Origin of the sequence: Mesorhizobium sp. M0037 (assembly GCF_040323635.1) — a bacterium.
Taxonomy (GTDB): domain Bacteria; phylum Pseudomonadota; class Alphaproteobacteria; order Rhizobiales; family Rhizobiaceae; genus Mesorhizobium.
On record NZ_JAMYVB010000001.1, the window covers coordinates 611,174 to 666,430 of the forward strand.

The following is a 55,257-nucleotide window of genomic DNA, read 5'->3' on the forward strand; positions in this document are numbered from 1 at the left end:
ACATTACAGCTTGAAGACGCCGCCATTGGCCTTGATGCCGATGCACCAGCCGCGTGGAGCGCGGCCACCTGGTTCGCGGTCCTTTCATTGGCGGCCACCAGCTTTGCCCTGGTGTCTGCCGAATTCTTGCCGGCAGGTCTGTTGACGCCGATGGCGCGCGATCTCGGCATCAGCGAGGGAACGGCCGGACAGGTCGTCACCGCCACCGCTTCCGTTGGCGCCGTGACGGCCATGTTGAGCAATGTTCTCATCGGTCGATTGAACCGCAAGGCGGTGCTGGTTGGCCTCATGGCCCTGGCGGTCGGTTCCAATATTCTTGCGGCGCTGGCGCCCAATTTCTGGCTGCTGTTGCTGGGCCGGGCCGGGTTGGGGATCGCTCTTAGCGCTTTCTGGGCACTTTCCGTTGCCGTCGTGGCGCGGCTGGTTGGCGCCAATGCGACAGGTCGCGGCATGGCGATCGTGACCCTCGGCGTCTCGCTCGCCACCATTGCCGCGCCGTCGATGGGTGCGTTGATCAGTGACTGGCTGGGATGGCGCAGCGCCATGGCCATGACGGCGGGGCTGGCCGCGCTTGCCATGCTGCTGCAGCTTCTCAGCCTGCCGACCTTGCCTGCGGCGGCAAGCAACAGCCTTGCAGACGTCTTTCGGCTGACACGGCGGCGTGGCATCCAACTCGGCATGCTTGCCATTGTTCTGCTGATGACCGGGCATTTTGCCGGCTCGGTCTATGTGCGCCCGTTCCTCGAACAGGTGACGCTCCTCACAACCGGGCCGATTGCCCTGGCGCTGCTCGGGTTCGGCATCGCCGCTGTGATCGGCAATATTGCCGGTGGCCGCCTGGCCGACACCAACATCCACATGGCCCTCGCAGTAACCGCCGCGTTGATGGCGTTTGCGGCACTCGCTTTGGTGCTTTGGGGCGCGCAAACCGGCGTTGCCTTCGGCTTTGTTACGCTGTGGGGCTTCGCCTTCGGCATGGCGCCGGTGGTGCTGCCGACCAATATGTCCCGCGCGGCGCCTGATGCGCTGGAAGCAGCAGGCAGCCTGATGGTCACTTCCTTCCAGGTTGCCATCACCGTCGGTGCGGTTATCGGCGGTTATGTCGTGGACACCTATGGCGCTACGGGGCCTTTGACCCTAACCGCCGTCCTTGCCGCGGCGACGGCCGCACTGGCGCTGCTGCAGCCTCGTGGCTGAAACCTTGCTTCGTCTGACACGGACGGCCTCAATCAGGCCGTCCGCGCCGTTGCAGCAGCGCTGCACAAGTTTATGCGCCGCACACGTTGCGTTTTGCCGCAATCGGCGGCTATGGGACGCCAGGCTTCGGCCGTTGGAAGGCAGCGACGATCAAGTTCTGCCTTCGTGAGGAGAATGACTGACATGAAGAAGTTTTTGCTCGTCGGCGTGGGTGTCGCCATGCTTGCCGCATCGGCCTGTTCGAAGGCGCCTGAATGCACGCAGGAGATTGCCGCCAAGAAGGCGCAGGAGATGACCGCCGCGCTGCAGGAGGCGATCACCAAGGATCCGTCCAAGGCCGCCGACCTAACCGCCAAGGTGCAGGCTGTGACGACCAAATATCAGGGCGCCACCACGCCGGCCGACGCCTGCAAGGCCTATGACGAGCTGACGGCCGCCATCAAGGGCTGATTCTTCGTTCGGAAATTGAGAAAGGCGGTGGCTCGAGTAGCCGCCGCCTTTTTTGCTGGCGTTCTTAAAGCGCATCGCGCTGACACGAAGGACGGCCGGCACGCACAGGACCCTGACACGTTGGCCTTGCTGTGGCTTGGGCCGTCGGAGACGCTGACATCGTCGGTTGCGCGCCACATGTCCGATCGCGGCAGAAAGGTGCCGCACCGAGCGGCCCGTGCTTGAGGAGCGCCAACCCGGCCGCAAGGTGGCCTGTCATTTCCCGACATCGAGCTGAGCGGAACAGCTATCGCGCAGTGCAACCCCGTTCCGCGCATTTTGGGGGAACCGCTTGAGAGTCAGTTTTTGGCGATGGAGCCAACTTCGACGGCATCGACGCGCTTGAGGCTCATGCCGATGACCGGCACCAGCTGCTGGTCGACGCGCACGGCGATAGTCACCGTCATCGAATTGTCGTCGGGAATGCGGGCCTGCATGACGCCGCGCAATTGGTTGCGGTTGATGGTGAAGACGACTTTGCGGGCATCGACCACATTGCCGCCGATGATGTCCAGGCCCGACCCCGCGGCGCCGCCCATGAAATTGCCCTTGTAGTCGCGGCCCTTGCGCTCGACGGTCGCCGACATTTTCTGGGTGAAGACACCGACGCGGCAGTCGCCATCGAGCGTCATGCCGGTCTTGTTGTCCGGCGTCGAGCCGTCGAAGCTGCAGGTGAACTTCGTGCCCTTGTATTTGCCGGCGATGATTTCGCCCGGGCCGACCCATTTGCCTTCAACGGTGCGGAAGAACTGCTTGTCGGGCTCGGCTGCAAAGGCTTTCCCGGTCGGGCCCAGAGGTGCTGCAAGCGCGACCAGGGGCAGGACGCAGGACAAGATTACGCTTTTCATAGACGACACCCGGCAACAAGGAGGCTGTTGTTGGACGACCATGAACAAGATTGGTTAATGCTTGGTGACCGCGAGAGGGCGTTCACTTGCTTGAGGCGGGTGCTTCATTCTCTTTTTTGGCCGCAAACGAGGTCAGCGCCGACAGGAAATCGCCCATACCCGGCCGCCTGCCGGCAATGAAGGGCAGGGGCCGCGCCGTCTCCATGGCAGCAATGCCAATACGCGCCGTCATCATGCCGTTTACCACGCCTTCGCCGAGTTTCGCCGACAGTCGGGCGGCAAGGCCATGGCCGACGATCTGCTGGACGAAGCTGTCGCCGACGGCGATCGAGCCGGTCACCGCCAGATGGGCAAGAACGCTGCGCGCCAGCCGGAAAAAGCCCAGCGTGCCCGGCCTGCCGCCGTAGAGTTCGGACAAGCGGCGGATCAGGCGCCCGGCCTCGAACACGACATAGGCAACGTCTACGAGTGCGCGGGGGCTGACGGCGGTGACCAGCGACACGCGTTTGGCTGCTTCGAGGATCATCACCTTGGCTCTCGCATCGAGCGGCCCGAGAATCTCGGCCTCAGCCAGTCGCACCAGATTGCCGCCGTCGATGATCTCGCCGCGCAATTCGGCCAGGGAGCGCCTGCCGGCCGCGGTTTCGGGTTTCGCAGCGACAAAGGCCGAAAGCTCTTCGACGACGGCCCTTGCAGCCTTCGGATCGTCGCGCGCCACGGCATCGAGCGCCCGCTTTTGCAGTTTTTCGACCTCGGCCAGCCGGGCAATAGCCAGGAATTCCCGCACCAGCACGACCGCGAGCGCCAACACGACAATTGCGGCCATTGCCGCTGCCAGCCAACCCAGCCACTCTGCGCGCTCGAACAGGTCGCGGATGAGCTGGTCGGTCCACAGGCCGACGGCGAGCGAAACCAGCACGCCGGCCGCGCCGAAAAACAGGCTGGAAAACAGCGAGCGCCTGCGCGGTGCGGTCGCCGGCGGCGGTTCGGCGGCGACAATGTCGGGTTCGTCGAAGACATCGATCTCGGCCGGCACGACGACGGCGCGCGGCTTGCGCGGCGGCTCGGCATGGGGGCGGCGCGTTTCCTGCTTCGGTCCGGCCTCCGGCTCGATGCGGAAAGCTGCCGGTCTGCGGGGCGCGGTCATGCCAGATGGTCTCCGATCAGGAACTGCAAGGCGCGGTCGAGCCTGATATGCGGCAGCGACAGCGTGACGCCTTCGGCGGTGCGTTCGAGCTTTGGCGGGCGAAAGCGCACGAAACGGATCGCCGGATCGTCGCTGCTCTGCCGATGGTCAGATTCGGAAACGTCGAAAACCTCATCAATTTTTTCCGGCAAGTCCCCCGGAAATATCGCGGTTTCGGTTTTGCCATCGAAGGTTTCGTCGTTGATCTTCTCGCCTTTCAGCGGCGTGCCGATGATCACCGGCAGGGTGTCGCGGCCTTGCTTGACCGTGCCTTCGCGCGTCGCGCGCACCGCCGCCATGGCGACCACGTCGACATCGGCACCGGTGAAATTTGCCCGCGCCACGGCGCGGTCGGCAAGCCGCCGCACGATTGCCTGCAGCCGGTCATGGCTTTCGTGATGCAAATGGTCGGCCTTGGTCGCGGCAACCAGAATGCGGTCGATGCGGCGTGAAAACAGGTCGGTGAGGAAATTGCCTCGGCCAGGACGGAAACAGGAGAGGATTTCGGTCACCGCGCGTTCCAGGTCGGCCATCGCGCCAGGGCCGGCGTTCAGCGCCTGCATGGCGTCGATCACCACGATCTGGCGGTCGAGGCGGGTGATGTGTTCGCGGAAGAACGGTTTCACCACATGCGTCTTGTAGGCCTCGTAGCGGCGCTCCATCATCGCTTGCAGCGAGCCGGACCGCGGCCGTTTCTCACCCTTGAGCAGCAAGGGCGCGAAGGTCAGCGCCGGCGATCCCTCGAGGTCGCCAGGCATCAGGAAACGGCCGGGCGGCAAGGTCGAAAGCGCCCGCTCGTCGAGCTTGCAGGCCTTGAGGTAGGCGGCAAAACTCTCGGCGAGGCGCCGCGCCGTCATCTCGTCGGCTTCGGCATTGGGTTCGATCCTCGCCGACAGCGCCCGCCAGTCCTGCGACAGGTCGGCCCGCACCGGCAGCATCGCCATCTCGAACGCCTCGCGCGAAAAATCGGCGAAGGATTTGCCGAGCAGCGGCAGGTCGAGCAGCCATTCGCCGGGGTAGTCGACGATGTCGACCGACAATCGGCCGCTGGAAAACATCCGGTTCCAACCGGAGGCAGACTCATATTCGATGGTGAGCCTGAGTTCCGAAATGGCGCGCGTCGAGTCCGGCCAGACACGGTCGTTGACCAGGGCGGAGATATGGTCCTCGTACTGAAAACGCGGCACGGCATCGTCCGGCTGTTCCTCGAGGAAGGCGCGAGCGATCCGTCCCGACTTCTGCGCCTCGAACAGCGGCAGGCGCCCACCATGGATGAGATTGTGGACAAGGGCGGAGATGAACACTGTCTTGCCGGCGCGCGAAAGGCCGGTAACGCCCAGCCGAAGCGACGGCGAAAAAAGCCCGCTCGCACGCCCCGACAGCGTATCCAGGGCAATTCTCGCTTCGTCGGTGAAAGTGGTCAGCGATGATGCCAAAATCTGTTCTCTCGAGGCTTCCGTTCGCCCGATATAGGCTTTGCATCTCCAGTTTGAAATGGCGCCTGGACCTGGCCGGTTTCCGCTCAGAGATCGGCGGGCGTCAGGAAGGCTTCGAGATAGCCCGAACCTTGCGCGGCGTCGGTGAGGGTACCGTCGAAGCGCACGACCGCAAGGCCGGAGGTCGGGAAACCATGGTTCATGATGGCCCGCGCGGCCTCGTCGCCATCGCCCGAGACCGCCATGGCAAGGTCTTCCGTCATCGGATTGTGGCCGATGACCAGCAGCGAGCCGGGGCCGCCATTGCTGCGGATGATGGCGAGGTAGCCGGCGGCATCCTCGCTGTAGAGCGTGTCGAAGAACAGCACCCGGCCGGTATCGGTGTGGCCGGCGATGCCTTCCAGCGTCTGGCGCGCCCGCTTGGCGTTGGAGCAGAGCGTGATATCGGGGATGTAGTTGCGGGCACGCATCGCAGTCCCCATCATTTCGGCATCGGCAATGCCGGATGCGTCGAGCGGGCGATCGAAGTCGCGCACGCCGGGAAGGGCCCAGCCAGCCTTCGCATGCCTCAACAGATACAGTCTGCTCACCGGACCCCCAATGGTGTGCTGCCCACCAATGACACAACTGGATTAGCCACGAGAAAGGCCTGAGGCACAATGGGCGGCGACGCCCAAGCGCAGCGAATCATGTGCGAATTCGCCCGCGCCCTTGCTATGGAAGGCTTTGCTGAGGATCGCCCGCGCGGCATTAACAATTGCGTGAAACGCGCGCGGATTACGCTTGTGCAGCCTTCTCTGCGCGAATATATAGGCGCCAAATTTGGGGTTGTTGGGTGAGTCGAATGAACGATATCGTTACAGCCAATTACGTACCCTCCGAAGACGAGCCGTTCATGAACGAACGGCAGAAATCCTACTTTCGCCTGAAGCTCGTCACCTGGAAGACCGACATACTGCGCGAAGCGCGCGAAACCCTCGAAATCCTGCAGCAGGAAAACGCCAACCATCCCGATCTCGCCGATCGCGCTTCCTCGGAAACCGACCGCGCCATCGAGCTTCGGGCCCGCGACCGCCAGCGCAAGCTCATTTCAAAGATCGATTCGGCGCTGCAGCGCATCGATGAAGGCACATACGGCTATTGCGAGGAAACCGGCGAGCCGATCGCGCTGAAGCGGCTGGATGCGCGTCCGATCGCGACCTTGTCGATCGAAGCGCAGGAGCGCCACGAACGCCGTGAGAAGGTCTATCGCGACGATTGAGCCGCTGCCGTCAGGCAGGACTGTTTCATCAGAAATGGCCGGGTTTCCCGGCCATTTCTGTTTTTGGCCGAAGGGTTTAGTCCGCCCCCAAGTTAAAGCGCGTCGCGCTGAAACGGACGACACGCTTAAGCGGCGTTCGATCGGCAATCGGCAAGATGTGACGGTTCGCCGGGCTTTACCGTTTCTGGCTGGCGAGTTCGCCGAGCAGCTTGGTCATCTCGTCGTCGAGAGACTGCGGTGCCTTCGCAGCCGGCTTGCTTGCCGGTTTGGGGTGCGAATCGTCGAGCGAGACCTCGAGCTCCCGCATCAGGGTATCGTCGATGGACTCATGCTTCGGTGGCGGGGCCTGCCGGGCAGTATTGGCGGCGGAGCCATAGGCCGGCAGCGGTGTCACATTGCTCGCCTGGTAGATTTGAGCCGGTTTCGGCGCCGGCGCGGCCTGGCGCGGCGGAACGGCGGCTGGAGCAGCCCTTACCGGTTGCGGCGGTGGCGCCTGCCTTGCGGGCGCGGTGGGAGCGGGTTGTGCTGCGCGCGGCCGCGGCGCCTGTTGCTGCTGGCCAACACCGCCATCGCCGGTCAATGCCGGACGGCGTGGCGCTGCAAGTCTGATATCGCGCTCGACGACAACGTCGGTCGGGCCGCCGATCAAAAGCAGGTGTTCGATGTCGTCGCGACGGATGAGCACCAGCCGGCGGTGGCTGTCGACCGCCGTCGCGTCCATGACCGCCAGCCGTGTCTTGCGGTTCCTGCCGCCGGCAACGAAGGTGCCGAAGGTCAGGTTGCGGACCAGCCTGATGATGATGAGCACGATGACCAGCAGGACAAGGGCAGCAAACGTCCACAGCAGCGCTGCGGCATATCCGGGACCCGCCACATTATCCAGCCACTGCATCGGTGCCCCCAATCGGCTTTTGAAGTGGAGGGACACTAGACCGTTGCGGCCAGCCACCGCAAGTTGCCTTCACGCTTCGTGAACAGCTTGAAAACACCGACGCGTCATTTTTATCCGACATTTGCCGCCAGGGCCTTTTCCGGATTAGGAGAATGTGATTCAACCGGCCGGGGGCGGTGTCGGACAACTCACGAGCAGGGGGCATATGGCCAGGGAAACGCGCGGCGATTTCTATCCGGTACCGATCGTCGATCAGAACACGCGGCCAGGCGCGGTTACCCGGCTCATCGTGTTCATCATCGTCCTGACCGGGGCCGCGATCGTTTTCGGCATTTTCCGCGAGCGTCTTGGCGATCCGTTCCTGCTCGGCATGCTGGGCGTGCTTGCCATGATCGGCGTCGGCTTCCTGTTCGCCACGGCCATCGGCTTCGTGCAGATCGCGCCGCGTTCGACCGGGGATGAACTGTCGAAGGCCTTCGTCGATTCCATGTCGCAGGGCCTGATCGTCACCGACACGAAGGGCCGCGTGGTCTACGCCAACCGGGCCTATGCCGAGATGACCGGGGCTGCGTCGGCCGCCGATCTGAAGACGGTCGAAGGCCTGCTTTCCGATGTCCCCGAAGCTTCGGTGACCATATACCGGCTGGCCTCGGGCTTGCGCGATGGCCAGGCCGGCGACGGTGAGTTCCGGCTGGCACAGTCGATCCGGCCGGGCGCCGAACCCGGCGCGCGCTGGTACCGGGCGCGAGCCCGTACCTTCAGCGTTCCCGGTCAGCGCCTGCCGATGCTTGCCTGGCAACTCGCCGACATCTCGCAGGAACGGGCCGAGCAGGAGCGTTTCTTCCTCGACCTGCAAAAGGCTATCGACCATCTCGACCATGCGCCGGCCGGTTTCTTCTCGGCCGACCAGGAAGGCCGTGTCACCTACATCAACGCCACGCTCGCCGAATGGCTGGGCATCGATCTGGCGAGCTTCACCCCTGGCGCCGTGACACTCCCGGAAATCGTCGCCGGCGACGGCATGGCGCTGGTGCGCTCGGTCAAGGCCGATCCCGGCACCACCCGCAACGCCGTCATCGATCTCGATCTGACGACGACAACCGGCGAGGCGGTGCCGGTGCGCTTCATGCATCGGGTCTCGGCCAGCCGCGAGGGGACCAACGGTCCGACCCGCACCATTGTGCTCAACCGCACCCAGGGCGAGGACGCATCGGCCGACCTTCGGGCTTCGGAAGTGCGCTTCACCCGTTTCTTCAATTCGACGCCGATGGCCATTGCTGCCGTCGACAATGGCGGCCGCATCCTGCGCACCAACGCGCCGTTCCTGTCGCTGTTTTCCTCCGTCGTCGACGGCGACGCGGTTGACCGCCGCGTGCGGCTGGACACCGTGATCCATGAGCGCGACCGGCCGGCCTTTGCCGCCGCGTTCGAAAAGGCGCGGCTGAGGCAGGCCGACATCGAGCCGATCGACACGCTGCTGCCAGGCAATGAGGAGCGTCACATCCGCTTCTACGTCAACGCCGTCGCCGACGGCACCGGCGAGGGCGCCGAGGAATCGGCCATCGTCTATGCCGTCGAGACCACCGAGCAGAAGGCGCTCGAGGGCCAGATGGCGCAGAGCCAGAAGATGCAGGCGGTCGGACAGCTCGCCGGCGGCATCGCCCACGACTTCAACAATGTGCTGACCGCCATCATCATGGCGTCGGATCTTTTGCTGACCAATCACCGGCCGTCGGACCCGTCCTTCCCCGACATCATGAACATCAAGCAGAATGCCAACCGGGCGGCCTCGCTGGTGCGGCAGTTGCTCGCCTTCTCGCGCAAGCAGACATTGCGGCCGGAAGTGCTGAACCTGACCGACGTGCTTGCCGATCTCCGGATGCTGCTTGCCCGCCTGGTTGGCAACGAGATCAAGCTGAAGGTCGACCACGGCCGCGATTTGTGGCCGGTCAAGGTCGATATCGGCCAGTTCGAGCAGGTGGTGGTCAACCTGGCCGTCAACGCGCGCGACGCCATGCCGGCCGGCGGCGACCTCACCGTGCGCACCCGCAACGTCACCGCCGAACAATGCAAGAGCTTCTCCTACCGCGAGCTCACGCCTGCCGACTATGTCGTGGTCGAGGTCGAGGATAGCGGCTCGGGCATTGCGCCGGACGTGCTGAAGAAGATTTTTGAGCCGTTCTTCACCACCAAGGAAGTCGGCAAAGGCACCGGCCTTGGCCTGTCGATGGTCTATGGCATCATCAAGCAGACCGGCGGTTTCATCTTCTGCGATTCCGAAGTCGGCAAGGGTTCGACCTTCCGCATCTTCCTGCCGCGCCATATCGTGGAGGCGAAGAAGCCCGGCGACGTCAGCGAGGCGCCGGCTGCGCCGGTGAAAGCCGCCGACAGCGCCAAGGACCTGTCGGGCTCGGCCACTGTGCTCCTCGTCGAGGACGAAGACGCCGTGCGCATGGGCGGCTCGCGGGCGCTGACCTCGCGCGGCTATACCGTCCATGAGGCCTCCTCGGGCGTCGAGGCGCTGGAAGTCTTCGAGGCGCTCGGCGGCAAAGTCGATATCGTCGTGTCCGACGTGGTGATGCCGGAAATGGACGGACCGACGCTGCTCGGCGAACTGCGCAAGCGCCAGCCCGACATCAAGTTCGTCTTCGTGTCCGGCTATGCGGAAGACGCTTTCGCCAGAAACCTGCCGCCGGACGCGCAATTCGGCTTCCTGCCGAAGCCGTTCTCCCTCAAGCAGCTGGCCACCGTGGTCAAGGATGTGTTGGAGTCTTAGGGCGCCCTAATTCAAAGCTTGCGCAATGACGTGACGCTGCCATGATTGCAGGCGAAACGGGCGGCGGGTATTGGGGAGCATGTCGTGACGCCGCACAACGAGGCTGCCAGGGGCGACTATGCCGCAACGGTGCTGTTACCGGGCGATCCGCAACGCGCCGAGTGGATGGCAAAGACATTTCTTGAGGCACCGCGCTGCGTCAACCGCCGCCGGGGCGCACTCGGCTTCACTGGTCTCTATCGCGGCCGTCCCATCAGCATCCAGGCCACCGGCATCGGTGTCCCGTCTTTCCTGGTCTATGTGCATGAACTCCTGGATGTTCACGGCGTCAAAACGCTGATCCGCACAGGTACCTGCGGCGGCCTGACACCCCGCGTGCCGCTGCGCTCCTTGGTGATCTCGCAGTCGGTGCGCGCCGAAAGCGACCAAAGCGGCCAGGTCTTCGGCCTCTACGATGCTGCCGCCGGGCCCGATCCCGGCCTGTTCGCCCACGCTTTGGCCTGCGCCGCCCAGCTCGGCATCGACCACCAGGCCGGGCTGACCATCTGCAGCGATGTCTTCTACCACCCTGAAGGGCGCGACCGCTTTGCCGAAGCGCAGGCGCTTGGCGCTCTCGCTGTCGATATGGAAACCAGCGCACTCTACCGAATCGCGGCGCATTTCGGCGCCCGCGCGCTGTCGCTGCTGACCGTCGTCGACAACATCGTGACCGGCGAACAGACTGCCTATTCCGAACGTCAGGCGCTGTTCACCGATATGGCGCGGCTCGGGCTCGACGTTGCGGCGGAAGGCTAGCTTCCTCAGGCCGCTTCGCGCTTCGGCGTCAGCTCATCCATGTCTGGCCGGTGACCGCGCAGATAGAGCGCGCAGGTGGTACGCAGCATCGACGCGAAGTTGGGAATGGCGCCGTTGATCTCGATCGCCTCGTCATAGAGTTTTGAGATGAACTTCGGCGTCGTCAGGCCTTGGCTGTCGGCAATTTCGTCAAGCAGCGCCCAGAATGTTCCTTCAAGCTGGATACTCGTAGAGTGACCGTCGATGCGGATCGACCGGTTGATCTGTCGATAGCCTTCCGGATCCTGCCCGGCAAAAACCCTGCACATCCTTACCTCCCGATATTGTTGGTTTTGGGCGCAGCGTGTCGCGCCTTCAAGTTGTGGTTGTCCCTGCATGTTCGGCCTTGTGGGCCGAATCGGCAATCGGACTTTCGTCTTTAGGCGCAGGCATAGCAGCGATTGCAAATTTAGCCGTGGTAACCGGCTGCCACCACCTTTCGCGCGTGCCGCCCATAATCGCCTCCAACATGCAGCGGCGGAGACTGATTTGGCGAAGGCAATCCATTCCATGATCCGGGTTCTCCAAGAGGCCAGATCCGTCGATTTCTACAGAAACGCTTTCGGGCTCGATGTCGCCGACAGGCTGGATTTCGAGACATTCACGCTGATTTACCTTGCCAACGCCGAAACGGGGTTCGAGCTCGAACTCACCGTGAACAAGGGCCGCACCGAGCCTTATGGGCTAGGCGACGGTTATGGCCACCTGGCGGTCTCGGTGTCCGATCTCGACAGCGAACACGACCGGATCGGCGCGCTCGGCCTCAACCCCAAGAAGATCGTCGAATTCAACCGCGACGGATCGCTGATCGCCCGCTTTTTCTTCATCGAGGACCCCGACGGCTACAAGATCGAGGTTCTGCAGCGTGGAGGGCGCTTCCAGTAGGGGATTATCGGCCGCATTCAGCCGCGCGGCGCCAGCAACGGCGCTGTTCAAGGGCGCAAACAGCAAGCAGGGAGGAACAAAATGGTCACGATCTATGACGCGAGGCTCTCACGTCGTGAACTTCTCAAACGCGGCGGCATCGGCGCGTTGCTCGTCATTTCCGGCAGCGCCGTCATCAGCCCTGAAAATGCCTGGGGGCTCGAGACATCGGCGCTCAAGCCCGAAACCATGGCAACGCTGATCCAGATGGCGCGCGACATCTATCCGCACGATCAGGTGCCCGACAAATACTACGCCATCGCCGTAAAAGGGCATGATGAGCAGGCCGGCAAGGACGCTGCCTACAAGACGATGATCGAAGACGGCATCGCCGACCTCGACAAGAAGTCGGGCGAGGGCGGCTATCGCGGCCTCGGCTGGGAGGAGCAGCGCGTTGCCGTGCTACAGCAGATGGAGGCGACGCCGTTCTTCCAGTCCATCCGCGGCGGCCTCGTCGTCAGCCTCTACAACCAGCAGGAGGTGTGGCCGATCTTCGGCTACGAGGGCGAATCCTACTCCAAGGGCGGCTACATCGCGCGCGGTTTCGACGACATAGAGTGGCTCTGAGCCCTTCCGTCGTTCTGAAACCCCGCAAACAGGAATTCATGGGAGGAAACCATGGCAGCTTCATTTGATCTCAACAACGACGGCGTGGTCGTGATCATCGGCTCCGGCGCCGGCGGCGGCACGCTCGGCAACGAACTCGCCCAGAAAGGCGTCGATGTCGTCATCCTCGAGGCCGGCGCGCGTCACGAATACGAGGATTTCATCAATGACGAGTGGGGTTCCTTCAGCCAACTCGCCTGGACGGACAAGCGCACGACGTCCGGCGACTGGCGGGTGTCGAAGGATTTTCCGAATTTGCCGGCCTGGATAGTCAAATCGGTCGGCGGCTCGACCACGCACTGGGCCGGCGCCTCGCTGCGCTTCCAGGAGCATGAGTTCAAGACGCTCTCGACCTACGGCAAGCTGGAAGGCGCCAACCTGCTGGACTGGCCGGTCACATTGGCCGAGATGGAGCCTTACTACGCCAAGGCGGAAGCCAAGATGGGCGTCACCGGCACCAATGGCTGGCCGCGGCTGCCCGGCAACAACAATTTCAAGGTGCTCAAGGCCGGCGCCGACAAGCTCGGCTATAAGGAATGTCATACCGGCAACATGGCAATCAATTCGGTCGAGCGTGATGACCGGAACTCCTGCCAACAGACCGGCTTCTGCTTCCAGGGCTGCAAATGGGGCGCCAAATGGTCGACGCTCTACACCGAGATTCCCAAGGGTGAGGCGACCGGCCATCTCGAGGTCCGGCCGAACGCCATGGCGATCAAGATCAACCATGACGCTAGCGGAAAAGTGACCGGCGTCGTCTATGCCGACAAGGACGGCAATCTGCAGGAGCAGAAGGCCCGCATCGTCGCCGTCGCCGGCAACTCGATCGAAAGCCCGCGCCTGCTGCTGAACTCCGAGTCAGCGAAGTTTCCGCAAGGGCTTGCCAATTCGTCGGGGCAGGTCGGCAAGAACTACATGCGCCACACCACCGGTTCGGTCTACGCCATTTTCGACCAACCGGTGCATATGTATCGCGGCACCACCATGGCCGGCATTATCCGCGACGAGGCGCGGTACGATCCCTCACGCGGCTTTGTCGGCGGCTATGAATTCGAGACGCTGTCGCTCGGCCTGCCCTTCATGGCCGCCTTCCTCAATCCCGGCGGCTGGGGCCGTTCCTTCACCACCGCGCTCGACCACTATGATCACATGGCTGGCCTGTGGATCGTCGGCGAGGACATGCCGCGCGCGGAAAACCGCGTCACGCTGCACAAGGACGAGAAGGAGGCGCACGGCATGCCGATCGCCGACGTGCATTTCGATGATCATCCCAACGACACGGCGATGCGCAATCATGCCTACAAGCAGGCCACAGCGCTTTACGATGCGGTCGGCGCGACGCGCTCCTTCCCGACGCCGCCCTATCCCTCAACCCACAATCTCGGCACCAACCGGATGAGTGAAAAGGCGGAAGACGGCGTCGTCAACAAGCACGGCCAGGCGCACGACATCAAAAACCTGTTCGTGTCGGACGGCAGCCAGTTCACCACCGGTGCGGCTGAAAATCCGACGCTGACGATCGTGTCGCTGGCTATCCGCCAGGCCGAATACATCGCTTCGCAAATGTCGGCCAAGACGATCTGAGCCGTCCTCCCGGATCGCTACGCGGAACGCGCATGGCGCGTTCCGCCCTTTTCCCTAGGACACTATGCGCCGACCGGCTGTCCGTCCTTGCGGCGGATGGCGACGACGGACGGCCGCGGCAATTGGCCATCCCTGAAGTCGGGCCACAGCGTCTGCGCCTTGTCGAGCGTCTCTGCATCTTCCGCAGGGTGCTGCACCGACAGGAACAAAGTCGAGCCGTCCGGCGTGAAGCACGGGCCGGTCGCTTCGGCGCCGTGCGGGCAGGTGAACAGCAGCTTCGGCAGGCCGCGCGCCGCACCTTCGGTGTCGACGCCATAGACGCCGTCCGGCAGGTCGAAATCATTGGCGCCGTCCGTCGCCACCCACAGCCGCCCGGCCGGATCGAAGGTGATGTTGTCGGGGCAGACGAACCAGCCATTGTCCGACGTATCCGGATGGAAGGTGGCGCCGACCTTGGCATCCCTGGGATTGCCGCAGAGCACGAACAGGTCCCAGGCATAGTTTTCGGCCGTGTGGTCGGCGTCCGCGCCGCGGCGGCCGGGCGGGATCAGTTCGACAATATGGCCCCAGAGATTTTCCGGCCGCGTGTTGGCCGGATTGACCTTTGACTGGTCGCGCTTCTTGTTCTTGGTCATCACCGCATAGACGCGGCCGGTCACCGGATTGGTCTCGATGTCCTCGGGCCGGTCCATCGGCGTGGCGCCGAGCGCATCTGCCGCAAACCGCGTCTTCAACAGCACCTCGGCCTGGTCGGCAAAACCGTTCTCGACGGTAAGCTTGCCCTGGCCGTGCACCAACGGCAGCCACGTCATCGAGCCATCGGCATCGAAGCGGGCGACCGACAGCACGCCATCGTCGAGCAGATCGGCGCCGGAGGCCGGATTGGCCTTGTCATAGGCCTTGGCCGAGACGAAGCGGTACATATATTCGAAATAGTCGTCGTCACCCATATAGACGACAACGCGGCCGTCCTTGTTGAGGACCACGGTCGAGGCCTCATGCGACATGCGGCCAAGTGCCGTGCGCTTCACCGGCCTGGACTGAGGATCGTAAGGGTCGATCTCGACCACCCAGTCGAAGCGGTTGGCCTCGTTCGGTTCCTTGTCGAGGTTGAAGCGGTCATGGAAGCGGCCGCGGCCATAGATGTCGGAGCCGTCGAAGCCGTAACGGTCGAGCAGGTCGGCAGTCGGCGCCTTTTTCGGGTCGCCGCCGAAAATGTCGGACACGCCTTCCTCGCAGGTCAGCACCGTACCCCAGGGGGTGAAACCGCCGCTGCAATTATAGCTGGTGCCGAGCACTTTCGTGCCAGTCGGGTCGGCCGAAGTTTTCATCAGCGCATGGCCGGCAACCGGTCCGGAAACGGTCATTTCGGTGTTGGCGGTGATGCGGCGGTTGAGCGGGCTGTCCGCCACGCTTGCCCACTTGCCGTCCTTCAATTGCACCTCGACGATCGAATGGCCCATCGCGGCCATGCCGAGATCGACCTGTTCCCTGGTCATCGTCTTGCCGGCATCGCCCTCGGTCATCCCCGGAAACATCACATTGGGCGAGATGTATTCGTTGTTGACGCAGAGCAGGCCATGATCGGAATTCACCGTGCCCTTGGGCAGCGGCATGAAGGCGATGTAGTCGCAATTGTAGCCGAAGCGCTTTTCCTGTTCCTCCGCCGCGACCTTGTTGCCGTCGAATTCGGCGAGGCCGGCTGCAAGCGGGTCGCCCCAGCGCGCGACGATGGTCGTCTCATAGCCTTCGGCGGCGGCATGGGTCTTGCCGTAGACCCGTTTCAGCTCGGGAAAGCCGAGCGTCGACTGCGCTGTGGCGGCATGCGTTTCGCCGGCAAACAAGGAGCCGACAAAGCTGCCGCCGGCAATCAGCGCGCCGGAGGCGAGGCTGCCTTTCAAAAGAGACCGGCGCGAGACGCGCTCGGCAATGATTTCGCGGATGACGGGGGAGGATGAAGACGGTGCATTGGCCATGGTGTCTGCCTCTCAGGGTGGATGTTACGGCGCACCGTTGCCCTAGTCTGCCTAGGCAACATTCACATGACATAAGAGGAAGTTTTTGCCGCAACTGGGCGCGGCACTACGCATCGCTCAGCCCTTGGTGCAGGTCGAGGCGGTGAAGGCGCCGTCGGGCTGCTTCAGAATGATGTCGAATGACGGGGCGGTCTCGCCGTCCAGTGTTGCCTGTGTCATGGAGACGGAGTTGCCACCGGTGGTATAGCCGCCCAGCGGCCCGAGCCAGGTGATCTCGCCATTGGCATTCATCTGATAGTTGTAGCCTTGCGTCGCGGTGCCGAATGTCACCGGACCACTATAGACATTGCCCTTGATAGTGATGTCGCCGAGGTTGAGGAAGGCGCCGAGCAAATAGACCTCGCAATGATAGGTGCCGTCCGGAAGCTTGCCCTCGCTGAAATCGGCGCGCGCGGCGCCGCTCGTTGCCATCAGCAGCAGGATGCCGGAAATGCATGAGGTGCGAGATGTCATGACGTCACTCTTTTGAAGGGCGAGCTTGCCCTATTTTTGCGCGGTACCGCAACATTGTTAGCCCGGAACACACGGCCGGAGATCAAAAACTAGGCATTTGTCTCAATTGGGCAAAAATTAGGCAAAAGCCATGTGCGCTGCGCAAATTTGCCTCAATCAATTTTCGCCGGCTACCACTGTTTTCTCGAGGCTAATATACCAACCGGCTGATAACGCTCGGCTATTCCATCTTCGTGAGCGGCGCCTTTGCGTTTGGCACGGCAGTTGCATTGCATTATCGCGGTGCAATCAAACAGCTTGGGAGTCTTCGGTATGAGGGGTAATTTCTCCACAATAACAAAAATGTTTTCGGCCGGCGTGGTCGCCGCCGGCCTGTCGATGTCGTCTCCGGCCCAGGCCGCCGAAGACACGATCAAGGTCGGCATTCTGCATTCGCTGTCGGGGACCATGGCGATTTCGGAGACGACGCTGAAAGACGCCATGCTGATGCTCATCGAAGAGCAGAATGCCAAGGGCGGTCTGCTCGGCAAGAAGCTCGAGGCGGTCGTTGTCGATCCGGCCTCCAACTGGCCGCTCTTTGCCGAAAAGGCGCGCGAGCTGATCTCGAAGGACAAGGTCGCCGCCGTGTTCGGCTGCTGGACCTCGGTGTCGCGCAAATCGGTGTTGCCGGTGTTCTCGGAACTCGACAACATCCTGTTCTACCCCGTCCAGTATGAGGGCGAGGAAAGCGAGCGCAACGTGTTCTACACCGGCGCCGCCCCGAACCAGCAGGCGATTCCTGCCGTCGATTATCTCATGAGCGAGGACGGTGGCTCGGTGAAGCGCTGGGTGCTGGAAGGCACCGACTACGTCTATCCCCGAACCACCAACAAAATCCTCGAGGCCTATCTGAAGGCCAAGGGCGTCGCCGCCGAAGACATCATGGTCAACTACACGCCGTTCGGCTTCTCCGACTGGCAGACCGAAGTCTCCGCAATCAAGAAATTCGGCTCGGCCGGCAAGAAGACCGCCGTCGTCTCGACCGTCAATGGCGACGCCAACGTTCCGTTCTACAAGGAACTCGGCAACCAGGGCATCAAGGCCGAGGACATCCCGGTCATGGCCTTTTCGGTCGGTGAGGAAGAACTGGCCGGTCTCGATACCGCGCCGCTGGTCGGCCATCTCGCTGCCTGGAACTATTTCGAGAGCGTCGACACACCCGAAAACAAGAAGTTCATCGCCGACTGGCACAAGTTCATCAAGAATGACAAGCGCACCACCAACGACCCGATGGAAGCTCACTATATCGGCTTCAACATGTGGGTGAAGGCGGTCGAAAAGGCCGGCACCACCGATCCCGACAAGGTCATCGACGCCATGGTCGGCGTGTCCGTGCCGAACCTCACCGGCGGCTATTCGACCATGATGCCGAACCATCACATCACCAAGCCGGTGCTGATCGGCGAGATCCAGGCCGACGGCCAGTTCGAGACCGTGTCGCAGACGCCCGGCCTCGTGATGGGCGACGAATGGTCCGACTATCTGCCCGATTCCAAGGACCTGATTTCGGATTGGCGCGCGCCTCTGTCCTGCGGCAACTTCAACGTTGCCACCGGCAAATGCGGCGGCAAGGGCACGAACTGATCCCTCCCGGGACTGACCGATCGTGGACGCGTCCACGATCGGTACCGCCAAGCGTCCGGGCGCTTCAGCCCGCCCGGACGCGGAATTTCCCCACAGAAGAGTATCTGAACGGATGATCCTGTTGCGCACTCTCGGCCTCATGCTGGTGTTCCTGGTGGCAAGCCTATTGCCGTCGAACGCAGCCGAAGCCGATCTGCGCGCCATCGTCGCCAAATTCGCCACGGGCACGGGCTTTGCCGCCACTGAGGCTGTGGTGCGCGAACTTGCCGCCACCGGCGATCCGCTGGTTGAACGGCCGCTTGCAGCCCTCGCCGAAGGCAATCTCTACATTCGTAAAGCCGATTCAGCCGTCTTCGTCGGCAGTGAGGCCGCCGACAGCGTCACGCTGCTCGACCCGCTGAGCGGCGAGAAAGCCGGCGACGCCGCCAAGGCCGACATCACCAAGATCAAGGTCAACAACACGCTGCGCCGTGTCATCCGAGATGCGCTGGGAACGCTGACGTTGCGCGCGAGAGATCCTTCTGTTCGCATCGCCGCCGCCGACACCATGTTCAAGACCCCCGATGCCGCCAATATCGAGCCGCTCGATGCAGCCATCGCCGCCGAGACCGACGCCAAGGTCAAGGCATTGTTCGAACAGGCGCGCGCGGCATCGGTGCTGGTCTCCGATAAGCCGGAGGCCGACAAGCTTGCCGCCATTGCCCTGATCGGCGCGCGCGGCGACCGCGACGCGGTCTCGCTGCTCACCGCGGTCGAGGCCAATGCGCAAGGCGCGGTCAAGGATGCCGCGACGGCGGCAATCGCCAGCATCAATTCGAGCCTGGCGCTGTGGGATGCCGGCCAGAACATATGGTACGGCATCTCGCTTGGCTCGGTGCTGCTGCTGGCCGCCATCGGCCTCGCCATCACCTTCGGCGTCATGGGCGTCATCAACATGGCGCATGGCGAGATGGTGATGCTCGGCGCCTACACCACCTTCGTCGTCCAGCAGGTGATCCGAACCTCATTCCCCGGCCTGTTCGACTGGTCGCTGGTGATCGCGCTGCCGCTCGCCTTCCTGGTTGCCGCTTCCGTCGGCCTGATCATCGAGCGCGGCGTCATCCGTTTCCTCTACGGCCGGCCGCTGGAAACGCTGCTCGCAACCTGGGGCGTCTCGCTTGTCCTGCAGCAGGCGGTGCGCTCGATCTTCGGACCGACCAACCAGGAGGTCGGCAACCCCTCCTGGATGTCGGGATCGTTCGATGTCGGCCAACTCGCCGTCACCTGGAACCGCCTCTGGATCCTGGTGTTCGCGCTCACCGTCTTCGGCGTGCTGCTCTTTGTTATGAAGCGCACGCCCTGGGGCCTTCAGATGCGCGCCGTCACCGCCAACCGCCGCATGGCCGCCTCGATGGGCATCAGGACGCCTTGGGTCGATGCGCTGACCTTTGCGCTCGGCTCCGGCATTGCCGGCATTGCCGGCGTCGCGCTCAGCCAGATCGACAATGTCTCGCCCAATCTCGGCCGCGGCTACATCATCGACAGCTTCATGGTCGTGGTCTTCGGCGGCGTCGGCAATCTCTGGGGCACGCTGGTCGGCGCCTTCTCGCTCGGCATCGTCAACAAGGTTCTCGAACCCTATGCTGGCGCGGTGCTCGGCAAGATCGTCGTGCTGGTGCTGATCATCCTGTTCATCCAGAAGCGCCCGCGCGGCCTGTTCGCGCTCAAGGGCAGGGCGGTGGAAACATGATCACGGGACGCTTCTTCGCCGCGGGTGCCGACCGTCGCATCGCCATCACTATTTTCATCCTGCTGACGGCCGCCATTATCGTGCCGCTGCTCAACCTCGCAGTGTCGCCGCAAAGCGCGTTCTATATTCCGTCCTACATCGTCGCGTTGACGGGCAAGTACCTCTGCTATGCATTGCTTGCCTTGGCGCTCGATCTCGTCTGGGGCTATTGCGGCATCCTCTCGCTCGGCCATGGCGCCTTCTTCGCCCTCGGCGGCTATGCGATGGGCATGTACCTCATGCGCCAGATCGGCTCGCGCGGCGTTTACGGCAATCCGATCCTGCCCGATTTCATGGTGTTCCTGAACTACAAGGAATTGCCCTGGTTCTGGACCGGTTTCGACCACTTCTGGTTCGCCGCCATCATGGTGCTGGCGGTGCCCGGCCTGCTCGCCTTCGTCTTCGGCTGGTTCGCCTTCCGCAGCCGCGTCACCGGCGTCTATCTCTCCATCATCACCCAGGCGATGACCTACGCGCTGCTGCTCGCCTTCTTCCGCAACGACATGGGTTTCGGCGGCAACAACGGCTTGACCGATTTCAAGGATATTCTGGGCTTCAACGTGCAGGCCGACGCCGCCCGCTCGGCCCTGTTTGCCGCCAGCGCCATCATACTCGCGCTCGCCGTCTTCATCACCTGGGCGATCGTCGGCTCCAAATACGGCAAGCTGCTGATGGCGGTGCGCGACGCCGAGAGCCGCACCCGCTTCCTCGGCTGGCGGGCGGAGAACGTGAAGCTGTTTGCCTTCACCGTCTCGGCTGTCATGGCCGGCATCGCCGGCGCGCTCTATGTGCCGCAGGTCGGTATCATCAATCCCGGCGAATTCGAGCCATCCAATTCCATCGAAGTCGTGATCTGGGCAGCCGTCGGTGGGCGCGGCACCATTGTCGGCCCGATCGTCGGCGCGCTGCTGGTCAACGCCGGCAAATCCTGGTTCACCGGCCTGCTGCCGGAGTTCTGGCTGTTTGCGCTCGGCGGCCTGTTCGTCGCCGTAACCCTGTTCCTGCCCAAGGGCATCGTCGGCATGTGGGATTCCTGGCGCGGTAACGCTCGGGCGATGCGGGCTGCAGCGATTGCAGAGGAAGCGGGCACAGACCCTGATGCCCCGCCGCCATCGAAGATCGTGCGCAGCGCAGCAACAACGCCCGGTGCCTGGTCCGCGTCCGGGCCTGAACCGCAGCCGGCGGAATAGAGCGATGTCGAAGTCCAACACCATCCTCTATCTCGACGGCGTCTCGGTCTCCTTCGACGGTTTCCGCGCCATCAACAATCTGTCGCTGGTGCTCGACAAGGGCGAGATGCGCGCCATCATCGGTCCCAACGGCGCCGGCAAGACGACGATGATGGACATCGTCACCGGCAAGACCCGGCCCGACGAGGGCGAAGTGTTCTTCGACGGCCAGGTCGATCTGACCCGGCACGACGAGGCGGAGATCGCCATGATGGGCATCGGCCGCAAATTCCAGAAGCCGACCGTCTTCGAAAGCCACAGCGTCGAAGACAATCTGATGCTGGCGCTGAAGGGCCCGCGCTCGATCTTTCCGGCGCTGTTCCATCGCCGCTCGGCCGCCGAAGCCAGACAGATCGACGACATCCTCGGCATCATCCGGCTGGGCGACAAGCGCCACGATCTGGCAGCCAATCTCAGCCATGGCCAGAAACAGTGGCTGGAGATCGGCATGCTGCTGGCGCAGGACCCGAAGCTGCTTTTGGTTGACGAGCCGGTCGCAGGGATGACCGATGCCGAGACCGAGGAAACCGCGCGGCTGCTCAAGGACATAGCGCGCGAGCATTCGGTCATCGTCGTCGAGCACGACATGCATTTCGTGCGCGAACTCGGCGTCAAGGTCACCTGCCTGCATGAGGGCTCGGTGCTGTCGGAAGGCTCGCTCGATTTCGTCTCGGCCGACGAGCGGGTCGTCGAAGTTTATCTCGGGAGATGAGCATGGTCTGGCGGGTGCAATTCCATCGCTTCGACTTTTCGTTCCTCCGCTTCTGGAGAAGGCGCTGACATGCTCGAAGTTTCCAACGCCACGCTCCATTACGGCGCCGCTCAGGCGTTGCGCGGTGTGTCGCTGACGGCGGGTGCCGGCAAGATCACCTGCGTGCTCGGCCGCAACGGCGTCGGCAAGACCAGTTTGATGAGATCGATCGTCGGCCACCACCGGCTGACGAGCGGAAGCGTTGCCTTCGAGGGGAAGGCGCTCGACCGGAGCGCGGCGTATGATCGCGCCCGGTCGGGCATCGCATTCGTACCGCAGGGCAGGGAGATCTTTCCGCTGCTGACGGTGCGCGAAAACCTGGAGTCCGGCTTTGCGCCGTTGAAGCGCGCCGACCGCAACGTGCCGGCGCATGTCTTCGAACTGTTTCCGGTGCTGAAGCAGATGCTGGGGCGGCGCGGCGGCGATCTCTCAGGCGGCCAGCAGCAGCAGCTCGCCATCGGCCGGGCGCTCGTCATGCGGCCGAAACTGCTGGTGCTCGACGAGCCGACCGAAGGCATCCAGCCCTCGATCATCAAGGACATCGGCCGCGCCATCCACTATTTGCGCGATCAGGCCGGCATTGCGGTGCTTCTGGTCGAGCAATATCTCGATTTCTGCCGCGAGCTCGCCGACGAGGTCAACATCATGGACCGCGGCCAGATCGTCCACACCGGCCCGGCCGAAGATCTCGACCGGGCGGACGTCAGGAAGTTTCTGACGGTTTAACGCAGGTCGACGGCTGCACGGATCGTACACGTCGAAGATTGGCTGAAATGCCCACAATCACTTCGTCATTCTAGGGCGGAGCCAAGGAGCGGAGCGACGCGCGCAGACCCTAGAATCCATGCCGCGACATCAGCCAAAGAGTGCCGCGATGCAGAACAAGATCGCTTCTGCGGCACATTGGCATTCCACATTCTGCACCGTTAATGACGCTTCTTAATCCCGGCATGGATCCCTGGGTCTTCGCTCCGCTTCGCGTCGCTACGCCCAAGGATGATGAAGTCGCGAAGGTCCGCACCCGTTGCGTCGGACTTTCGTCCGAGGCCGCCACACTCTGGCACGCCGAATACTGCATGCTAGTCTTTCCTAGGCCTCGGTGAGTCGGCCGCTTCCGTATCAGTCTGGTTCTGTAGCAGATCGAGGGAATATGCTGGCTCAGCCTGCAAGTTCCACGCAAGCAAGCCACCCTAGCTTCCCTCGCAGTTCTGATTGTCGGTCAATGCGTTCAGATAATCTTGCCAGGAGAATAGGGCTATGGAACGGTTCGTCGAGGACCACCAGAAACGACGGCTGACAGAGCGTGTCGACATCATTACCGCCATCAACATTCTGCGCTCGCAAGGCTACCAGCAGGATGAGCTGATCGGCGAAATCACCAAGGTTTTCTACGTCGACCTCGACACTTACAACGAGATCGTCATAGCGGCCTAAAAACGCCTCGCGCCTGAACGGCCTCATGCGACGCGCTTTAGGTTGTTGTTTTACGTGTGGTGAGGTTCAGGCCCGCTGAATATCAGCCAGCCTACCCGGCGCGCCGGAAGGCGAGCACACGATTGCGGCCGCCCCGCTTGGCGCCGTAAAGCGCCTTGTCGGCGGCGCTGAGCACCTTGTCGAATTTGGTGCCGCCCTCGCTGCCGAAGGCGTAGCCGGCGCTGACCGTGCAGGAGAGCAGGCGGGTCTCGGTATCGATCCGGCGCATGGCAAAACTGGCCCGGATGCGCTCGGCTATGAATTCCACCTTTTCAGGCAAGGTGCGATCGAGCACCAATGCAAATTCCTCTCCGCCCATGCGCGCGGCGACATCGCCTGGCTGGAGATTGGCGGTCAAATCCTTGGCGAATAGTTTCAGCACCTCGTCGCCGGTGGCATGGCCGAACTCGTCATTTATGGCCTTGAAGCCGTCGAGATCGAACACGATCACGGCGGTGAAGGACCGGACCGGTGTTTTGCCGTGCAGGTCGAACAAAGCGCGCCGGTTGAGCAGTCCGGTCAGCGGATCGGTCAGCGCTTCGCGGCGATGATGCTGCGCCAGGCGTCCCTGGTTGAGCGCCAGCGAGAGCGCGCCGATGCCGGTCATGCAGGCGATGACGACGATGAGGCTGAAATCCTCGGCCCAGTTGCTCGGCGCATGGCCAAGCACCAGCCTGCCATCCCAGACAAGTGCACCGGAGCACAGCACGAAGGAAATTCCGGTGGCTGTGTAGAGCCCGGCAATGCCGAGGATCGGGGCAGGGAATTCGGTGCGGCCCTTCCAGTATTCATAGGCCGTCGCAAACAAAAGCAGCGCGGCGAAGGCATTCTCCAGCATGAAGCCCAGCCCGTCACAGCCAAGCGCCATCGGCGGCAAGGCGACTGCCAGCGAGACGCCGGCGCCGACAGCAATGCGGGGCAGCGGTGACCTCCCTGTCGTGAACTGATAGGCAGCGCCCAGCATGGTCGCGAAGCCGAGCAGCAGGAACGTGAAGCTGGCCAGGCCGAGCAGGCGTCCGGGCGCGTCGATATAGGCTTGGTAGGCGAAGACGTCGGCAACGATCAGAAGCACGCTGACCGCCCATGTCAGCAGGAATTTTTCCGAACGCGCGGTAAGCCAGATGCCGAACAGCGTCAGGCCGAGGCAAGCGGCGGAAAACCCGACAGCCAACAGAAGAGAACTGTAGTCGAGCGACATGCCCTCGTCCTTGCGCGCGGCGGCCGGCCTCTAGAAAGACCCGCACCGGATTTATGCAGGAAGGAGGTATCGATAAGGTTACGAGCGCATAAGCTATCACGCTTCGGTTGATCGTAGCAATTCTGGGTTGAAACCCTTTTCAAGGGAAAGCGCTGACCGCTTTTCCGGGAAAACCGGTCCACACTTTTCCTGGAGTTGCTCCTAATGCATGTCGCCCAGAAGTGTGCCGCGGTTCTGGGACAACGGCATGCATCAAGACAAAGACTTAAATCGCGTCGTATGAATCCGTTTCAGCGCGACGCGCTTTAACCGATCAGCTCACCCTCTTCATCAGCGCCATGGCGCCGAACGGCGCGCGCACCTTGCCCTCGGTGATGAAGTAGACGAACACATCGCGCGGTTTCACCGGCGCGTCGAAAGTCGGATCGGCGCGCCGCAGATCGGCCGGCCGCTTGCCTTGCGCCCAGGTCTTCACCCGCGCTGCCCATTCGTTCAGGCCCTTCGGCGTATAGCAATCCGGATTGTCGTCGCTGCCGGTCTGCAGCCGCGCATAGATAAAATCGCCGGTGATGTCGGCGATACCAGGATATTTGGCATGGTCGGCATAGACGATCGCCGCCTTGTATTTGCGCGCCAGGCTCACAAATTCCGGCACGCTGAAACTGTCGTTGCGCACTTCCAGCGCATGGCGCAGCGCCACGCCATCCTGCTTTTCCGGCAGCAGCTTCAGGAAGGCCTCGAAATCATTGGCGTCGAACTTTTTCGTCGGCGCGAACTGCCACAGGATCGGGCCCAGCTTGTCGCCCAGCGCGGCAATGCCGGAGCCGAGGAAGCGCGTCATGGACTCGCCGGCTTCGCCAAGCACGCGCCGGTTGGTGACGAAGCGATTGCCCTTCAGCGAATAGACGAAACCGTCCGGCGCCTCGCTCGCCCATTTGACGAAGGTCGGCTCCTTGAAGCTGGAATAGTAGGTGCCGTTGACCTCGATGCTCGGTACCTGGCGGGTGGCGTAACTCAGCTGCTTGGCCTTGGAAAGCTTGTCCGGGTAGAAAGACGTATCCCAGGGTTCGAAAGTCCAGCCGCCCATCCCGGCGCGGATTGTTCCTTGGCTGATCATCGTCTTCCTCCCAGTTCTAAAAATGCGGTCAGGCTATTTTTCCAACCGGTTTGATCATGTCGACCACGGTCCATCCGGGACGGTGGGGATTGGCTCGGCGGCCCGTTTCGTGGAAGCCATAGGCCGTATAGATCTCGATGTTCCGCTCCATGCGCGAATTGGTGTAGAGCCGCACCTCCGGCACACCCCATAGCCGCGCCTGTTCCTGGGCGAAGTCGAGCAGCGCGGTACCGAGTTTCCTCCCCTGAAAAGCGGGGGAGACCGCGACGCTGAAGATCATCGCATGATCGGGGTGGCGCTCAATAACGATCAGCCCGGCGAGCTCAGCGTCGCTCTCCAGCAGCCAGACCTCGCCTCGCTCGATGCGTGGCGCATAGCCCTCGGTGACTGGGATCGGCGGCGCGCCGAACAAGGCGGTGTAATGCCCATAGGCGGCTTCCGTCAGCGAAACGACTCCGTCGAGATCACCGGCAAGCGCCTGTCGGACTGTCATTCAAAGCTCTCCAGGCGCCCGGCCGGTCTGCCAGTCACTCCGCCGCTTCGCGCTTGCCTCCGGGCCGCCGCTCCAAAAGCTCCTTCAGGAAGTGGCCGGTGTAGCTGCGCTTTTCGCGCACGATGGCTTCCGGTGTGCCCTGTGCAACCAGTTCGCCGCCGCCATCGCCGCCTTCGGGGCCGAGGTCGAGCACCCAGTCGGCGGTCTTGATGACTTCGAGATTATGCTCGATGACCACCACCGTGTTGCCCTGGTCGACCAGCTCGTGCAGCACTTCCAGCAATTTGGCGACGTCGTGAAAGTGCAGGCCGGTGGTCGGCTCGTCGAGGATGTAGAGCGTCTTGCCGGTCGCCTTGCGCGACAATTCCTTGGCGAGCTTGATGCGCTGCGCCTCGCCGCCCGACAGCGTCGTCGCCTGCTGGCCGATATGGATGTAGCCGAGGCCGACCTGCTTCAGCGTCTCCAACTTGTCGCGCACCCCGGGCACGGCGGCAAAGAAATCGACGCCTTCCTCGACCGTCATGTCCAGGACGTCGGCGATCGACTTGCCCTTGAACAGGACGTCGAGCGTCTCGCGGTTGTAGCGCTTGCCGTGGCAGACGTCGCACGTGACGTAGACGTCGGGCAGGAAGTGCATCTCGATCTTGATGACGCCGTCGCCCTGGCAGGCCTCGCAGCGGCCGCCCTTCACGTTGAAGGAGAAGCGGCCCGGCTGATAGCCGCGGGCCTTGGCCTCGGGCAACCCGGCAAACCAGTCGCGGATCGGTGTGAAGGCGCCGGTGTAGGTGGCCGGGTTCGAACGCGGTGTGCGGCCGATCGGCGACTGGTCGATGTCGATGACCTTGTCGAGGAATTCGAGGCCCTCGATGCGGTCGTGATCGGCCGGATGCTCGCGCGAGCCCATGATGCGGCGCGACGCCGCCTTGAACAGCGTCTCGATCAGGAAGGTCGATTTGCCGCCGCCAGACACGCCGGTGACGGCGGTGAAGGTGCCGAGCGGGATTTCGGCAGTGACGTTCTTGAGATTGTTGCCGCGCGCGCCGACGATCTTCAGCCGGCGGTTTTTCTTGGCCTCGCGCCTGACACCGGGCGTGGCGACTTCGAGCGCGCCCGACAGATATTTACCGGTGATCGAGTTGGGATTGGCCATCACCTGCTGCGGCGTGCCCTGGGCGATGATCTCGCCGCCATGAATGCCGGCGGCCGGACCCATGTCGACGACATAATCGGCATGCAGGATGGCGTCCTCGTCATGCTCGACGACGATCACCGTGTTGCCGATGTCGCGCAGATGCTTGAGCGTGTCGAGCAGGCGGGCATTATCGCGCTGGTGCAGGCCGATCGACGGCTCATCCAGCACATAGAGCACGCCAGTGAGGCCGGAGCCGATCTGCGACGCCAGACGAATGCGCTGGCTCTCGCCGCCCGACAGCGTGCCGGAATTGCGCGACAGCGTCAGATAGTCGAGGCCGACATCGTTGAGGAAGCGCAGGCGGTCACGGATTTCCTTGAGAACGCGCACCGCGATCTCGTTCTGCTGGTCGTTGAGATGTGGCGGCAGTTCGGTGAACCACTGGTCGGCCTTGCGGATCGACAGCTCTGTGACTTCGCCGATATGCTTGCCGGCGATCTTCACCGCCAGCGCTTCCGGCTTCAGCCGGTATCCCTTGCAGACCGGGCAGGGCGTCGCCGACATGAAGCGCTCGATCTCCTCGCGCATCCAGGCGGATTCGGTTTCCTTCCACCGCCGTTCGAGATTGGGAATGACGCCCTCGAACGTCTTGGTGGTCTTGTAGGAGCGCAGGCCGTCATCATATTGGAAGGTGACCTCGCGCTCGCCGGTGCCACGCAGGACGGCATCCTTTGCCTCTTCGGTCAGGTCTTTGAACTTGTCGCCGAGCTTGAAGCCATAGGCTTTGCCCAGCGCTTCCAGCGTCTGGGCGTAATAGGGTGAGGTCGACTTCGCCCACGGGCTGACGGCGCCGTCGCGCAGCGAGACGTTTTCGTCCGGCACGATCAGGCTGGCGTCGATGGCGCGCTGGTTGCCGAGGCCGTCGCAGGTCGGGCAGGCGCCGAACGGGTTGTTGAACGAGAACAGCCTGGGCTCGATCTCCGGAATGGTGAAGCCGGAAACCGGGCAGGCGAATTTTTCCGAGAACAGGATGCGCTCATGCGTCTCGTTCTTCGATTTGTTGACCGAGTCCTCGCCGGTCTGGCTGGCGTCGAGCGGCCGGTCGGCGAACTCGGCCACCGCCAGCCCTTCCGCCAGCTTGAGCGCCGTTTCGATGGAATCGGCAAGCCGTGTCGCCAGGTCGCCGCGCACGACGATGCGGTCGACGACGACATCGATGTCGTGCTTGTACTTCTTGTCCAACGCCGGCACATCGGCGATCTCATAGAAGACGCCGTCGACCTTGACGCGCTGAAAGCCCTTCTTCTGCAGCTCCAGCAGTTCCTTGCGATACTCACCCTTGCGGCCGCGCACGATCGGCGCCAGCAGGAAAAGGCGCGTGCCTTCCTCGACCGCCAGCACCCGGTCGACCATCTGTGAAACCGTCTGGCTCTCGATCGGCAGGCCGGTCGCCGGCGAATAGGGGATGCCGACGCGCGCGAACAGCAAGCGCATGTAGTCGTAGATCTCAGTGACGGTGCCGACCGTCGAACGCGGGTTCTTCGACGTGGTCTTCTGCTCGATCGAGATGGCCGGCGACAGGCCGTCGATCTGGTCGACATCCGGCTTCTGCATCATTTCGAGGAACTGGCGCGCATAAGCCGACAGGCTCTCGACGTAACGGCGCTGGCCCTCGGCATAGATGGTGTCGAAAGCAAGCGACGATTTGCCGGAGCCCGACAGGCCGGTCATGACGATCAGGCTGTCACGCGGCAGGTCGAGATCGACATTCTTTAGGTTGTGTTCGCGTGCCCCGCGAATGGAAAGGTATTTATGGTCGGCCATCGCCGGTCGCCGCCTCAGGTCTGGTGTCAGTGGGATCGGCGGGTTTTCCCGGCCATTCCCTATGTAGGTATTTTTGCCGCCACGTCGAGAGACGCCACACTTCTCGACCAAAGCCGTTTAACCGTCTTTCGCGCGAACGGGCAAGCGGAAAGAACAAAGACCGAACACGCTCCTGACAAAGCTGTGCAGAAACTGACAAGGGTGTTTCAGAAACTGACCCTGACGTAAGCTCCCGACGATCACATTTTCCGTAACCGGCTATTCAAGGTTGACGCCGTCAAATCAGGGGCGCACTCTGCCGGAGTCAACGGAGCCGGCCGTCTTTGATGGCCTCGCCGCCCATAGCGGCCTGCGAGACGCCGCAGGTTTTTGCGATTTGTGCTTCGGATTGACACCAGTCGCAACGGACATAGGAGCGGAGCATGACGCCACCGGATAGTCCCTTGAGGCTCCACCTGCTAGTGGAGCCGCGGCGGGCATAAGTGCCAGGTAGTTTCAAGGCATTGGAGTGTATGCGTCCAAACGAACGCATCGCGTCAGTCCAACAAACCACCAGACAAACCGTGACCTGCCGAATCCCACAAAAATCAGAGACGGCTAGTCGGATCGTCGGCTGAATGCCGCGAAGCATCCGAAATCAAAGTCGGTATAACACTACCGGCAGTTTGGATTTGGAATCCAAAAAAAGCCCCGACCGTTAGCGGAAGCAACGGCGGGGCTGTTCTTTTGTGAGGAAGTCGTCGGCGCAGGCTTTCTCTCCCGTATAGTAATTGGAAAAGGGGCTACCGGCGCGGCGGCTTGATCCCACCCGTGCCGACATCGACAGTGATGCTGCCGGAAATCCTGACATCGGTGTCGCCGATCTTGAACGTGCCGTTCTCGCCGGCAGGCAGCGCGTCGTCCGGCTCCGGCTGCGGCGCGGGCTTGGCGATGCGGTAGTCGCCGGTCACGCCGGGCAGGGCGCCTTTCCGCGACGTGCTGGTGCTGCCCCCGGCAAAGGCCATGCTCGACGTCGCCGCCGTGATGGCAATGGCTATGGTCAGTCTGTTCAGGTGGTAGCGCATGGCAAGACTATAGTGCCGCGCTCAAGGCGAGGCCAGACCAGCGGCGTTGAAATTGAGGGAACACCGGCCTGCATTCAATCCGCCGATCAGGCCGCCGCCTTTTTGCGGGTGTCGAACACATGGTCGACGAGGCCCCACTCCTTGGCCTCCTTGGCGGTCATGAAGAAATCGCGGTCGAGCGTGCGTTCGACCTCTTCATAGGTGCGGCCGCAATGCTGCGCATACAGTTCCGTCATGTGCCGTTTGGTGCGCAAAATGCCTTCGGCATGGCGCTGGATGTCGGAGGCCTGGCCCTGGAAGCCGCCCAGAGGCTGGTGCAGCACGATGCTGGCGTTGGGGAGCGCGATGCGCCGGCCCGGCGTTCCCGCCATCAGCAGGAACGAGGCCATCGAGGCGGCAAAGCCCATGCACACCGTCGATACCGGGCAACTGACAAATTGCATCGTGTCGTAGATGGCGAAGCCGCTGGTCACCACGCCGCCCGGCGAGTTGATGTAAAGCGAGATCTCCTTGTCGGGGTTTTCGGATTCCAGCGACAGGAGCTGGGCGCAGACCAGCGCCGACATGCCGTCATTGATCTCGCCATTGACGAAGATGATGCGCTCGCGCAGCAGCCGCGAGAAAATGTCGAAGGCGCGTTCGCCGCGGCTCGATTGCTCGATCACCATCGGCACCAGATTGGCAAAGCCGCTCATCTCATTGTCTCCGTTTTGATTTTTCCGGTTCAGGCAGCGCACAGCAACAGGCGTGGCGCGTTGGCGGCGACAGGCGGTTTGGGCTTGTATGCGCGCAGCGAGAGCCGGCAGCCGGCGCCGGCCATCGCAACCGCAGGCGTCAGGACAAACCCGTCATGGACGATGCGCAGATGCGTGCCGCCGGAAACGGTGCGGGCGAGTGTGAAGGTGACGATGCTCTCCAGCTCCTCGCGGTCGGCGTCGCCGGAACGCTCGCGCCAGGAATAGCGCAGCAGGCGCCCCGGTTCGGCATCGAGCACTTCGCACTGGATCGGCTTCTCAGGCGCGGCAAAGGCAAAGCGGCTGCCGGTTTCCGGATTGATGTCGTTCGGCATCATCCATTCCGCCAAGAGGTCCGGCACGGTCAGTGCCCGCCACACTTTTTCCGGTGCGTCCGGCAGATCGCATTCGAAGGCGAGGGCATCTTTGGCGGTCTGCGTCTGCTTTTCGTCGGTCATTGGTCCATGTCCTTCAAAACGGCCTTCAGTCTTTCGATGCGCTCCGGCCAGAATGCGCGGTAGCGTTCGATCCAGCCGAGCAGCGGCTCGAGCCCTTGCGGATCGGCGCGATAGTAGGCGTTGCGGCCGGCGCGTCTTTCGCTGACCAGGCCTGCGCCGCGCAGCACGGCAAGGTGCTGCGACACCGCCGGCTGCGACACGCTCATGCCAGTGCGCAACTCCGACACGCTCATCTCGCCGGAAGTCAGCCGCTCGTAGACGGCGCGTCGCGTCGGGTCGGCCAGGGCGCGAAAAGTCTCTGCTTCGATCATGGCAAAAGCATAAGTCGATACTTATCGATTTGGCAAGGGGTGTTTTGAATGCCCGGTATTGATTGGATCCTGCCGGGCCTCTAATCCACGGGGAACAAGATGGGCCGATCATCGCGAGGCAGGAGTAGTATTTATGAATTCCAACGTCGATCTTTCGTCCGCCGAGAACCTCAACGAGGCTCTGAGGCTCTATCGCCGCCTCGTCCTCGGTATAGGCGCCATCGCCGTCATCGGTTTCGTGGCCGTGATCTTGTTGGCCAAGCTGGGTACGGCGCTATCGCCGCCATACGGGATTTACATCTTCGGCGAAGGATTGGGGACCTGGGGCCTGATCGCGGTGGTAGCGGCGCTCGTCGCTCAGGTCTGGTGGCACGGCCGCGCGATCGGGAAATTGCTGAATGACCCGGCTCTGAAATCTGAACCTGCAGTCGGGCTGATGTCGGCACCAACCGTGATCGCACAGCGCGCCCATACCATGGGCATGGAGTGGAGCGGCTTTTTCGGTCCGTTGCGACCAGCTAAAAAACGGCGCTGACGACACCGCTTCTCGCCGCTGCGTGTCAGCTAAATCCACGCGCCCGCGTCGGCGATTGCTGCCATTCCTTGACAATCCGTGGTTAACAGTATAGGAACGAAAAGGGAACAAAAGCCTTGTGGGAAAAGCCAGCCGGGGCAAGCCAGGATTGTCCGCGGCCTGTAAGGTGAACGACTTGAAATTTGTTTCGGATGAGCGCGGAGAAGTGTCATGGCGGGTAGCGTCAACAAGGTCATTCTGGTCGGTAACCTCGGCGCGGACCCTGAAATCCGCCGCCTGAATTCTGGTGACCCGGTCGTCAACATCCGCATCGCCACGTCGGAAAGCTGGCGCGACAAGAACTCCGGCGAGCGCAAGGAAAAGACCGAATGGCACAACGTGGTCATTTTCAATGACCAGATCGCCAAGGTCGCCGAGCAGTACCTGAAGAAGGGCATGAAGGTTTACGTCGAAGGCCAGCTGCAGACACGCAAATGGCAGGACCAGACCGGCGCCGACAAGTACACGACCGAAGTCGTGTTGCAGAAATTCCGCGGCGAGCTGCAGATGCTCGATTCTCGCGGCGAGGGCGGCGGTCAGGTCGGCAACTATGCCGGCGGCGGCGGCGCGAGCCGTGGCTCGGATTTCGGCCAGTCTGGCCCCAATGAGAGCTTCAACCGCGGCGGCAACAGCGGTGGCGGCGGTTCCAAGGGGGGCGGTGGCGGCGGCTCGTCGCGCGAACTGGACGACGAAATCCCGTTCTGAGCTGACGGTAGTCAGCGATATCTGAGGAGAGGGCGCGATGTCGCTCGGATCGCTTCTATCGGCGCGCCCTCCCATTCCATGGCACGCCTTCGCGGCCCTTGCCGCGCTGGCCATTGGCGCTACGCAACTGGCGCTGCCGAAAGGCACGACGCGTCATCGTGTCGTCGGCTATACTTGGGCGGCGCTGATGCTGGTCGTCGCCATCTCCAGTTTCTGGATCCAGCAGATACGCCTCGTCGGTCCGTTCAGCCCGATCCATCTCTTGTCGATTTTAGTGTTGATCGCCGTGCCGCTGGCGGTCTGGCACGCGCATATGCATCGGGTCGCCAAACATCGCAGGGTCATGATATCGCTGTATGTTTTCGCCCTGATCGGCGCCGGCGTGTTCACGCTGCTGCCGGGGCGGATCATGCACACGGTCGTCTTCGGCCAGTGACGCTTTCTGAAAGGAAGATTGCCGTGAAAGCCCGGATCAAATGGGTCGAGGAGCGCACCTTCGTCGGCGGGTCCGGCAGCGGCCACAAGGTTGTGCTGGGAACCGCCTCCGGGCCGGAAGGCAAGACGCCGGGTCCGAGCCCGATGGAACTGGTGCTGATTGGCACCGGCGGCTGCTCGGCCTATGATGTCGTTCACATCCTCGAAAAAGGCCGCGAGGCGATCGAGGACTGTGTTGTCGAACTCGACGCCGACCGGGCCGAAACCGACCCGAAAGTCTTCACCCGCATCCACATGCATTTCATCGTCACGGGCCACGCGCTGTCGCACGACAAGGTCCAGCGCGCCATCAACCTGTCGATCGAGAAATACTGCTCGGCCTCGGCCATGCTGGCCAAGACGGCTGTCATCACCCACGATTTCGAGGTCGTCGATACGGCGGTGGAGTAGGGAGTAGGGAGCAGGGAGCAGGGAGCAGGGAGTAGGGCTGCCGTTTACCCCGCCATCAGCGCCTTGATGCCATCCGCGACGAACTGAACCGCAAGCGCGGCCAGGATGACGCCGAGCAGGCGGGTCAGGATCGAGCGGCCGGTCTGGCCGAGGATGCGGTCGATGCGCTCCGCCAGCACGAACACCAGATAGGTGATGGCAAGGCAGACGAAAATGATGGCGACCAGCGCCGCTTGTGCTGCAAAACCCTGAAACGAGCCCGACAGTAGCACGGTCGCCGAAATCGCACCGGGGCCGGCGATCAGCGGGATCGCCAGCGGGAAGGCCGCGATATTGTGGATCATGTCCTTGGTGATGGCGACGTCGCCGATCTTCTCCTTGCGGTCTTGGCGGCGCTCAAACACCATTTCGAACGCGATGAAGAACAGCAAAAACCCGCCGGCGACGCGGAAAGCCGGCAACGTGATGCCGAACACCGACAGGATGGACGCCCCGGCCACCGCAAACAGCGCCATCACCAGGAAGCCGATGATCGAGGCGCGCACCGAAACCTGCTGACGTTCCTCGCGGTTCATGCCGCGTGTCACCGCGAGGAAGAGCGGCGCGAGACCTGGCGGGTCGATGGTCACCAGAATGGTGACGAAGGCGTTGAACAGGCTGTCGAAACTCGGCATCGCTGACCCCTCCCGCCGGGCCGGACCCCTGCGCCACGATAGTGGTAGAGCAAAGCCTGGCCGGTGGGAACCGTCTGAGATGCCGATACCGGAGACGCCGGCTATGTTAGGCGGCAGCGTTGCAATAGGCCTCCAGACGATAGCCGTCGGGATCGACGACGAAGGCAGCGTAATAGTTCTCGCCATAGTCGGCGCGCAGGCCCGGCGCGCCATTGTCGCTGCCGCCTGCACGCAAGGCGGCGGCATGGAAGGCAACGACACTCTGCCTCGTCGGCGCGGTAAAGCAGAAATGCAGACCGGACTTCTCGTCCGATGGCACTGGCCGCGCCGCGTCGTTCACCCACAGCGCCACGGTTTGCGCACCATAACCCAGTGAGCCTGGCGACTGGCTGAGGCAGGAATAACCGAGCGGCTTTAGCGCGGCATCGTAGAAGGGCTTCGAAAAATTGGTGTCGCGGACACCGATCGAGACATGGTCAAGCATGCTTTTTGTCACCTTTTTGCAATATGTTGCGTCATCAGTCCTGGGCGACGCGGCGCGCCAGGAACTCGACTTCGAGACGCCATGTTTTGCGATCTTCGTGCGAACGCTCGCCGAGCCAGCGGAAGCCGTCCTTGGTGATGCGCGAAAAGCTCCAGCGAACCGAGGAACCAGTGCCGTCAGCGCCGACCTGGACAATCGTGTCGCCTTCGGCGCGACCAAGCTGGCGGCTGTAGTATTGGTTGCGCGGGTCGCTCCAGAAGATGTGCCAGGCATCCGAGCCGGGATCATAGGCCCGCAGCGTTGTGCCATAGAAAGTCCATTTGCCGAGAGAAGGCGAGGGGCCGGCATCCCGCGCGGGCAGGATCCATACATCCTGGATCGCCCTGCCTTCCAGGACCCAGCCGAAATGCACCTCGCCGCGTCCGGTGAGAACCGTGCCGTCCTCGAGATGGCGCGTGGCATCGAATGTCCAGGCGCCGACGAAGCGGCCGTAGAGATCCAGCTTTTCAGCCAGGCCGGGATTGGGGCCGTCGCTGTGGAGCGCTTCGGCAAAGGAGGATGTACCGATCATACTTGCTGCCTTCGTTATGTCAGGAGGCTGCAAGCGATAGGCCCCGACCGGGTGTCGCGCTTGGGAAAAATTGCTATCTTTCAAGCCATGACGACGAGCGAACAAAACCTGGCATCGGGGCAGGGTTGGTATGTCTGTGACGTGCTGTGCACGGCCGGCGCCGGCGACCGCCCGTTCGAGGAGGCGCACGACACCTTCTGCGTTGCCGCTGTCACCAGCGGCACCTTCCGCTACCGCACCAGGCAAGGCGCCGCCATGCTGGCGCCGGGCGCGATCCTGCTCGGCAATGTCGGCGCCTGCTATGAATGCGGGCATGAGCATGGCGCCGGCGACCGTTGCCTGTCCTTCCACTTCGCTCCGGCCTATCTCGACCGCATCGCCAGCGACGTGTCCGGCGCGAGCAAGCTCGCCTTCGGCGTGCCGCATATGCCGCCCTTGCCGGCGCTCGCATCGCTGCTGGCCGAGGCGGAAGCGGCGCGCGAGATGGTCGACATCGACGCCTTTGAGGAGCTTGGCCTGCGAATTGCCGGCGCAGCACTGGCTGTTGCCGGCGCAGCACTGCCTGTGGCCAGCGATGCGGTGCCTGGCGTTCGACCGCCGAGCCGCCGCGACCAGAAACGGGTTGCCGAGGCGGTGCGGCAGATCGAGCTCAATGCCGACAGGCCGGTCTCGCTTTCCGAGCTTGCCTGCGCGACGGCGACCAGCCCGTATCATTTCCTGCGCACCTTCCGGCAGGTCGCCGGCATGACGCCCTATCAGTTTCTGCTGAGAACGCGGCTGCACCGCGCGGCGGTGCGGCTGCGCATGTCAGGCGATGCCATCTCGGCAATCGCCTTCGAGGCCGGTTTCAACGATTTGTCGACGTTCAACCGCCGTTTCCGGCGCGTCATGGGCGAAACGCCTGGCGACTATCGCGCCCGGCGGGTGGCTACCCGCTGATGCGTCCGCCTGCCTCCTGATACGCTCTTGGCTTGGAAAACGGTCCATCGCAGGCTTTTGCCCTGGCGGCGGCGAAATGCGTTATGGCCAAATCGTCGCAATCAGCTTTATCCATTTGAAATTACCACTGAAATTGTCGTTGGAAAAGCACCACGAATATTGGAGTTTCGGCCGTGCTTCCTATATAAGCGGTCAGTGATTCCTGATTAGATTGTGATCCGATTTGACCGACCAAAAACCCCCGCGCGGCGCCGACGGCGGCCCCACCGGCATCGAGCCCATCTCCATCATCGAGGAGATGCAGAGCTCCTATCTTTCTTACGCCATGAGCGTCATCGTCAGCCGTGCGCTGCCCGATGTGCGCGACGGCCTGAAGCCGGTGCACCGCCGCATTCTCTATGCGGCGCATGAGAGCGGCTACCACTGGAACCGCAAATATGTGAAATCGGCCCGCCCGGTCGCGGACGTGATGGGTAAATACCATCCGCATGGCGACGCCTCGATCTACGACGCCTTGGTGCGCATGGCGCAGGACTGGTCTCTGCGCGTGCCGCTGATCGACGGGCAGGGTAATTTCGGCTCCATCGACGGCGATCCGCCGGCGGCGATGCGCTACACCGAATCGCGGCTGACCAAGGTCGCACATGAGCTGCTGGAGGACATCGACAAGGAAACCGTCGATTTCCAGGAGACTTATGACGCCTCCGACACCGAGCCGAAGGTGCTGCCGGCGCGCTTCCCCAACCTTCTGGTCAACGGTTCCGGGGGCATTGCCGTCGGCATGGCCACCAACATTCCGCCGCATAATCTGGCCGAGATCTGCAACGGCGCGATCGCCATCATCGACAATCCGGCAATCGACTTGCCGGCGCTGATGGAGATCATTCCGGGTCCCGATTTCCCGACCGGCGGCATCGTGCTCGGCCGTTCCGGCATCTACAGCGCCTATGCGACGGGCCGTGGCTCCATCGTCATGCGCGGCAAGGTCAATGTCGAACAGCGCGGCAACGACCGTGAATCGATCATCATCACGGAAGTCCCGTACCAGGTGAACAAGGCCTCGATGATCGAGAAAATGGCCGAGCTGGTGCGCGACAAGCGCATCGAAGGCATTTCCGACATTCGCGACGAAAGCGACCGCCAGGGCTACCGCGTCGTCATCGAGCTGAAGCGCGACGCTGTCGCCGACGTCATTCTCAACCAGCTTTACCGCTTCACGCCGCTGCAGACCTCCTTCGGCGCCAATATGGTGGCGCTGAACGGCGGCAAGCCGGAAGTGATGAACCTGACCGACATGCTGAAGGCGTTTGTCAGCTTCCGCGAAGAGGTGATTAGCCGGCGCACGAAATTCCTGCTGCGCAAGGCGCGTGACCGTGCCCATGTATTGGTCGGTCTTGCCATCGCCGTCGCCAACATCGACGAAGTGATCAAGCTGATCCGCACCGCGCCCGATCCGCAGACGGCGCGCGAGCAGTTGATGGAGCGGCGCTGGCCCTCCGGGGACGTGGAGTCATTGATTCTGCTTATCGACGATCCGCGCCATCGCATCAATGAGGATGGCACCTACAACCTCTCCGAGGAACAGGCGCGCGCAATCCTCGAACTGCGCCTGCAGCGCCTGACCGCGCTCGGCCGTGACGAAATCGCCGACGAGCTGAACACCATCGGCGACGAGATCAAGGATTACCTCGATATTCTGTCGTCCCGCGCCCGCATCCAACAGATCGTCAAGGACGAGCTTGCCGCCGTGCGCGACGAGTTCGGCACGCCGCGCCGCACCGAGCTCACCGACGGCGGCGCCGACATGGAAGACGAGGACCTGATCCAGCGCGAGGACATGGTCGTCACCGTCAGCCATTCCGGCTACATCAAGCGCGTGCCGCTGTCGCTCTACCGGGCGCAACGCCGCGGCGGCAAGGGCCGCTCCGGCATGTCGACCAAGGAAGAGGATTTCGTCACCCGGCTGTTTGTGGCCAACACGCATACGCCGGTGCTGTTCTTCTCCTCGCGCGGCATCGTCTACAAGGAAAAGGTCTGGCGGCTGCCAATCGGCAATCCGCAGTCGCGCGGCAAGGCGCTGATCAACATGCTGCCGCTGGAGCAGGGCGAGCGCATCACCACCATCATGCCGCTGCCCGAGGACGAGACCAGCTGGGGCGAACTCGACGTCATGTTCGCCACCACGCGCGGCACCGTGCGCCGCAACAAGCTGTCCGAATTCGTCCAGGTCAACCGCAATGGCAAGATCGCCATGAAGCTGGAGGAGGAGGGCGACGAGATTCTCGGCGTCGAGACCTGCACAGACAATGACGATGTGCTTTTGACCGCCAGCTCCGGCCAGTGCATCCGCTTCCGCGTTGGCGATGTGCGCGTCTTCCAGAGCCGCAATTCGGTCGGCGTGCGCGGCATAAGCATGGCCGAGACCGACCGCATCATCTCCATGTCGGTGATCGAGCATGTCGATGCTTCACCGGCGGAACGCTCCGCCTACCTCAAGCGGGCAGCACTGGAGCGGCGGCTTGCCGCCGAGGTGACCGGCGAGGAAGAAGAGATTGCACTCACCAATGAGGAGATTGGCGAGGAGACCGAGCTTTCCGACAGCCGTTACGAAGAGCTCAAGGCGCATGAGCAGTATGTGCTGACGGTGACCGAATATGGCTACGGCAAGCGCTCGTCATCCTACGATTTCCGCCTGACCGGACGCGGCGGCAAAGGCATCCGCGCCACCGACGTGTCCAAGGTGGCCGAGATCGGCCAGCTGGTGGCGACTTTCCCGGTCGGCTATGACGACCAGATCATGCTGGTTTCGGATGGCGGCACGGTCATCCGGGTGCCGGTCAACGGTATCCGTTTCGCCAGCCGCGCCACCAAGGGCGTGACCATCTTCAACACCGCCGAAGGCGAGAAGGTGGTTTCGGTCGAACGGATTTCGGAGCCGCAGGCCGACGAGGATGTCGAAGAGGGTGTCATTGAGGCCGGCGCCGGAGATGCCGTACCGGACAGCACCGAATAGGTTTGAGCAACAACGCCGGCCCGATGGGCCGGCGCAAACAAGAAACTAGCAATAAATCAGGGGCGACGGTGGGGCCAGCGAGCGCCGAAACCTTCGAACCGCTTTGTGCGGACACGGACGCGCTCTGCCTCGCTATGCAATCCGAATGCGGTGGCGATCAGCATGGCGACGGTCATTGCGGTGGCGAGCATGTAGATCAGCATGTGCGTGTTCTCCTGCGCCTATCCAACGGTTAGATCGGGTTTTGGTTTCATCTTCCGAAGTGCAAACTAGCGAACGCGGCGTGAAGTCTTCGTGATCAAGGCATTCATCTGTCGTTCATGTCTGCGAAAAGGTTCACGCAGATGTTCCCAATCGCATTTGCCTTCCGCCCAATGCCCCGCTAGAAGCACCTCCCATGACCGATCGCATCGCCCTTTATGCCGGCTCCTTCGACCCGCTGACCAACGGCCATCTCGATGTCCTGAAGGCATCGCTGGCTGTCGCCGACACGGTTTATGCGGCGATCGGCACCCACCCCGGCAAGACGCCGCTGTTTTCCTTCGACGAACGGGTGAAGCTGATCGAGGCCGCGACCAAGGCCGAATTTGGCCGCGACGGCGACCGTATCAAGGTCGTCGCCTTTGACGGGCTGGTCATCGACGCGGCCCGCAAGCATGGCGCCTCGATCATGATCCGCGGCCTGCGTGACGGCACCGATCTCGACTATGAGATGCAGATGGCTGGAATGAACGAGACGATGGCGCCGGAACTGCAGACGGTTTTTCTGCCCGCCAGCCCGTCGGTACGCACCATTACCGCCACACTTGTGCGCCAGATAGCCTCGATGGGCGGCGACATCCGTCCGTTCGTGCCGGCCGCCGTTGCCGGCGCGCTCACCGCCAAATTCGCGAAATAGTGCATGTCGCCCAAAAGTGGATGCCGGTTTTGGGGCAACGACATGCACCCTAACAAAGACCTTCGGAGATCCCTTATGCAGCTGAAAAAGCTCGCCTCGTTCCTCGTCGTGCTTGCCGGTCTCGTGACCGCATCCGTTTCGGCCTTCGCCGCCGAGCCGGAAAACACCATGATCATCACCTTGAAGAACGGCGACGTCACCATCGCGCTACGCCCCGACCTGGCACCCAAGCATGTCGCGCAGATCAAGAAGCTGGTGCGTGAAGGCGCTTATAACGATGTCGCATTCCACCGGGTCATCAACGGCTTTATGGCGCAGACCGGCGACGTCAAGTTCGGCAACATGAAGAAGGGGTTCAGCCCCGAGGCCGTCGGCACCGGCGGTTCAGACCTGCCCGACCTGCCGGCCGAATTCTCGCAGAGCGAACATTTCAAGCGCGGCACGCTCGGCATGGCCCGCTCGCAGGACCCGAACTCCGCCAATTCGCAGTTCTTCATCATGTTCGCGCCGGCTCCGAACCTCTATGGCCAGTACACCATCGTCGGCAATGTCGTCAGCGGCATCGAACTGGTGGACAAGATCAAGAAGGGTGACGAGGCCGACAACGGCACGGTCAGCGAGCCCGACCGCATGATCAAGGTACGCATCGCCGCCGACAAGTAAACCAATCAAATCAATCTGTTTTTCTGAGATAAAGGATATACGACATGGCTGAGATCAAGGACCGCGAGAACGCGCTCATCCTGGAAACGACCAAGGGCAAGGTCGTCATCGAACTGTTCCCCGACCTGGCTCCCGGCCACGTCGCCCGCATCAAGGAACTGGCGCGTGAAGGCGCCTATGATGGCGTGGTCTTCCACCGCGTCATAGAAGGCTTCATGGCGCAGACCGGCGACGTGAAGTTCGGCAATTCGACCAAGCCCACCTTCGCGCCGTCGCGTGCGGGCATGGGCGGCTCGGAAAAGCCGGACCTGAAGGCTGAATTCTCCAACGCCAACCATGGCCGCGGTACCTGCTCGATGGCACGTTCGCAAAACCCGAACTCCGCCAATTCGCAGTTCTTCATCTGCTTCGACGATGCCGCTTTCCTCAACCGCCAGTACACGGTCTGGGGCCAGGTCATCGAAGGCATGGAGAATGTCGACAAGATCAAGCGCGGCGAGCCGGTGGTCGATCCCGACAAGATCGTGTCGCTGAAGGTCGCGGCCGACGTCAAGTAAGGACAAACGACGATGATGGGCGTGGTCTGGTCGCTGCTCGGCATCCTGTCCGGCGCCTTCATCGCCATTCAGGCGCCGATCAACTCGCAGCTGGCGCGCGGCCTGGGGCTCCCGGTCGCGGCTGCTGCGTTTTCGTTCCTGTCGGGCGCGATCGTGCTTGGTATCATCTCCATTGCCGTTGTGCGGTTGCAGGACATCTCCCTCGACTGGAAGGCGCCGGCGCCTTGGCTGTTCATCGCCGGTGGCATGCTCGGCGGTTTCTATGTTACCCTGTCAACCATTCTTACGCCGCGCATTGGTGCAGCCGCGTTGATGGCGTTCCTGGTTGCCGGCCAGTTGCTGGCCGGCATGCTGATCGATCGCGTCGGCTTTCTCGGCGTGGCGGTGCGCGAGATTTCGCTCGGCCGCATCGCCGGCGCGGTGCTGCTGTTGGCCGGAGCGCTGCTCGTCCGGCTCTACTGATGCGCGTCGACCTCTTCGACTTCGACCTGCCTGAGGAGCGCATCGCGCTTCGCCCGGCCGAGCCGCGCGACAGCGCCAGAATGCTGGTGGTCAGGCCGGGCGAGGGTCTTTCGGATCGCACGGTTGGCGACCTTCCGTCCTTGCTCAGGGCTGGCGATGTTCTGGTCTTCAACGACACCAAGGTCATTCCTGCCCAGTTAAGAGGCATCAGGCGGCGCGGCGAAGCGCAGGCGCAGGTGGACGCCACGCTGCATATGCGCATGGCGCCGGACCGCTGGCTAGCCTTCATGCGGCCTGGCAAGCGCATCGCCGCCGGCGACCGCATCCATTTCGGCCATGACGGCAATTCCTGTTTTCTCGGCCAACTCGACGCCACGGTGATCGAGAAGGGCGAGGCCGGCGAGGCGTTGCTCGGCTTCGACCTCTCCGGCCCGTTTCTCGACGAAGCGCTGCGCGCCGTCGGCCACATCCCGCTGCCGCCCTATATCGCCTCCAAGCGCAACGACGACGCGCGCGACCTGACGGATTACCAGACCATCTATGCCAAGGAGGAGGGCGCAGTCGCTGCCCCCACCGCAGGCCTGCATTTCACGCCGGAGCTGTTTGCCGCGCTCGACGCCAAAGGCATCGAACGCCGCTTCGTCACCTTGCATGTCGGCGCCGGCACCTTCCTGCCGGTCAAGGCGGACGACACCGCTGACCACAAGATGCATGCCGAGACCGGCTCGGTCAGCGAAGCAACAGCCGACGCTCTGAATGGCGCCAAGGCGCGGGGCGGGCGCATCATCGCTGTCGGCACGACCTCGCTGCGCCTGCTGGAGAGCGCGGCACGGCCTGATGGCTCGCTGACCGCCTGGTCCGGCCCGACCGACATCTTCATCACGCCGGGCTATCGGTTCAAGACCGCCGACCTGCTGATGACCAATTTCCATCTGCCGCGTTCGACGCTGTTCATGCTGGTTTCGGCCTTCAGCGGCCTAGATACGATGCGTGCGGCCTATGCTCATGCCATCGGGAACGATTACAGGTTCTATTCCTACGGAGATGCAAGCCTGCTTTATCGAGCGGAGATGAGCGATGGACGATGACCTGCAGGCCTTTGATCGCGAAAGCCTGATCGCCGAAGTGAAGAAATTGCGTGCCGGCATTCGCCAGCACCGAGATTCTACCGGCCATGATTTATGCTGGCATCATCCCAACCTGTGGGACCTGCTGCCGGAAAAGACCGATCCATCGATTGCTGTGCCGCCATGGCCGAAATTCATGCGCGGCTGCATCCAATACCGGCAGTCGCTCGACAGGCAGGCGCCAGGCGCGCCTGTCCATGACAAGGAATTCAATGGCTGAGACATTCACCTTCAAGATTCTCGCCACCGACGGCAAGGCGCGGCGCGGTGTCATCGACATGCCGCGCGGCGAAATCCGCACGCCGGCCTTCATGCCGGTCGGCACCGGCGGCACGGTCAAGGCCATGTATATGGACCAGGTGCGCGGCGTCGGCGCCGACGTCATTCTGGGCAATACCTATCATCTTATGCTGCGGCCAGGCGCCGAGCGCGTGGCGCGGCTTGGCGGCCTGCATGAGTTCGCCCGCTGGCCACAGCCGATCCTGACCGACAGTGGGGGTTTTCAGGTCATGTCGCTGTCGAAGCTCAGAAAATTGACCGAGAAGGGCGTCACCTTTCGCTCGCACATTGACGGCGCTGCCTACGAGATGTCGCCGGAGCGCTCGATCGAGATCCAGGGCCTGCTCGATTCCGACATCCAGATGCAGCTCGACGAATGCACAGCGCTGCCGGCCGACCTCAAGCAGATCGAGCGCGCGATGGAGCTGTCGCTGCGCTGGGCCGAGCGCTGCAAGACAGCGTTCGGCGACCAGCCCGGCAAGGCCATGTTCGGCATCGTCCAGGGTGGCGACAACGCAGCACTCAGGGTGCGCTCGGCGCAGGCGCTGAGCGCGATGGAGCTGAAGGGCTATGCCGTCGGCGGCCTGGCCGTCGGCGAGCCGCAAGCGGTGATGCTGGATATGCTGGAGATCACCTGTCCGGAATTGCCTGACGACAAGCCTCGATATCTCATGGGCGTCGGCACGCCGGACGACATCGTGAAATCGGTGGCGCGCGGCATCGATATGTTCGACTGCGTGATGCCGACCCGCGCCGGCCGCCATGGCCTGGCCTATACCAGGCGCGGCAAGGTCAATCTCAGGAATGCCCGCCATGCGGACGATCCGCGGCCGCTGGACGAGGAGAGTGACTGCCCGGCGGCACGCGACTATTCACGCGCCTATCTGCATCATCTCGTGCGCTCGCAGGAGGCGCTGGGCGCGATGCTTCTGACCTGGAACAACCTGTCTTACTATCAGAAGCTGATGCAGGACATTCGCGCCGCGATCGAGGCAAAGGCCTTCGAGGCGCGCACATCAGACATTTCAGAGGGATGGGCGAGGGGCGATATTCCGGTGCTATAAGCACATCTAGGTGCTGAGCGAATTCGCTGCGCGCAAGCTGCAGCCGGTGATTTGAAAGCTGCCGTCGGGCTGCTGTTCCAGCGTGTAGACCGCCTCATAGTCCTTGCCGTCGGGCCCAACGATCAGCACTTGCTGGATTAGCGAAGTTGGCCCCATCTGCTCGACCTTGCCGAAGGAATAGCTCTGCGGCTGGCGCACCGGCGGATAGCCGTTGGTCACCATGTTCATGAAGGTGTCGACGGTCGGAAAGACGCGCTTCACATTTGGAGCGGCGAAACTGTACGCCTTGGCGCCATCATTGGCGATGAGCGCCTTCAACTGACCATCGATGACGGCCTGGCCGGCCTTGACTTCGGCGTCGCCGGCAAGGGCTGCCGACACGAACAACGCGAACAGCAATGAAACAACTGCGAATGCGGTGCGGCGCATGGCCTGTCTCCATTGTCCCCCAACAAAACCTGTCCCGGGACGCATCATACCATACGGTTTGCGGAGCCTCACGGTTTCAGCAACCGCAATATTCGCCACGCAAGTGCCACATGATCATGCTTAAGCCTCCTTTAACGCGGGGCGCGCATCGTAGGGACGGGTGGGGACCCGTTCGCGCAACCAGGGGACGACCATGTTCAAGCAGCCGATCGACCGGCGCCTTTTGCTGAAGGGCGCGGCAAGCCTCGCAGTTTTGGCTCCCTTGCCCGCCTGGGCAAGCACCGGGCCGACTGTCACGGAAGTCGCCTTCGATCCCGCCATTCCAGCGCTCGGCAACCCCGATGGCGACGTCACCATCGCCGAATTCGTCGACTATCAATGCCCGATCTGCAAGCTCGTCTTCGTCGAACTGAAGAAGTTGATGGAAGAGGACAACGGCGTCCGGCTTGTGATGAAGGACTGGCCGATCTTCGGCGACGTGTCGCGCGACGCGGCGCGGGTGACGCTGCTGAGCGGCGAACACTATGGCGCGGCGGTCGATGCGCTGATGACCAACCAGCGCGGCCTTTCGGAACGCCGCACCAACGACATCCTTTCTTCCGTCGGTGTCGATGTGGCGATGGTGCGTGCCGACCTCGCCATCCGTGAACCCGACATCGACGCTGCCCTTGTCCGCACCGAAGCCCAGGCGACGGCTTTCAAGCTGCGCGGCACGCCAGCCCTGGTCATCGGCGGCAACCTGTACCGGCGCGGCATGCCCGTGTCCGAACTGAGACAAGCCGTCGCCAAGGCCCGCTCCGCCTGATGCTTGAAAGCCGGGCGGCAGTCTGCCACAAGGGCCGCTTGAGTGCTGAAGCTTGATCGGGACCGGCAATGAAGACGTTTTTCATGCAGATAAAGTGCGATCTGGGCAAGTCCTACGAGGTCGCCAGCGCGCTCGCCGATGCCGAAATCGCCTCGGAAATCTACTCGACCGCCGGCAATTACGACCTGCTTGCCAAATTCTATGTCGACGACGAGGAAGATGTCGGCCACTTCGTCAACGAGAAGGTGCAGATTATTCCCGGAATCAAGGACACCTTCACGGTCGTCACTTTCCGCGCTTTCTAAAGCAATTCCAGGAAAAGTGTGAAGCGGTTTTCCGTCCGGAATTGCGTCGAAGCAAAAAGCCATGGCAGGTCGCCGTTTCCATGAAACGGTGAACTGCCATGGCCGCATCAGGCACTTGCCCGGTGAACTGCTAGAGCCGCATCAGGCACTTGCCCGGCGACAAGGCAGAGCCTGATTAAGGTCCTGTTCCGACTGCCCGAATTTTGGGCAGTCGGAACATACTGATCGCCGATATCCTCCAAATCACCGATTGCGCTTGATTTTCTCCCGCGACGCCAGTGAAATGGCGTCACAGGGGAGTATGCGATTGGCAGCGTTCGATGAAATGCTTCCGGAAGTTTCCGGGCTTAGACAACCGTATACGGCTTACGACCGCTGGCTGAAGGAGCAGGACCCGGCCAGGCTTACCGAAAAGATGCAGGACGCCGAGCGCGTCTTCCGCAAGACCGGCATTACCTTCGCCGTCTATGGCGAGCAGGAAGCCTCCGAGCGGCTGATCCCCTTCGACATCGTGCCGCGCATCATCTCCGGCAATGAATGGCGAAGGCTGACGCAAGGCATCGAGCAGCGCGTGCAGGCGCTGAACGCTTTCCTCGACGACATTTACCACCGCCAGGAAATCCTGCGCGCCGGCCGCGTGCCGAGGGAGCTGATCGCCAGGAACGAGGCGTTCCTGCCGGAAATGATCGGAGTGCGGCCACCGGCCGGCGTCTACACCCACATTATCGGCGTCGATATCGTCCGCATCTCGGAGAACGAGTTCTACGTGCTGGAGGACAATGCGCGCACGCCGTCGGGGGTCTCCTACATGCTGGAGAACCGCGAGACGATGATGCAGCTCTTTCCCGAGCTGTTCCAGCAGATCAAGGTGCGGCCGGTGGAGAATTATCCGCAATTGCTGCGCCAGTCGCTGGCGGCAGTGCGGCCGCAAAGCACCAAGGGCGCACCGACCATTGCCGTGCTGACGCCGGGCAGCTTCAACTCCGCCTATTTCGAACATGCCTTCCTCGCCGACCAAATGGGCGTGCAACTGGTCGAAGGCCAGGATCTGCGCGTTGTAAACGGCCACGTCGCCATGCGCACGACCGAAGGCTACAAGCAGATCGACGTGCTTTACCGGCGCGTCGACGATGCCTTCCTCGATCCGCTGACCTTCCGGCCGGACTCGGCCCTTGGCGTGCCCGGCATCATGGACGTCTACCGCGCCGGCAACATCACCATCGCCAACGCGCCGGGAACCGGCATCGCCGACGACAAGGCGATTTATTCCTACATGCCCGACATCGTCGAGTTCTACACCGGCCGCAAGGCCATCCTCGGCAACATCCCGACCTGGCGCTGCTCGGAGCCCGACAGCCTGAAATACGTGCTCGAACACATCCATGAGTTGGTCATCAAGGAAGTGCACGGCTCCGGCGGCTACGGCATGCTGGTGGGGCCGGCTGCGACCAAGAAGGAATGCCAGGATTTCGCCAAGAAGCTGCAGGCGAAGCCTTCCAACTACATCGCCCAGCCGACGCTGGCGCTGTCGACCTGCCCGATCCTGACAGAAAAAGGCCTGTCGCCGCGCCATGTCGACTTGCGACCCTATGTTCTGGTCTCCGACCGAATCCAGATCGTGCCCGGCGGCTTGACGCGGGTGGCGCTGAAGGAGGGGTCGTTGGTCGTGAATTCCTCGCAAGGCGGCGGGACGAAGGATACGTGGGTGTTGGACGATTAGGTAGGCAGTAGGCAGTAGGCAGTAGGCAGTAGAGGGACAAGAAATGTCATATTCCACAGAGATTCAAATGCTTACTAATCCCTACTCACTATTCCCTACTCACTAGCCCGAAGGGTCTTGCCATGCTTCTCGGCCGCACCGCCAACGGGCTCTACTGGATGAACCGCTATATCGAGCGGGCGGAAAACATGGCGCGTCTGGTCGATGCCGGCCTTCGCATGGCGCTGACCCGCACCCAGAGCGCGTCGGAAGAGTGGAATTCGGTGCTTCTCAGCGCCGGCTCCGACGTCACCTTCACGCAGAAATACAAGGACTACACCGCCGCCAACGTCGCCGACTTCCTGCTGCGCGATACCTCGAACCCGTCGAGCACGATGTCGGCGATCGAGACCGCTCGCAACAATGCCCGCATGGTGCGCACCGCGCTGACGCGCGAGACCTGGGAGAGCATCAACGAAGCCTGGATGGCGCTGAAGCGCATGCTGGCAAAGCCGATCGACGAGCGCGACCTGCCGAGTGTGCTCGACGCCATCAAGCGCGAGACGGCGCTGATCCGGGGCTCGTTTTACGGCACCATGCTGCGCAACGAGATCTTCGACTTCTCGCAGCTCGGCACCTATGTCGAGCGGGCCGACAACACGGCACGCATCCTCGACGTGAAATACTACGTGCTGCTGCCGTCGATCTCCTGGGTCGGCTCGAGCCTCGACAACTACCAATGGGAATCGATCCTGCGCTCGGTGTCGGCGCACCGTTCCTATCGCTGGGTCTATGAGGCCGACTACAAACCCACCAACATTGCCGACTATCTGATCCTCAATGTGCGCATGCCGCGTTCGCTGACCTTCTGCTATCGTTTTCTCGCCGAGCATCTGAAGTTCCTCGGCGACGACTATGGCGACCGTCATGCCTGCCACGCCACCGTCGACAGGACACAGGCGATGCTGCAGGCAGGGTCGATCAAGGACATATTCGACGCCGGCCTGCACGAATTCCTTGCCAGGTTCATTCAGGACAATACCAAGCTTGGCGAAGAGATTGCACAAGATTACCGGTTCAATTGACATGCGATTGAAAATCACCCATCGGACCGAATACCGCTACGACGCGCCGGTGCACTATCTGTTGCAGCGGCTACGCCTGTTACCGGTCAGTGGCCCGACGCAGACCGTGCTGTCCTGGGCGCTGAAGATCGAGGGCGCGCGCGAGGAAGTCCGCTTCAACGACCATTTCGGCAACGATAACAGGTTGTTGAGCGTCGATGGCGAGCGTGACTTCATCACCGTCGAGGCCTCCGGCGAGGTTGTCACGCGCGACACAGCAGGCGTCTCGGGTCCGCATCACGGCTTTGCGCCGCTGTGGCTGTTCAGCCAGGAGACAGCTTTGACCATCCCCGGCGAGGGCATAAGCGAGCTTGCCGCGGCCGTCGGCAAAGGTACCGACATCGAAAGGCTGCATCGGCTGATGGCGCTGATCGTCGAGCGCGTCGCTTACACGCCGGGCACCACCAGCGTGACGACCCCGGCGGAAGAGGCATTGGCGCTGAAGACCGGCGTTTGCCAGGATCACAGCCACATCTTTGTCACCGCAGCCCGCGTCATGGGTTTTCCGGCTCGCTATGTCAGTGGCTATCTGATGATGGATGCGGCCATCGAGCAGGCGGCGAGCCATGCCTGGGCCGAAGCCCATGTTCAGGGTCTCGGCTGGGTCGCCTTCGACGCCGCCAACGGCATTTCCCCCGATGAACGCTATGTCAGGGTAGCCACTGGCCGTGATTATCGCGACGCCTCGCCGGTATCGGGAATTCGACTGGGACAGGCGGAGGAACAGCTTGCAGTCACCGTCACGGTAGAGCAGTAGTCTCCGCCAAGATTGCTGCCTGAAGAGATTCCATGACTTATTGCGTCGGCCTCAAGATCGATCGTGGGCTCGTGTTCATGTCGGACACGCGCACCAATGCCGGGATGGATTCGATCTCCACTTTCAAGAAGATGCATGTCTGGGAAGAGCCAGGCGAGCGCGTCATCGTGCTGATGTCGGCCGGCAATCTGGCGACGACGCAGGCCGTGGTCAGCCTGCTCGACGAGCGCACCAAGGCGGTGGCCGAACGCCACGCGACGCTGCTCGAAACCCCATCCATGTACCAGACGGTGCGGCTGGTCGGCGACACCGTCAAGGAAGTCATCGCCAGCTCGTCGCCTGCCGGCGAAAAGGCGGATTCCTATTTCAACGCCTCCTTCATCCTCGGCGGCCAGATCAAGGGCAGCCCGCCACGGCTGTTCATGATCTATCCCGAGGGCAATTTCATCGAATCCACCGACGACACGCCGTTCTTCCAGATCGGCGAGACCAAATACGGCAAGCCGATCATCATCCGTGCCTATGAAAGGACGATGAGCCTGGCTGAAACGGTCAAGCTCTTGCTGGTGTCGTTCGATTCGACGCTGAAATCGAACCTGTCCGTCGGCCTGCCTCTCGACCTGCTGTTCCTGGAGGAGGACACGTTCAAGGTGGGTTTGAAAAAGCGCATCGGCCAGGATGATCGATATTATCGTGCTATTTCCGAAGGCTGGTCGAACGCGTTGAAGACAGCCTTTGCCAGCCTGCCTGATTTTCCGGGGTAGCGCAGGGACCTTCGTCGCGGTTGCCTGTCTCTATTTAACATGTTAATCAAAATTCAAACCGCTGGGCAGATCGGCGCGTCGGGAGGATCCATGGACAACGAGCAATTCCGCGACTGGTCGAGGCGCGCCGCCGACTGGGGCGCTGATTACCGCGCCGGCCTTCGCGATCGGCCGGTGCGACCTGCCATAGCGCCGGGCGAGATCTTCAGGAGCATCGAAACTTCTCCGCCGGAGGCGGCGGAATCGATGGAGACGATCTTCGCCGATTTCGAAGCCAAGATCGTGCCCGGAATGACGCATTGGCAGCATCCGCGTTTCTTTGCTTATTTCCCGGCCAATGCAGCACCCGTCTCCGTGGTTGCCGAATATCTGGTCTCTGCGATGGCCGCGCAGTGCATGCTGTGGCAGACTTCGCCGGCGGCGACAGAGCTTGAGACGCGCATCGTCGACTGGATGCGCCAGGCGCTCGGCCTGCCCGAAGGCTTTTCCGGCGTCATCCAGGACTCCGCATCATCGGCGACGCTGGCCGCCGTACTGACCATGCGCGAGCGCACGCTCGACTGGCAGGGCAACAAGAAGGGTCTTTCCGCGCAGGGCAGGCTGCGCGTCTATTCCTCCGACCAGGTGCACACCTCGATCGACCGCGCCATCTGGGTCGCCGGCATTGGCGAGGAAAACCTCGTCCGCATTCCCGTCGCCGGCACCTACCGCGCCATGGATACCGCGGCTTTGGAAGCGGCGATTGTTGCCGACCGCGCGGCCGGCCTATTGCCGGCCGGCATCATCGCGTGCGTCGGCGGCACCAGCACCGGCGGCACCGACGACATCGCTGAAGTGGCCGCGGTGGCCAAACGCCAGGGGCTCTATCTGCATATCGACGCCGCCTGGGCCGGATCGGCGATGATCTGTCCGGAATACCGGCATTTCTGGACCGGTGTCGAGGGCGCGGACTCGATCGTCTTCAACCCGCACAAATGGCTGGGCGCGCAATTCGACTGCTCGATCCAGTTCGTCCGCCAGCCGGAGGATCTCGTGCGCACGCTGGCGATCAAGCCGGACTATCTGAAAACTCGCGGCCATGACGGCATCATCAACTACTCCGAATGGTCGGTGCCTCTCGGCCGTCGCTTCCGGGCGCTGAAGCTGTGGTTCCTGCTGCGCGCCCATGGCCTCGAGGCGCTGCGCACCATGATCCGCAATCACGTCGCCTGGAGCGAAGGCATAGCAGCGCGCCTGGCCGAGGAGGAGGATTTCGAGCTCGCCAGCCAGCCGATGCTGTCGCTGTTCTCGTTCCGGCATCGCGCCGCATCCGGCGCTGACTGCGACGAGCACAATCTGCGTCTGGTCGACGCCATCAACAATGACGGCCGTATCTACCTGACGCAGACGCGTGTCGATGGGCGGGTCGCCATCCGCTTCCAGGCAGGCCAGTTCGAGACAACCGCGGCCGATGTCGATACCGCCTTCACTGTCATCTGCGAGTGTGCAAGATCCCCGAAGGACTGACAGGGATTGCCCGGGTGGTTGCCGCCGCCGGGGCAAGCCAGCAAGGACTTGCGAGCAAGCATATGGCCGGAAGGGCTGAAGGGGTTAGCCAGAATCTGACGGGCGTCTGGAGCGGGCGCTATTTCTATCCGCGCGAACTGCCGCCGGTTTCCTTCGTTGCAACGCTGATCGAGACGGCAACCAGCTTGACGGGGATGACCCACGAACCGGCGGCGACCAGCACGGCAAGATACGCAAGCCTGCAGGGGCAGCGAGAGGGCAACGCCGTCTCCTTTACCAAGACATACGACAAGGCCCAATTGAAGGCGCACCCGATTCACTACAGCGGCATCATCAACGGTGATGCAACCGAGATCAAAGGCACTTGGCGAATCCCGGGATACTGGTCCGGCAATTTCCTGATGATCCGCTCGCCAGGTAAAGTCGCGGCTGTCACCCGCAAGGTGGCGGAGCGGGTCTGAGCCGTATCTGCCCGGTTCGCCTTTGCAATCACCGATATTTCATTAGCCGGCGTCTCCCTTTTCATTGCTTTCGTTTTCAGCTACAAACAAGAAAAACGAAAACGGGAGGTTCTCAGTGTATTTGTCGCCGCGCCATGCCGAAATCATCCAGATGGCGAAGGACCATGGCCGTGTGCTGGTCGATGACCTCGCCACGCATTTCAACGTGACGCCACAGACCATCCGCAAGGACCTCAACGATCTCTGCGACCAGCGGCTGCTGACGCGCATCCATGGCGGGGCCCTGTTCCCGTCCGGCATCGAGAACATGGAGTATGAGGCGCGCCGCAAGATTGCCGCCGACGAGAAGGAGGCCATCGGCTGCGCGGCGGCCAGGCTGATACCCGACAACGCCTCCCTGTTCATCAACATCGGCACCACGACCGAGTCGGTCAGCAAGGCGCTGCTCGACCATACCGGGCTGATGGTCATCACCAATAATATCAATGTTGCCAACAGGATGCGCATCTATCCTTCGATCGAGGTGGTAATCGCCGGCGGCGTCGTGCGTGGCTCCGACGGCGGCGTTGTCGGCGAGGCCGCGGTCGATTTCATCAGGCAGTTCAAGGTCGACTATGCGGTGATCGGCGCCTCGGCCATCGACCATGACGGCGCGTTGCTCGATTTCGACTTTCGCGAAGTGAAAGTGGCGCAAGCCATCATCGCCAATGCCAGGCATGTCATCCTGGTGTCCGACCAGACCAAGTTCGAACGCACCGCGCCGGTTCGCATCGGCCATCTCTCGCAAGTCAACACCTTCATCACCGACCGTTGTGACATCCCGTCGGTGCGCAAGATCTGCGAGGAAGCGGAGGTTCAATTGATCGAAACGTCGCTCGGCTAAGCTATCGATCACGGTCCCGTTACATTTCGTTTGACATTCGTTCTTATTTCGAAATAATCCCGCTACGGTTTCGTAAAAACCTAAAAATGCTGCAATGCGAAATCGCGGGAGGGCTTTGTGGACGCAGTCCGTGACATCTTCGTCATCGGTGGCGGCATCAATGGCTGCGGCATCGCCCGCGACGCCGTTGGGCGGGGCTTTTCGGTATTTCTGGCCGAGATGAACGATCTTGCCAGCGGAACCTCCTCCGGCTCGACCAAGCTGATCCACGGCGGTCTGCGCTACCTCGAATTCTACGAGTTCCGGCTGGTGCGCGAGGCGCTGATGGAGCGCGAGGTTCTTTGGAAGAACGCGCCGCACATCATCTGGCCGATGCGCTTCGTGCTGCCCTATGCCAAGGGCCTGCGCCCGGCCTGGCTGATCCGGCTCGGCCTGTTCCTCTACGATCATATTGGTGGCCGCAAATTGCTGCCGGCGACCCGAACACTGGACATGTCCAAGGATCCGGCGGGCAAGCCGCTGAAGCCGCTGTTTCACAAGGCCTTCGAGTACTCGGACGGCTGGGTCAACGATGCCCGGCTGGTGGTGTTGAACGCGCGTGACGCCGCCGACCGCGGCGCCACCATCCGCACCCGCACGAAAGTCGTCGGGGCGCGGCGCGAAGGCGATCTATGGGCGATCCGCGTGGAAGACGTGCGGACGGGAGATGCCGACGAGGTCAAGGCCCGGCTGCTGGTCAATGCCGCCGGTCCATGGGTCGATCACGTCCTGTCGACCACCGTGGGCCAGAACGACGTGCACAATGTGCGCCTGGTGCAGGGCAGTCATATCGTCATCAAAAAGAAGTTCGATGATCCGCGCGCCTACTTCTTCCAAAACAAGGACGGGCGCATCATTTTCGCCATCCCTTACGAGGAAGAATTTACGCTGATCGGCACCACCGATCGCGACTATCCCGGCGATCCGCATGACGTGAAGATCAGCGACACCGAGATCGACTATCTCTGCGCGGCGGCGAGCGAATATTTTGCTGAAGCCGTGACGCGTCCCGACATCGTCTGGACCTATTCGGCCGTGCGCCCGCTCTATGACGACGGTGCTTCGAAGGCGCAGGAAGCGACCCGCGACTATGTGCTGAAAGCCGATGGCGGCGGGGGCAAGGCGCCGATCGTCAACGCTTTCGGCGGCAAGATCACCACCTACCGCCGGTTGTCGGAATCGATGCTGGAAAAGGTCGAAGGTTTTCTCGGCAAGCGCGGCAAGCCGTGGACGGCGAACGCGCCCTTACCAGGCGGCGATTTCCCGGCCACCGGTTTCGACGCCCAGGTGGCGAAGCTGAAGAGCGCCTATCCTTTCCTCGACCAGCGCCTGGCGCGTCGGTTGACCAGGCTTTACGGCACGCGCGCGCAAGTGTTGCTCGGCCTCGCCAAGTCGAACGCCGATCTCGGTCGCAATTTCGGCGCCGATCTCTATGAGGCCGAGGTACGCTACCTCAGCGAAAACGAATGGGCGCTGACCGCCGAAGATGTATTGTGGCGTCGCACCAAGCGCGGTCTGCATCTCAGCCGCGAACAGGCCTCGGCGCTTGACGAATTCATGCGCGGCATAAGCCGGCGCCATGTCGCGGCAGCGGAATAGGGAAGGCGATTGATGCACAAAGCCTGGGAGGAGGCATCATGCTGGAACTGAGAAACGTGACGAAGATGGTCGGCGCGGTGGAGCATATCCGCGACGTGTCGCTGACGCTTCAGCACGGCTCGCTCAACGTTTTGCTCGGGCCGACACTGTCGGGCAAGACCAGCCTGATGCGGCTGATGGCCGGACTCGACGTGCCGACCACCGGTTCAGTCTGGTTCGACGGCCAGAATGTCACCGGCATGCCGGTGCAGCAGCGCAAGATCGCCATGGTCTATCAGCAGTTCATCAACTACC

The 55,257-nt window shown here is 62.5% G+C and carries 60 protein-coding genes (2 of these 60 only partly in view); 39 read left to right on the forward strand and 21 right to left on the reverse strand.

Annotated features, from left to right (window positions below):
- Both NKJ78_RS03150 and NKJ78_RS03155 read left to right on the forward strand, forming a co-directional pair.
- A protein-coding gene (locus NKJ78_RS03150) for an MFS transporter (protein WP_352459400.1) crosses the window boundary here: on the forward strand, positions 1-1,197 show its 3' portion. It extends 12 nt beyond the left edge of the window; 1,197 of the gene's 1,209 nt are visible here — the last part of the coding sequence; its start codon lies off the left edge, out of view; its stop codon occupies positions 1,195-1,197.
- 183 nt (positions 1,198-1,380) lie between these two features.
- Positions 1,381-1,647, forward strand: a complete 267-nt coding sequence (locus tag NKJ78_RS03155; RefSeq protein ID WP_023688654.1) for a hypothetical protein — start codon at positions 1,381-1,383, stop codon at positions 1,645-1,647.
- Between the two features lie 338 nt (positions 1,648-1,985).
- Here NKJ78_RS03155 and NKJ78_RS03160 read toward each other — a convergent pair whose 3' ends face one another.
- The 4 genes from NKJ78_RS03160 to NKJ78_RS03175 all read right to left on the reverse strand — a co-directional run bounded on the left by NKJ78_RS03160 (position 1,986) and on the right by NKJ78_RS03175 (position 5,746).
- Positions 1,986-2,534, reverse strand: coding sequence for a hypothetical protein (locus NKJ78_RS03160; RefSeq protein ID WP_023673495.1), 549 nt, complete (start codon positions 2,532-2,534; stop codon positions 1,986-1,988).
- 82 nt (positions 2,535-2,616) lie between these two features.
- On the reverse strand, positions 2,617-3,681 hold the full coding sequence (locus NKJ78_RS03165) for a YcjF family protein (protein WP_023685990.1): 1,065 nt from the start codon (positions 3,679-3,681) through the stop codon (positions 2,617-2,619).
- On the reverse strand, positions 3,678-5,156 hold the full coding sequence (locus NKJ78_RS03170) for a YcjX family GTP-binding protein (protein WP_352459399.1): 1,479 nt from the start codon (positions 5,154-5,156) through the stop codon (positions 3,678-3,680). Before NKJ78_RS03170 ends, NKJ78_RS03165 begins: the two co-directional genes overlap by 4 nt.
- 86 nt (positions 5,157-5,242) lie before the next feature.
- On the reverse strand, positions 5,243-5,746 hold the full coding sequence (locus NKJ78_RS03175) for a SixA phosphatase family protein (RefSeq protein ID WP_023696494.1): 504 nt from the start codon (positions 5,744-5,746) through the stop codon (positions 5,243-5,245).
- A 69-nt stretch (positions 5,747-5,815) separates the two neighbouring features.
- Between NKJ78_RS03175 and NKJ78_RS03180 the strand changes: the two genes are divergently transcribed.
- On the forward strand, positions 5,816-5,995 hold the full coding sequence (locus tag NKJ78_RS03180; protein WP_023696495.1) for a hypothetical protein: 180 nt from the start codon (positions 5,816-5,818) through the stop codon (positions 5,993-5,995).
- Positions 5,996-6,000: 5 nt separating this feature from the next.
- Positions 6,001-6,417, forward strand: coding sequence for an RNA polymerase-binding protein DksA (dksA, locus tag NKJ78_RS03185; RefSeq protein WP_023673491.1), 417 nt, complete (start codon positions 6,001-6,003; stop codon positions 6,415-6,417).
- A 175-nt stretch (positions 6,418-6,592) separates the two neighbouring features.
- On the opposite strand, the gene NKJ78_RS03190 is transcribed toward dksA, so the two are convergent.
- Entirely contained in the window at positions 6,593-7,309 is a 717-nt protein-coding gene (locus NKJ78_RS03190) for a flagellar biosynthetic protein FliO (protein ID WP_023693371.1), read from the reverse strand.
- Between the two features lie 205 nt (positions 7,310-7,514).
- Between NKJ78_RS03190 and cckA the strand changes: the two genes are divergently transcribed.
- Positions 7,515-10,085 carry a cell cycle histidine kinase CckA gene (gene cckA, locus NKJ78_RS03195; protein WP_023688649.1) on the forward strand — a complete coding sequence of 857 codons (2,571 nt, stop codon included), beginning with the start codon at positions 7,515-7,517 and terminating at the stop codon, positions 10,083-10,085.
- 84 nt (positions 10,086-10,169) lie between these two features.
- Entirely contained in the window at positions 10,170-10,880 is a 711-nt protein-coding gene (locus tag NKJ78_RS03200; protein WP_023736554.1) for a purine-nucleoside phosphorylase, read from the forward strand.
- Between the two features lie 5 nt (positions 10,881-10,885).
- On the opposite strand, the gene NKJ78_RS03205 is transcribed toward NKJ78_RS03200, so the two are convergent.
- Positions 10,886-11,188, reverse strand: coding sequence for a ribbon-helix-helix domain-containing protein (locus tag NKJ78_RS03205; RefSeq protein ID WP_023670924.1), 303 nt, complete (start codon positions 11,186-11,188; stop codon positions 10,886-10,888).
- Between the two features lie 220 nt (positions 11,189-11,408).
- Between NKJ78_RS03205 and NKJ78_RS03210 the strand changes: the two genes are divergently transcribed.
- The 3 genes from NKJ78_RS03210 to NKJ78_RS03220 all read left to right on the forward strand — a co-directional run bounded on the left by NKJ78_RS03210 (position 11,409) and on the right by NKJ78_RS03220 (position 14,033).
- The gene (locus NKJ78_RS03210; protein WP_023684616.1) at positions 11,409-11,804 is read left to right on the forward strand and encodes a VOC family protein; all 396 of its coding nucleotides are present in this window, start codon (positions 11,409-11,411) and stop codon (positions 11,802-11,804) included.
- An 81-nt stretch (positions 11,805-11,885) separates the two neighbouring features.
- On the forward strand, positions 11,886-12,410 hold the full coding sequence (locus NKJ78_RS03215) for a gluconate 2-dehydrogenase subunit 3 family protein (RefSeq protein WP_352459398.1): 525 nt from the start codon (positions 11,886-11,888) through the stop codon (positions 12,408-12,410).
- Between the two features lie 51 nt (positions 12,411-12,461).
- The gene (locus NKJ78_RS03220; protein WP_023693375.1) at positions 12,462-14,033 is read left to right on the forward strand and encodes a GMC family oxidoreductase; all 1,572 of its coding nucleotides are present in this window, start codon (positions 12,462-12,464) and stop codon (positions 14,031-14,033) included.
- A gap of 62 nt (positions 14,034-14,095) precedes the next feature.
- Here the strand turns inward: NKJ78_RS03220 and NKJ78_RS03225 are convergent, their stop codons facing one another.
- Both NKJ78_RS03225 and NKJ78_RS03230 read right to left on the reverse strand, forming a co-directional pair.
- A complete protein-coding gene (locus NKJ78_RS03225) occupies positions 14,096-16,009 on the reverse strand; it encodes a PhoX family protein (protein WP_023688645.1) in 1,914 nt (637 codons plus the stop codon).
- Between the two features lie 117 nt (positions 16,010-16,126).
- Positions 16,127-16,522 (reverse strand): hypothetical protein, encoded by a 396-nt coding sequence (locus tag NKJ78_RS03230; protein WP_023688644.1) that lies wholly within the window; start codon positions 16,520-16,522, stop codon positions 16,127-16,129.
- Between the two features lie 312 nt (positions 16,523-16,834).
- On the opposite strand from NKJ78_RS03230, the gene urtA reads away from it, so the two are divergent.
- From urtA to NKJ78_RS03260, 6 genes are all read left to right on the forward strand, one after another.
- The gene (gene urtA, locus NKJ78_RS03235; RefSeq protein ID WP_023688643.1) at positions 16,835-18,145 is read left to right on the forward strand and encodes an urea ABC transporter substrate-binding protein; all 1,311 of its coding nucleotides are present in this window, start codon (positions 16,835-16,837) and stop codon (positions 18,143-18,145) included.
- Positions 18,146-18,257: 112 nt separating this feature from the next.
- Entirely contained in the window at positions 18,258-19,874 is a 1,617-nt protein-coding gene (urtB, locus tag NKJ78_RS03240; protein WP_023742498.1) for an urea ABC transporter permease subunit UrtB, read from the forward strand.
- Positions 19,871-21,103: an urea ABC transporter permease subunit UrtC gene (gene urtC / locus NKJ78_RS03245; RefSeq protein WP_352459396.1), complete on the forward strand. Its 1,233-nt coding sequence runs from the start codon at positions 19,871-19,873 to the stop codon at positions 21,101-21,103. Before urtB ends, urtC begins: the two co-directional genes overlap by 4 nt.
- Positions 21,104-21,107: 4 nt before the next feature.
- Positions 21,108-21,854: an urea ABC transporter ATP-binding protein UrtD gene (urtD, locus tag NKJ78_RS03250; RefSeq protein ID WP_023670934.1), complete on the forward strand. Its 747-nt coding sequence runs from the start codon at positions 21,108-21,110 to the stop codon at positions 21,852-21,854.
- Positions 21,855-21,923: 69 nt separating this feature from the next.
- A complete protein-coding gene (gene urtE, locus NKJ78_RS03255) occupies positions 21,924-22,619 on the forward strand; it encodes an urea ABC transporter ATP-binding subunit UrtE (protein ID WP_023706182.1) in 696 nt (231 codons plus the stop codon).
- 531 nt (positions 22,620-23,150) lie between these two features.
- Positions 23,151-23,327, forward strand: coding sequence for a hypothetical protein (locus tag NKJ78_RS03260; RefSeq protein WP_023670936.1), 177 nt, complete (start codon positions 23,151-23,153; stop codon positions 23,325-23,327).
- A 91-nt stretch (positions 23,328-23,418) separates the two neighbouring features.
- Here the strand turns inward: NKJ78_RS03260 and NKJ78_RS03265 are convergent, their stop codons facing one another.
- The 8 genes from NKJ78_RS03265 to NKJ78_RS03300 form a co-directional block, all read right to left on the reverse strand.
- Complete coding sequence (locus NKJ78_RS03265; RefSeq protein WP_023739985.1) at positions 23,419-24,564, reverse strand: GGDEF domain-containing protein; 1,146 nt, start codon at positions 24,562-24,564, stop codon at positions 23,419-23,421.
- A 313-nt stretch (positions 24,565-24,877) separates the two neighbouring features.
- Positions 24,878-25,681, reverse strand: a complete 804-nt coding sequence (locus NKJ78_RS03270) for a DUF72 domain-containing protein (protein WP_023739984.1) — start codon at positions 25,679-25,681, stop codon at positions 24,878-24,880.
- Between the two features lie 28 nt (positions 25,682-25,709).
- Positions 25,710-26,174: a GNAT family N-acetyltransferase gene (locus NKJ78_RS03275; RefSeq protein WP_023726687.1), complete on the reverse strand. Its 465-nt coding sequence runs from the start codon at positions 26,172-26,174 to the stop codon at positions 25,710-25,712.
- Positions 26,175-26,208: 34 nt separating this feature from the next.
- Positions 26,209-29,130 carry an excinuclease ABC subunit UvrA gene (gene uvrA / locus NKJ78_RS03280; protein WP_023739983.1) on the reverse strand — a complete coding sequence of 974 codons (2,922 nt, stop codon included), beginning with the start codon at positions 29,128-29,130 and terminating at the stop codon, positions 26,209-26,211.
- A 782-nt stretch (positions 29,131-29,912) separates the two neighbouring features.
- Complete coding sequence (locus NKJ78_RS03285; protein ID WP_032891865.1) at positions 29,913-30,134, reverse strand: hypothetical protein; 222 nt, start codon at positions 30,132-30,134, stop codon at positions 29,913-29,915.
- A 146-nt stretch (positions 30,135-30,280) separates the two neighbouring features.
- A complete protein-coding gene (locus NKJ78_RS03290; RefSeq protein ID WP_023734315.1) occupies positions 30,281-30,889 on the reverse strand; it encodes an ATP-dependent Clp protease proteolytic subunit in 609 nt (202 codons plus the stop codon).
- Between the two features lie 29 nt (positions 30,890-30,918).
- Complete coding sequence (locus NKJ78_RS03295) at positions 30,919-31,386, reverse strand: SRPBCC family protein (protein ID WP_352459395.1); 468 nt, start codon at positions 31,384-31,386, stop codon at positions 30,919-30,921.
- Positions 31,383-31,697 carry an ArsR/SmtB family transcription factor gene (locus NKJ78_RS03300; RefSeq protein WP_352459394.1) on the reverse strand — a complete coding sequence of 105 codons (315 nt, stop codon included), beginning with the start codon at positions 31,695-31,697 and terminating at the stop codon, positions 31,383-31,385. Before NKJ78_RS03300 ends, NKJ78_RS03295 begins: the two co-directional genes overlap by 4 nt.
- A 133-nt stretch (positions 31,698-31,830) precedes the next feature.
- On the opposite strand from NKJ78_RS03300, the gene NKJ78_RS03305 reads away from it, so the two are divergent.
- The 4 genes from NKJ78_RS03305 to NKJ78_RS03320 all read left to right on the forward strand — a co-directional run bounded on the left by NKJ78_RS03305 (position 31,831) and on the right by NKJ78_RS03320 (position 33,861).
- Positions 31,831-32,232 (forward strand): hypothetical protein, encoded by a 402-nt coding sequence (locus tag NKJ78_RS03305; protein ID WP_023734317.1) that lies wholly within the window; start codon positions 31,831-31,833, stop codon positions 32,230-32,232.
- Between the two features lie 210 nt (positions 32,233-32,442).
- Positions 32,443-32,976 (forward strand): single-stranded DNA-binding protein, encoded by a 534-nt coding sequence (gene ssb / locus NKJ78_RS03310; RefSeq protein ID WP_023670946.1) that lies wholly within the window; start codon positions 32,443-32,445, stop codon positions 32,974-32,976.
- A gap of 37 nt (positions 32,977-33,013) precedes the next feature.
- Positions 33,014-33,412 (forward strand): DUF2306 domain-containing protein, encoded by a 399-nt coding sequence (locus NKJ78_RS03315; protein ID WP_352459393.1) that lies wholly within the window; start codon positions 33,014-33,016, stop codon positions 33,410-33,412.
- A gap of 23 nt (positions 33,413-33,435) precedes the next feature.
- Positions 33,436-33,861, forward strand: coding sequence for an OsmC family protein (locus NKJ78_RS03320; RefSeq protein ID WP_352459392.1), 426 nt, complete (start codon positions 33,436-33,438; stop codon positions 33,859-33,861).
- A 44-nt stretch (positions 33,862-33,905) separates the two neighbouring features.
- Here NKJ78_RS03320 and NKJ78_RS03325 read toward each other — a convergent pair whose 3' ends face one another.
- From NKJ78_RS03325 to NKJ78_RS03335, 3 genes are all read right to left on the reverse strand, one after another.
- Positions 33,906-34,535: a MarC family protein gene (locus NKJ78_RS03325; RefSeq protein ID WP_008875977.1), complete on the reverse strand. Its 630-nt coding sequence runs from the start codon at positions 34,533-34,535 to the stop codon at positions 33,906-33,908.
- Between the two features lie 106 nt (positions 34,536-34,641).
- A complete protein-coding gene (locus NKJ78_RS03330) occupies positions 34,642-35,019 on the reverse strand; it encodes a VOC family protein (RefSeq protein WP_352459391.1) in 378 nt (125 codons plus the stop codon).
- A 34-nt stretch (positions 35,020-35,053) separates the two neighbouring features.
- The gene (locus tag NKJ78_RS03335; RefSeq protein WP_352459390.1) at positions 35,054-35,590 is read right to left on the reverse strand and encodes a hypothetical protein; all 537 of its coding nucleotides are present in this window, start codon (positions 35,588-35,590) and stop codon (positions 35,054-35,056) included.
- Positions 35,591-35,677: 87 nt separating this feature from the next.
- Between NKJ78_RS03335 and NKJ78_RS03340 the strand changes: the two genes are divergently transcribed.
- Both NKJ78_RS03340 and gyrA read left to right on the forward strand, forming a co-directional pair.
- On the forward strand, positions 35,678-36,529 hold the full coding sequence (locus tag NKJ78_RS03340; protein WP_352459389.1) for a helix-turn-helix transcriptional regulator: 852 nt from the start codon (positions 35,678-35,680) through the stop codon (positions 36,527-36,529).
- A gap of 223 nt (positions 36,530-36,752) precedes the next feature.
- Entirely contained in the window at positions 36,753-39,542 is a 2,790-nt protein-coding gene (gyrA, locus tag NKJ78_RS03345; protein WP_352459388.1) for a DNA gyrase subunit A, read from the forward strand.
- A 56-nt stretch (positions 39,543-39,598) separates the two neighbouring features.
- Here the strand turns inward: gyrA and NKJ78_RS03350 are convergent, their stop codons facing one another.
- On the reverse strand, positions 39,599-39,745 hold the full coding sequence (locus NKJ78_RS03350; protein WP_023670953.1) for a hypothetical protein: 147 nt from the start codon (positions 39,743-39,745) through the stop codon (positions 39,599-39,601).
- Between the two features lie 194 nt (positions 39,746-39,939).
- Between NKJ78_RS03350 and coaD the strand changes: the two genes are divergently transcribed.
- From coaD to tgt, 7 genes are all read left to right on the forward strand, one after another.
- Entirely contained in the window at positions 39,940-40,440 is a 501-nt protein-coding gene (coaD, locus tag NKJ78_RS03355; protein ID WP_023670954.1) for a pantetheine-phosphate adenylyltransferase, read from the forward strand.
- 168 nt (positions 40,441-40,608) lie between these two features.
- The gene (locus NKJ78_RS03360; RefSeq protein WP_352459458.1) at positions 40,609-41,103 is read left to right on the forward strand and encodes a peptidylprolyl isomerase; all 495 of its coding nucleotides are present in this window, start codon (positions 40,609-40,611) and stop codon (positions 41,101-41,103) included.
- Between the two features lie 44 nt (positions 41,104-41,147).
- Positions 41,148-41,660, forward strand: a complete 513-nt coding sequence (locus NKJ78_RS03365) for a peptidylprolyl isomerase (protein ID WP_352459387.1) — start codon at positions 41,148-41,150, stop codon at positions 41,658-41,660.
- 12 nt (positions 41,661-41,672) lie between these two features.
- The gene (locus NKJ78_RS03370) at positions 41,673-42,122 is read left to right on the forward strand and encodes a DMT family transporter (RefSeq protein WP_352459386.1); all 450 of its coding nucleotides are present in this window, start codon (positions 41,673-41,675) and stop codon (positions 42,120-42,122) included.
- Positions 42,122-43,210, forward strand: a complete 1,089-nt coding sequence (queA, locus tag NKJ78_RS03375) for a tRNA preQ1(34) S-adenosylmethionine ribosyltransferase-isomerase QueA (protein WP_352459385.1) — start codon at positions 42,122-42,124, stop codon at positions 43,208-43,210. Before NKJ78_RS03370 ends, queA begins: the two co-directional genes overlap by 1 nt.
- Positions 43,200-43,469: a hypothetical protein gene (locus NKJ78_RS03380; protein WP_023684641.1), complete on the forward strand. Its 270-nt coding sequence runs from the start codon at positions 43,200-43,202 to the stop codon at positions 43,467-43,469. The genes queA and NKJ78_RS03380 overlap by 11 nt, the downstream gene beginning before the upstream one ends.
- On the forward strand, positions 43,462-44,592 hold the full coding sequence (gene tgt, locus NKJ78_RS03385; protein ID WP_352459384.1) for a tRNA guanosine(34) transglycosylase Tgt: 1,131 nt from the start codon (positions 43,462-43,464) through the stop codon (positions 44,590-44,592). The genes NKJ78_RS03380 and tgt overlap by 8 nt, the downstream gene beginning before the upstream one ends.
- 6 nt (positions 44,593-44,598) lie before the next feature.
- Here tgt and NKJ78_RS03390 read toward each other — a convergent pair whose 3' ends face one another.
- Positions 44,599-45,021 (reverse strand): DUF4864 domain-containing protein, encoded by a 423-nt coding sequence (locus NKJ78_RS03390; RefSeq protein ID WP_023696512.1) that lies wholly within the window; start codon positions 45,019-45,021, stop codon positions 44,599-44,601.
- A gap of 193 nt (positions 45,022-45,214) precedes the next feature.
- Between NKJ78_RS03390 and NKJ78_RS03395 the strand changes: the two genes are divergently transcribed.
- The 11 genes from NKJ78_RS03395 to NKJ78_RS03445 all read left to right on the forward strand — a co-directional run.
- Positions 45,215-45,826 carry a DsbA family protein gene (locus NKJ78_RS03395; RefSeq protein ID WP_023693402.1) on the forward strand — a complete coding sequence of 204 codons (612 nt, stop codon included), beginning with the start codon at positions 45,215-45,217 and terminating at the stop codon, positions 45,824-45,826.
- Between the two features lie 68 nt (positions 45,827-45,894).
- Positions 45,895-46,131, forward strand: a complete 237-nt coding sequence (locus NKJ78_RS03400; protein WP_023670963.1) for an Lrp/AsnC family transcriptional regulator — start codon at positions 45,895-45,897, stop codon at positions 46,129-46,131.
- Positions 46,132-46,438: 307 nt separating this feature from the next.
- On the forward strand, positions 46,439-47,851 hold the full coding sequence (locus NKJ78_RS03405; protein WP_352459383.1) for a circularly permuted type 2 ATP-grasp protein: 1,413 nt from the start codon (positions 46,439-46,441) through the stop codon (positions 47,849-47,851).
- Positions 47,852-47,973: 122 nt separating this feature from the next.
- Positions 47,974-48,915 carry an alpha-E domain-containing protein gene (locus NKJ78_RS03410; RefSeq protein WP_023693403.1) on the forward strand — a complete coding sequence of 314 codons (942 nt, stop codon included), beginning with the start codon at positions 47,974-47,976 and terminating at the stop codon, positions 48,913-48,915.
- 1 nt (position 48,916) lies between these two features.
- Positions 48,917-49,711: a transglutaminase family protein gene (locus NKJ78_RS03415; protein ID WP_023739978.1), complete on the forward strand. Its 795-nt coding sequence runs from the start codon at positions 48,917-48,919 to the stop codon at positions 49,709-49,711.
- A gap of 32 nt (positions 49,712-49,743) precedes the next feature.
- Positions 49,744-50,475: a proteasome-type protease gene (locus NKJ78_RS03420; RefSeq protein WP_023739977.1), complete on the forward strand. Its 732-nt coding sequence runs from the start codon at positions 49,744-49,746 to the stop codon at positions 50,473-50,475.
- A 90-nt stretch (positions 50,476-50,565) separates the two neighbouring features.
- Positions 50,566-51,981, forward strand: coding sequence for a pyridoxal phosphate-dependent decarboxylase family protein (locus NKJ78_RS03425; protein WP_023739976.1), 1,416 nt, complete (start codon positions 50,566-50,568; stop codon positions 51,979-51,981).
- Positions 51,982-51,995: 14 nt separating this feature from the next.
- Positions 51,996-52,442, forward strand: a complete 447-nt coding sequence (locus tag NKJ78_RS03430; protein ID WP_023754895.1) for a hypothetical protein — start codon at positions 51,996-51,998, stop codon at positions 52,440-52,442.
- Between the two features lie 115 nt (positions 52,443-52,557).
- On the forward strand, positions 52,558-53,325 hold the full coding sequence (locus tag NKJ78_RS03435; RefSeq protein ID WP_352459382.1) for a DeoR/GlpR family DNA-binding transcription regulator: 768 nt from the start codon (positions 52,558-52,560) through the stop codon (positions 53,323-53,325).
- Between the two features lie 117 nt (positions 53,326-53,442).
- Complete coding sequence (gene glpD / locus NKJ78_RS03440) at positions 53,443-54,963, forward strand: glycerol-3-phosphate dehydrogenase (protein ID WP_352459381.1); 1,521 nt, start codon at positions 53,443-53,445, stop codon at positions 54,961-54,963.
- Between the two features lie 38 nt (positions 54,964-55,001).
- Positions 55,002-55,257 carry the start of an ABC transporter ATP-binding protein gene (locus tag NKJ78_RS03445; RefSeq protein ID WP_352459380.1) on the forward strand. 824 nt of this gene lie beyond the right edge of the window, so only the first 256 of its 1,080 coding nucleotides appear in the window; the start codon lies at positions 55,002-55,004; its stop codon lies off the right edge, out of view.

What these genes read in the sequence shown, in the direction of transcription:
- NKJ78_RS03155 (WP_023688654.1), top strand. Translation starts at nt 1,381, where the DNA reads ATGAAGAAGTTTTTGCTCGTCGGCGTGGGTGTCGCCATGCTTGCCGCA.
- NKJ78_RS03160 (WP_023673495.1), bottom strand. Translation starts at nt 2,534, where the DNA reads ATGAAAAGCGTAATCTTGTCCTGCGTCCTGCCCCTGGTCGCGCTTGCA.
- NKJ78_RS03165 (WP_023685990.1), bottom strand. Translation starts at nt 3,681, where the DNA reads ATGACCGCGCCCCGCAGACCGGCAGCTTTCCGCATCGAGCCGGAGGCC.
- NKJ78_RS03180 (WP_023696495.1), top strand. Translation starts at nt 5,816, where the DNA reads ATGGGCGGCGACGCCCAAGCGCAGCGAATCATGTGCGAATTCGCCCGC.
- dksA (WP_023673491.1), top strand. Translation starts at nt 6,001, where the DNA reads ATGAACGATATCGTTACAGCCAATTACGTACCCTCCGAAGACGAGCCG.
- NKJ78_RS03190 (WP_023693371.1), bottom strand. Translation starts at nt 7,309, where the DNA reads ATGCAGTGGCTGGATAATGTGGCGGGTCCCGGATATGCCGCAGCGCTG.
- cckA (WP_023688649.1), top strand. Translation starts at nt 7,515, where the DNA reads ATGGCCAGGGAAACGCGCGGCGATTTCTATCCGGTACCGATCGTCGAT.
- NKJ78_RS03205 (WP_023670924.1), bottom strand. Translation starts at nt 11,188, where the DNA reads ATGTGCAGGGTTTTTGCCGGGCAGGATCCGGAAGGCTATCGACAGATC.
- NKJ78_RS03215 (WP_352459398.1), top strand. Translation starts at nt 11,886, where the DNA reads ATGGTCACGATCTATGACGCGAGGCTCTCACGTCGTGAACTTCTCAAA.
- NKJ78_RS03220 (WP_023693375.1), top strand. Translation starts at nt 12,462, where the DNA reads ATGGCAGCTTCATTTGATCTCAACAACGACGGCGTGGTCGTGATCATC.
- NKJ78_RS03225 (WP_023688645.1), bottom strand. Translation starts at nt 16,009, where the DNA reads ATGGCCAATGCACCGTCTTCATCCTCCCCCGTCATCCGCGAAATCATT.
- NKJ78_RS03230 (WP_023688644.1), bottom strand. Translation starts at nt 16,522, where the DNA reads ATGACATCTCGCACCTCATGCATTTCCGGCATCCTGCTGCTGATGGCA.
- urtA (WP_023688643.1), top strand. Translation starts at nt 16,835, where the DNA reads ATGAGGGGTAATTTCTCCACAATAACAAAAATGTTTTCGGCCGGCGTG.
- urtB (WP_023742498.1), top strand. Translation starts at nt 18,258, where the DNA reads ATGATCCTGTTGCGCACTCTCGGCCTCATGCTGGTGTTCCTGGTGGCA.
- urtC (WP_352459396.1), top strand. Translation starts at nt 19,871, where the DNA reads ATGATCACGGGACGCTTCTTCGCCGCGGGTGCCGACCGTCGCATCGCC.
- urtD (WP_023670934.1), top strand. Translation starts at nt 21,108, where the DNA reads ATGTCGAAGTCCAACACCATCCTCTATCTCGACGGCGTCTCGGTCTCC.
- urtE (WP_023706182.1), top strand. Translation starts at nt 21,924, where the DNA reads ATGCTCGAAGTTTCCAACGCCACGCTCCATTACGGCGCCGCTCAGGCG.
- NKJ78_RS03260 (WP_023670936.1), top strand. Translation starts at nt 23,151, where the DNA reads ATGGAACGGTTCGTCGAGGACCACCAGAAACGACGGCTGACAGAGCGT.
- NKJ78_RS03265 (WP_023739985.1), bottom strand. Translation starts at nt 24,564, where the DNA reads ATGTCGCTCGACTACAGTTCTCTTCTGTTGGCTGTCGGGTTTTCCGCC.
- NKJ78_RS03270 (WP_023739984.1), bottom strand. Translation starts at nt 25,681, where the DNA reads ATGATCAGCCAAGGAACAATCCGCGCCGGGATGGGCGGCTGGACTTTC.
- NKJ78_RS03275 (WP_023726687.1), bottom strand. Translation starts at nt 26,174, where the DNA reads ATGACAGTCCGACAGGCGCTTGCCGGTGATCTCGACGGAGTCGTTTCG.
- uvrA (WP_023739983.1), bottom strand. Translation starts at nt 29,130, where the DNA reads ATGGCCGACCATAAATACCTTTCCATTCGCGGGGCACGCGAACACAAC.
- NKJ78_RS03285 (WP_032891865.1), bottom strand. Translation starts at nt 30,134, where the DNA reads ATGGCCTTTGCCGGGGGCAGCACCAGCACGTCGCGGAAAGGCGCCCTG.
- NKJ78_RS03290 (WP_023734315.1), bottom strand. Translation starts at nt 30,889, where the DNA reads ATGAGCGGCTTTGCCAATCTGGTGCCGATGGTGATCGAGCAATCGAGC.
- NKJ78_RS03295 (WP_352459395.1), bottom strand. Translation starts at nt 31,386, where the DNA reads ATGACCGACGAAAAGCAGACGCAGACCGCCAAAGATGCCCTCGCCTTC.
- NKJ78_RS03300 (WP_352459394.1), bottom strand. Translation starts at nt 31,697, where the DNA reads ATGATCGAAGCAGAGACTTTTCGCGCCCTGGCCGACCCGACGCGACGC.
- NKJ78_RS03305 (WP_023734317.1), top strand. Translation starts at nt 31,831, where the DNA reads ATGAATTCCAACGTCGATCTTTCGTCCGCCGAGAACCTCAACGAGGCT.
- ssb (WP_023670946.1), top strand. Translation starts at nt 32,443, where the DNA reads ATGGCGGGTAGCGTCAACAAGGTCATTCTGGTCGGTAACCTCGGCGCG.
- NKJ78_RS03315 (WP_352459393.1), top strand. Translation starts at nt 33,014, where the DNA reads ATGTCGCTCGGATCGCTTCTATCGGCGCGCCCTCCCATTCCATGGCAC.
- NKJ78_RS03325 (WP_008875977.1), bottom strand. Translation starts at nt 34,535, where the DNA reads ATGCCGAGTTTCGACAGCCTGTTCAACGCCTTCGTCACCATTCTGGTG.
- NKJ78_RS03330 (WP_352459391.1), bottom strand. Translation starts at nt 35,019, where the DNA reads ATGCTTGACCATGTCTCGATCGGTGTCCGCGACACCAATTTTTCGAAG.
- NKJ78_RS03335 (WP_352459390.1), bottom strand. Translation starts at nt 35,590, where the DNA reads ATGATCGGTACATCCTCCTTTGCCGAAGCGCTCCACAGCGACGGCCCC.
- NKJ78_RS03340 (WP_352459389.1), top strand. Translation starts at nt 35,678, where the DNA reads ATGACGACGAGCGAACAAAACCTGGCATCGGGGCAGGGTTGGTATGTC.
- NKJ78_RS03350 (WP_023670953.1), bottom strand. Translation starts at nt 39,745, where the DNA reads ATGCTGATCTACATGCTCGCCACCGCAATGACCGTCGCCATGCTGATC.
- coaD (WP_023670954.1), top strand. Translation starts at nt 39,940, where the DNA reads ATGACCGATCGCATCGCCCTTTATGCCGGCTCCTTCGACCCGCTGACC.
- NKJ78_RS03360 (WP_352459458.1), top strand. Translation starts at nt 40,609, where the DNA reads ATGATCATCACCTTGAAGAACGGCGACGTCACCATCGCGCTACGCCCC.
- NKJ78_RS03365 (WP_352459387.1), top strand. Translation starts at nt 41,148, where the DNA reads ATGGCTGAGATCAAGGACCGCGAGAACGCGCTCATCCTGGAAACGACC.
- NKJ78_RS03370 (WP_352459386.1), top strand. Translation starts at nt 41,673, where the DNA reads ATGATGGGCGTGGTCTGGTCGCTGCTCGGCATCCTGTCCGGCGCCTTC.
- queA (WP_352459385.1), top strand. Translation starts at nt 42,122, where the DNA reads ATGCGCGTCGACCTCTTCGACTTCGACCTGCCTGAGGAGCGCATCGCG.
- NKJ78_RS03380 (WP_023684641.1), top strand. Translation starts at nt 43,200, where the DNA reads ATGGACGATGACCTGCAGGCCTTTGATCGCGAAAGCCTGATCGCCGAA.
- tgt (WP_352459384.1), top strand. Translation starts at nt 43,462, where the DNA reads ATGGCTGAGACATTCACCTTCAAGATTCTCGCCACCGACGGCAAGGCG.
- NKJ78_RS03390 (WP_023696512.1), bottom strand. Translation starts at nt 45,021, where the DNA reads ATGCGCCGCACCGCATTCGCAGTTGTTTCATTGCTGTTCGCGTTGTTC.
- NKJ78_RS03395 (WP_023693402.1), top strand. Translation starts at nt 45,215, where the DNA reads ATGTTCAAGCAGCCGATCGACCGGCGCCTTTTGCTGAAGGGCGCGGCA.
- NKJ78_RS03400 (WP_023670963.1), top strand. Translation starts at nt 45,895, where the DNA reads ATGAAGACGTTTTTCATGCAGATAAAGTGCGATCTGGGCAAGTCCTAC.
- NKJ78_RS03410 (WP_023693403.1), top strand. Translation starts at nt 47,974, where the DNA reads ATGCTTCTCGGCCGCACCGCCAACGGGCTCTACTGGATGAACCGCTAT.
- NKJ78_RS03415 (WP_023739978.1), top strand. Translation starts at nt 48,917, where the DNA reads ATGCGATTGAAAATCACCCATCGGACCGAATACCGCTACGACGCGCCG.
- NKJ78_RS03420 (WP_023739977.1), top strand. Translation starts at nt 49,744, where the DNA reads ATGACTTATTGCGTCGGCCTCAAGATCGATCGTGGGCTCGTGTTCATG.
- NKJ78_RS03425 (WP_023739976.1), top strand. Translation starts at nt 50,566, where the DNA reads ATGGACAACGAGCAATTCCGCGACTGGTCGAGGCGCGCCGCCGACTGG.